Source organism: Parviterribacter kavangonensis (assembly GCF_056863335.1).
Genome location: NZ_JBXPJA010000001.1, coordinates 2,598,736 through 2,652,996, shown reverse-complemented (window position 1 = coordinate 2,652,996; position 54,261 = coordinate 2,598,736). Strand labels below are relative to the sequence as shown.

Annotated in this window: 54 protein-coding genes (2 of these 54 cut by a window edge); 23 read left to right on the top strand and 31 right to left on the bottom strand. The window is 72.2% G+C overall.

The window, feature by feature from the left end:
- From AC1UE4_RS13490 to AC1UE4_RS13480, 3 genes are all read right to left on the bottom strand, one after another.
- On the bottom strand, positions 1-853 hold the beginning of the coding sequence (locus AC1UE4_RS13490; RefSeq protein ID WP_482917747.1) for a hypothetical protein. The gene continues 1,091 nt to the left of window position 1, outside the view; 853 of the gene's 1,944 nt are visible here — the first part of the coding sequence; its start codon is at positions 851-853; its stop codon lies beyond the left edge, outside the window.
- A 442-nt stretch (positions 854-1,295) separates the two neighbouring features.
- Entirely contained in the window at positions 1,296-2,114 is an 819-nt protein-coding gene (locus AC1UE4_RS13485) for a hypothetical protein (RefSeq protein WP_482917746.1), read from the bottom strand.
- A 60-nt stretch (positions 2,115-2,174) separates the two neighbouring features.
- Positions 2,175-2,828 carry a hypothetical protein gene (locus AC1UE4_RS13480; protein WP_482917745.1) on the bottom strand — a complete coding sequence of 218 codons (654 nt, stop codon included), beginning with the start codon at positions 2,826-2,828 and terminating at the stop codon, positions 2,175-2,177.
- A 306-nt stretch (positions 2,829-3,134) separates the two neighbouring features.
- Between AC1UE4_RS13480 and AC1UE4_RS13475 the strand changes: the two genes are divergently transcribed.
- Positions 3,135-4,055, top strand: a complete 921-nt coding sequence (locus AC1UE4_RS13475; RefSeq protein WP_482917744.1) for a ParA family protein — start codon at positions 3,135-3,137, stop codon at positions 4,053-4,055.
- Positions 4,056-4,260: 205 nt separating this feature from the next.
- Positions 4,261-4,584: a hypothetical protein gene (locus tag AC1UE4_RS13470; protein WP_482917743.1), complete on the top strand. Its 324-nt coding sequence runs from the start codon at positions 4,261-4,263 to the stop codon at positions 4,582-4,584.
- An 840-nt stretch (positions 4,585-5,424) separates the two neighbouring features.
- On the opposite strand, the gene AC1UE4_RS13465 is transcribed toward AC1UE4_RS13470, so the two are convergent.
- The 8 genes from AC1UE4_RS13465 to AC1UE4_RS13430 all read right to left on the bottom strand — a co-directional run bounded on the left by AC1UE4_RS13465 (position 5,425) and on the right by AC1UE4_RS13430 (position 13,796).
- Complete coding sequence (locus AC1UE4_RS13465; RefSeq protein ID WP_482917742.1) at positions 5,425-6,624, bottom strand: low temperature requirement protein A; 1,200 nt, start codon at positions 6,622-6,624, stop codon at positions 5,425-5,427.
- Positions 6,621-6,998, bottom strand: a complete 378-nt coding sequence (locus tag AC1UE4_RS13460; protein WP_482917741.1) for a hypothetical protein — start codon at positions 6,996-6,998, stop codon at positions 6,621-6,623. The genes AC1UE4_RS13465 and AC1UE4_RS13460 overlap by 4 nt, the downstream gene beginning before the upstream one ends.
- Positions 6,995-7,426: a DoxX family protein gene (locus tag AC1UE4_RS13455; RefSeq protein ID WP_482917740.1), complete on the bottom strand. Its 432-nt coding sequence runs from the start codon at positions 7,424-7,426 to the stop codon at positions 6,995-6,997. Before AC1UE4_RS13455 ends, AC1UE4_RS13460 begins: the two co-directional genes overlap by 4 nt.
- Before the next feature lie 165 nt (positions 7,427-7,591).
- On the bottom strand, positions 7,592-8,305 hold the full coding sequence (locus tag AC1UE4_RS13450; RefSeq protein WP_482917739.1) for an alpha/beta fold hydrolase: 714 nt from the start codon (positions 8,303-8,305) through the stop codon (positions 7,592-7,594).
- A gap of 11 nt (positions 8,306-8,316) precedes the next feature.
- Positions 8,317-9,147 (bottom strand): alpha/beta fold hydrolase, encoded by an 831-nt coding sequence (locus tag AC1UE4_RS13445; RefSeq protein WP_482917738.1) that lies wholly within the window; start codon positions 9,145-9,147, stop codon positions 8,317-8,319.
- A gap of 26 nt (positions 9,148-9,173) precedes the next feature.
- Complete coding sequence (locus AC1UE4_RS13440) at positions 9,174-10,142, bottom strand: alpha/beta hydrolase (RefSeq protein ID WP_482917737.1); 969 nt, start codon at positions 10,140-10,142, stop codon at positions 9,174-9,176.
- Between the two features lie 99 nt (positions 10,143-10,241).
- Positions 10,242-12,989, bottom strand: a complete 2,748-nt coding sequence (locus tag AC1UE4_RS13435) for a helix-turn-helix transcriptional regulator (RefSeq protein WP_482917736.1) — start codon at positions 12,987-12,989, stop codon at positions 10,242-10,244.
- A gap of 12 nt (positions 12,990-13,001) precedes the next feature.
- Complete coding sequence (locus AC1UE4_RS13430; RefSeq protein WP_482917735.1) at positions 13,002-13,796, bottom strand: isocitrate lyase/PEP mutase family protein; 795 nt, start codon at positions 13,794-13,796, stop codon at positions 13,002-13,004.
- Between the two features lie 271 nt (positions 13,797-14,067).
- Here AC1UE4_RS13430 and AC1UE4_RS13425 point away from each other — a divergent pair, with 271 nt between their 5' ends.
- Genes AC1UE4_RS13425 through AC1UE4_RS13415 form a run of 3 tightly spaced genes read left to right on the top strand, consistent with a single transcriptional unit; the run spans position 14,068 to position 15,370 of the window.
- The gene (locus AC1UE4_RS13425) at positions 14,068-14,400 is read left to right on the top strand and encodes a hypothetical protein (RefSeq protein ID WP_482917734.1); all 333 of its coding nucleotides are present in this window, start codon (positions 14,068-14,070) and stop codon (positions 14,398-14,400) included.
- Positions 14,397-15,155 (top strand): SDR family oxidoreductase, encoded by a 759-nt coding sequence (locus tag AC1UE4_RS13420; RefSeq protein WP_482917733.1) that lies wholly within the window; start codon positions 14,397-14,399, stop codon positions 15,153-15,155. Before AC1UE4_RS13425 ends, AC1UE4_RS13420 begins: the two co-directional genes overlap by 4 nt.
- Positions 15,152-15,370: a hypothetical protein gene (locus AC1UE4_RS13415; RefSeq protein ID WP_482917732.1), complete on the top strand. Its 219-nt coding sequence runs from the start codon at positions 15,152-15,154 to the stop codon at positions 15,368-15,370. The genes AC1UE4_RS13420 and AC1UE4_RS13415 overlap by 4 nt, the downstream gene beginning before the upstream one ends.
- A 14-nt stretch (positions 15,371-15,384) precedes the next feature.
- Here the strand turns inward: AC1UE4_RS13415 and AC1UE4_RS13410 are convergent, their stop codons facing one another.
- The gene (locus tag AC1UE4_RS13410) at positions 15,385-15,915 is read right to left on the bottom strand and encodes a YceI family protein (protein WP_482917731.1); all 531 of its coding nucleotides are present in this window, start codon (positions 15,913-15,915) and stop codon (positions 15,385-15,387) included.
- 162 nt (positions 15,916-16,077) lie between these two features.
- Here AC1UE4_RS13410 and AC1UE4_RS13405 point away from each other — a divergent pair, with 162 nt between their 5' ends.
- Genes AC1UE4_RS13405 through AC1UE4_RS13395 form a run of 3 tightly spaced genes read left to right on the top strand, consistent with a single transcriptional unit; the run spans position 16,078 to position 19,270 of the window.
- Complete coding sequence (locus tag AC1UE4_RS13405) at positions 16,078-17,511, top strand: MFS transporter (protein WP_482917730.1); 1,434 nt, start codon at positions 16,078-16,080, stop codon at positions 17,509-17,511.
- Positions 17,511-18,515 (top strand): saccharopine dehydrogenase NADP-binding domain-containing protein, encoded by a 1,005-nt coding sequence (locus AC1UE4_RS13400; RefSeq protein ID WP_482917729.1) that lies wholly within the window; start codon positions 17,511-17,513, stop codon positions 18,513-18,515. The genes AC1UE4_RS13405 and AC1UE4_RS13400 overlap by 1 nt, the downstream gene beginning before the upstream one ends.
- Complete coding sequence (locus AC1UE4_RS13395) at positions 18,512-19,270, top strand: phosphatase PAP2 family protein (RefSeq protein ID WP_482917728.1); 759 nt, start codon at positions 18,512-18,514, stop codon at positions 19,268-19,270. Before AC1UE4_RS13400 ends, AC1UE4_RS13395 begins: the two co-directional genes overlap by 4 nt.
- Here the strand turns inward: AC1UE4_RS13395 and AC1UE4_RS13390 are convergent.
- From AC1UE4_RS13390 to AC1UE4_RS13380, 3 genes are all read right to left on the bottom strand, one after another.
- The gene (locus AC1UE4_RS13390; RefSeq protein ID WP_482917727.1) at positions 19,209-21,479 is read right to left on the bottom strand and encodes an Ig-like domain-containing protein; all 2,271 of its coding nucleotides are present in this window, start codon (positions 21,477-21,479) and stop codon (positions 19,209-19,211) included. The genes AC1UE4_RS13395 and AC1UE4_RS13390 overlap by 62 nt on opposite strands.
- Before the next feature lie 69 nt (positions 21,480-21,548).
- Complete coding sequence (locus tag AC1UE4_RS13385; RefSeq protein ID WP_482917726.1) at positions 21,549-22,253, bottom strand: helix-turn-helix transcriptional regulator; 705 nt, start codon at positions 22,251-22,253, stop codon at positions 21,549-21,551.
- A 58-nt stretch (positions 22,254-22,311) separates the two neighbouring features.
- Positions 22,312-23,709, bottom strand: a complete 1,398-nt coding sequence (locus tag AC1UE4_RS13380; RefSeq protein WP_482918244.1) for an amidase — start codon at positions 23,707-23,709, stop codon at positions 22,312-22,314.
- A 265-nt stretch (positions 23,710-23,974) separates the two neighbouring features.
- Here AC1UE4_RS13380 and AC1UE4_RS13375 point away from each other — a divergent pair, with 265 nt between their 5' ends.
- Positions 23,975-24,193, top strand: a complete 219-nt coding sequence (locus tag AC1UE4_RS13375) for an SIR2 family NAD-dependent protein deacylase (protein ID WP_482917725.1) — start codon at positions 23,975-23,977, stop codon at positions 24,191-24,193.
- 210 nt (positions 24,194-24,403) lie between these two features.
- On the opposite strand, the gene AC1UE4_RS13370 is transcribed toward AC1UE4_RS13375, so the two are convergent.
- From AC1UE4_RS13370 to AC1UE4_RS13350, 5 genes are all read right to left on the bottom strand, one after another.
- On the bottom strand, positions 24,404-24,607 hold the full coding sequence (locus AC1UE4_RS13370; RefSeq protein ID WP_482917724.1) for a cold-shock protein: 204 nt from the start codon (positions 24,605-24,607) through the stop codon (positions 24,404-24,406).
- 130 nt (positions 24,608-24,737) lie between these two features.
- Positions 24,738-26,027, bottom strand: a complete 1,290-nt coding sequence (locus AC1UE4_RS13365; protein ID WP_482917723.1) for an adenosylmethionine--8-amino-7-oxononanoate transaminase — start codon at positions 26,025-26,027, stop codon at positions 24,738-24,740.
- 11 nt (positions 26,028-26,038) lie between these two features.
- On the bottom strand, positions 26,039-27,097 hold the full coding sequence (locus tag AC1UE4_RS13360) for a hypothetical protein (protein WP_482917722.1): 1,059 nt from the start codon (positions 27,095-27,097) through the stop codon (positions 26,039-26,041).
- A gap of 67 nt (positions 27,098-27,164) precedes the next feature.
- Positions 27,165-28,571, bottom strand: coding sequence for a cryptochrome/photolyase family protein (locus AC1UE4_RS13355; protein ID WP_482917721.1), 1,407 nt, complete (start codon positions 28,569-28,571; stop codon positions 27,165-27,167).
- 31 nt (positions 28,572-28,602) lie between these two features.
- On the bottom strand, positions 28,603-29,904 hold the full coding sequence (locus AC1UE4_RS13350; RefSeq protein WP_482917720.1) for an acyl-CoA dehydrogenase family protein: 1,302 nt from the start codon (positions 29,902-29,904) through the stop codon (positions 28,603-28,605).
- Between the two features lie 84 nt (positions 29,905-29,988).
- Here AC1UE4_RS13350 and AC1UE4_RS13345 point away from each other — a divergent pair, with 84 nt between their 5' ends.
- On the top strand, positions 29,989-30,603 hold the full coding sequence (locus AC1UE4_RS13345) for a TetR family transcriptional regulator (RefSeq protein WP_482917719.1): 615 nt from the start codon (positions 29,989-29,991) through the stop codon (positions 30,601-30,603).
- Between the two features lie 6 nt (positions 30,604-30,609).
- Here the strand turns inward: AC1UE4_RS13345 and AC1UE4_RS13340 are convergent, their stop codons facing one another.
- From AC1UE4_RS13340 to AC1UE4_RS13320, 5 genes are all read right to left on the bottom strand, one after another.
- Positions 30,610-33,225 (bottom strand): helix-turn-helix transcriptional regulator, encoded by a 2,616-nt coding sequence (locus tag AC1UE4_RS13340; protein WP_482917718.1) that lies wholly within the window; start codon positions 33,223-33,225, stop codon positions 30,610-30,612.
- 45 nt (positions 33,226-33,270) lie between these two features.
- Positions 33,271-33,495 (bottom strand): hypothetical protein, encoded by a 225-nt coding sequence (locus tag AC1UE4_RS13335; protein WP_482917717.1) that lies wholly within the window; start codon positions 33,493-33,495, stop codon positions 33,271-33,273.
- A 100-nt stretch (positions 33,496-33,595) separates the two neighbouring features.
- Positions 33,596-35,113 (bottom strand): carboxyl transferase domain-containing protein, encoded by a 1,518-nt coding sequence (locus AC1UE4_RS13330; protein WP_482917716.1) that lies wholly within the window; start codon positions 35,111-35,113, stop codon positions 33,596-33,598.
- Positions 35,110-36,948 carry an acetyl/propionyl/methylcrotonyl-CoA carboxylase subunit alpha gene (locus AC1UE4_RS13325; RefSeq protein ID WP_482917715.1) on the bottom strand — a complete coding sequence of 613 codons (1,839 nt, stop codon included), beginning with the start codon at positions 36,946-36,948 and terminating at the stop codon, positions 35,110-35,112. The genes AC1UE4_RS13330 and AC1UE4_RS13325 overlap by 4 nt, the downstream gene beginning before the upstream one ends.
- A gap of 9 nt (positions 36,949-36,957) precedes the next feature.
- A complete protein-coding gene (locus tag AC1UE4_RS13320; RefSeq protein ID WP_482917714.1) occupies positions 36,958-38,091 on the bottom strand; it encodes an acyl-CoA dehydrogenase family protein in 1,134 nt (377 codons plus the stop codon).
- 64 nt (positions 38,092-38,155) lie between these two features.
- Here AC1UE4_RS13320 and AC1UE4_RS13315 point away from each other — a divergent pair, with 64 nt between their 5' ends.
- Genes AC1UE4_RS13315 through AC1UE4_RS13305 form a run of 3 tightly spaced genes read left to right on the top strand, consistent with a single transcriptional unit; the run spans position 38,156 to position 40,325 of the window.
- Positions 38,156-38,740 (top strand): TetR/AcrR family transcriptional regulator, encoded by a 585-nt coding sequence (locus AC1UE4_RS13315; protein WP_482917713.1) that lies wholly within the window; start codon positions 38,156-38,158, stop codon positions 38,738-38,740.
- Positions 38,740-39,609, top strand: coding sequence for an SGNH/GDSL hydrolase family protein (locus tag AC1UE4_RS13310; protein ID WP_482917712.1), 870 nt, complete (start codon positions 38,740-38,742; stop codon positions 39,607-39,609). Before AC1UE4_RS13315 ends, AC1UE4_RS13310 begins: the two co-directional genes overlap by 1 nt.
- Positions 39,507-40,325: a sulfite exporter TauE/SafE family protein gene (locus AC1UE4_RS13305; protein ID WP_482918243.1), complete on the top strand. Its 819-nt coding sequence runs from the start codon at positions 39,507-39,509 to the stop codon at positions 40,323-40,325. Before AC1UE4_RS13310 ends, AC1UE4_RS13305 begins: the two co-directional genes overlap by 103 nt.
- 6 nt (positions 40,326-40,331) lie before the next feature.
- Here AC1UE4_RS13305 and AC1UE4_RS13300 read toward each other — a convergent pair whose 3' ends face one another.
- Together AC1UE4_RS13300 and AC1UE4_RS13295 are read right to left on the bottom strand one after the other, a co-directional pair.
- A complete protein-coding gene (locus tag AC1UE4_RS13300) occupies positions 40,332-41,246 on the bottom strand; it encodes an RNA polymerase sigma-70 factor (protein ID WP_482917711.1) in 915 nt (304 codons plus the stop codon).
- On the bottom strand, positions 41,243-42,172 hold the full coding sequence (locus AC1UE4_RS13295) for an NAD-dependent epimerase/dehydratase family protein (protein ID WP_482917710.1): 930 nt from the start codon (positions 42,170-42,172) through the stop codon (positions 41,243-41,245). Before AC1UE4_RS13295 ends, AC1UE4_RS13300 begins: the two co-directional genes overlap by 4 nt.
- Before the next feature lie 149 nt (positions 42,173-42,321).
- Here AC1UE4_RS13295 and AC1UE4_RS13290 point away from each other — a divergent pair, with 149 nt between their 5' ends.
- The 6 genes from AC1UE4_RS13290 to AC1UE4_RS13265 all read left to right on the top strand — a co-directional run bounded on the left by AC1UE4_RS13290 (position 42,322) and on the right by AC1UE4_RS13265 (position 47,763).
- On the top strand, positions 42,322-42,798 hold the full coding sequence (locus AC1UE4_RS13290; protein WP_482917709.1) for a carboxymuconolactone decarboxylase family protein: 477 nt from the start codon (positions 42,322-42,324) through the stop codon (positions 42,796-42,798).
- A 59-nt stretch (positions 42,799-42,857) separates the two neighbouring features.
- Positions 42,858-44,405 carry a DUF4394 domain-containing protein gene (locus AC1UE4_RS13285; protein WP_482917708.1) on the top strand — a complete coding sequence of 516 codons (1,548 nt, stop codon included), beginning with the start codon at positions 42,858-42,860 and terminating at the stop codon, positions 44,403-44,405.
- Positions 44,406-44,469: 64 nt separating this feature from the next.
- The gene (locus tag AC1UE4_RS13280; protein ID WP_482917707.1) at positions 44,470-44,751 is read left to right on the top strand and encodes a 4Fe-4S dicluster domain-containing protein; all 282 of its coding nucleotides are present in this window, start codon (positions 44,470-44,472) and stop codon (positions 44,749-44,751) included.
- Between the two features lie 8 nt (positions 44,752-44,759).
- The gene (locus AC1UE4_RS13275; RefSeq protein ID WP_482917706.1) at positions 44,760-46,133 is read left to right on the top strand and encodes an FAD-dependent oxidoreductase; all 1,374 of its coding nucleotides are present in this window, start codon (positions 44,760-44,762) and stop codon (positions 46,131-46,133) included.
- Between the two features lie 3 nt (positions 46,134-46,136).
- Positions 46,137-47,036: an SMP-30/gluconolactonase/LRE family protein gene (locus AC1UE4_RS13270; RefSeq protein WP_482917705.1), complete on the top strand. Its 900-nt coding sequence runs from the start codon at positions 46,137-46,139 to the stop codon at positions 47,034-47,036.
- A gap of 10 nt (positions 47,037-47,046) precedes the next feature.
- Entirely contained in the window at positions 47,047-47,763 is a 717-nt protein-coding gene (locus AC1UE4_RS13265; protein WP_482917704.1) for a tyrosine-protein phosphatase, read from the top strand.
- A 35-nt stretch (positions 47,764-47,798) separates the two neighbouring features.
- Here the strand turns inward: AC1UE4_RS13265 and AC1UE4_RS13260 are convergent, their stop codons facing one another.
- Both AC1UE4_RS13260 and AC1UE4_RS13255 read right to left on the bottom strand, forming a co-directional pair.
- Entirely contained in the window at positions 47,799-48,725 is a 927-nt protein-coding gene (locus tag AC1UE4_RS13260; protein WP_482917703.1) for a LysR family transcriptional regulator, read from the bottom strand.
- A 149-nt stretch (positions 48,726-48,874) separates the two neighbouring features.
- Positions 48,875-49,390, bottom strand: a complete 516-nt coding sequence (locus AC1UE4_RS13255) for a winged helix-turn-helix transcriptional regulator (RefSeq protein WP_482917702.1) — start codon at positions 49,388-49,390, stop codon at positions 48,875-48,877.
- A gap of 119 nt (positions 49,391-49,509) precedes the next feature.
- On the opposite strand from AC1UE4_RS13255, the gene AC1UE4_RS13250 reads away from it, so the two are divergent.
- From AC1UE4_RS13250 to AC1UE4_RS13240, 3 genes are read left to right on the top strand one after another with little or no spacing between them, the layout of a single operon-like run.
- The gene (locus AC1UE4_RS13250) at positions 49,510-50,880 is read left to right on the top strand and encodes a DHA2 family efflux MFS transporter permease subunit (protein ID WP_482917701.1); all 1,371 of its coding nucleotides are present in this window, start codon (positions 49,510-49,512) and stop codon (positions 50,878-50,880) included.
- Entirely contained in the window at positions 50,877-51,728 is an 852-nt protein-coding gene (locus AC1UE4_RS13245) for an acyl-CoA thioesterase (RefSeq protein WP_482917700.1), read from the top strand. The genes AC1UE4_RS13250 and AC1UE4_RS13245 overlap by 4 nt, the downstream gene beginning before the upstream one ends.
- Entirely contained in the window at positions 51,725-52,441 is a 717-nt protein-coding gene (locus tag AC1UE4_RS13240; protein WP_482917699.1) for an SDR family oxidoreductase, read from the top strand. Before AC1UE4_RS13245 ends, AC1UE4_RS13240 begins: the two co-directional genes overlap by 4 nt.
- Here AC1UE4_RS13240 and AC1UE4_RS13235 read toward each other — a convergent pair.
- Entirely contained in the window at positions 52,438-52,779 is a 342-nt protein-coding gene (locus AC1UE4_RS13235; protein WP_482917698.1) for a putative quinol monooxygenase, read from the bottom strand. The genes AC1UE4_RS13240 and AC1UE4_RS13235 overlap by 4 nt on opposite strands.
- Before the next feature lie 42 nt (positions 52,780-52,821).
- Positions 52,822-53,436, bottom strand: coding sequence for a TetR/AcrR family transcriptional regulator (locus AC1UE4_RS13230; RefSeq protein WP_482917697.1), 615 nt, complete (start codon positions 53,434-53,436; stop codon positions 52,822-52,824).
- 87 nt (positions 53,437-53,523) lie between these two features.
- Between AC1UE4_RS13230 and AC1UE4_RS13225 the strand changes: the two genes are divergently transcribed.
- Positions 53,524-54,261 carry the 5' portion of an acetyl-CoA C-acetyltransferase gene (locus AC1UE4_RS13225; RefSeq protein ID WP_482917696.1) on the top strand. It continues 480 nt past the right edge of the window, so only the first 738 of its 1,218 coding nucleotides appear in the window; it begins with the start codon at positions 53,524-53,526; its stop codon lies beyond the right edge, outside the window.

Sequence of the window (54,261 nt, the reverse complement as noted above, 5' to 3'; positions counted from 1 at the left end):
TCTCCTCCAGACCCTCTCTGAGCTCATCTGCAAGGCCGATGAGCTCGGACCCGTCTCCCGTCCCTAGGTCCGGCCGATCGGGGTCATAGAAGCCCACTAGCAGGGCCGACGTGCCGGTGCGATCGTTTCGCCTCGTAAGTCGAAGCGAGTCGATCAGCGTCTGGTCGTCCCAGACCGACTCGATGTCGCCTTCAGCATCCGCGGTACCGAAGTACCCGCGGCCTTGGAGTTTGTCGTCGCCTAGGCGATGAAGAACGCCCTGATTAACACCGAGCAACCGCTGACCGGACCGCGTTCCATCATCAACCTGGCTGTTGAAGACCACCGTCTGCAGTCGGGAGAAGCGCCAGTACACAGCCTTGCCGAGCCCGAACGAGCCGCCGGCCGCTTTGTCCTTACCGCTGAACAGGTCTAGGCGGCAAAGCTTGATTAGGTTGCCGAACTCGGACTCATCGAGATTTCCATCTGGGAACTCCGGCCCGGTGAGGCCATGACAGCCGTAGTCGGCAATTCGAAGCAAAACGAGCGAATCGGAGTTGCCGATCGCCTCGAGCCCGCTTTTGATCTGACCTGCGGCGACGGCGCCCCCAGACGACTCCGCCATTGCGGCGAGGTGCGGCGAAAGTCCGTGCTGCCAGTCCAGTGCCTGCAGGAACTCGTCTCGTTCGTCTCCTTGCAGCCTGAAGAACGAGTAAACGAGCTCAGGGGTTCCATCGTTACTCCGGGCATCGTTCGTGTTCTGTGCCGTTTCACGGGCGAGCGACGCAAGACCAGCGTTGACGGTCCACTGGTTGGCGTTGCCGTAGTTGCCGTAGGTTCGGCTCTGCGGCTCCCACTTCCACTCGGTCGTCATCCGAACAGTCGCTTCGTGACGCGGCGCGGGACATTATGCGGGCGTTGTAGCACTGACGACGTGCGAGAACTGTCCGGCTGGCGGCGACGCGAGGTGACGTCTGGCGTCGACGCGGTGACAGATCTAGTCGTGAATGAAAAGCCGAGTTTGAACGTCATCGACTCAGTTGTGGTCACGGAAGGAATCCTTAACATCTCAGGTCTCCTGAAGGAAGCGTCGAAACTCATCTGGTTGCGTCTCCCGCGCGGCGGGGCCTCGCAGCGGCGCACGGGCCTCGTGCCAGCCACGTCTTGCCAGCCACGTCTTGAGCGACGAACGCCGCTGGCGGGCAAGCCCGCCAGCGGTCCCGCGTGGCATTGGTGGGAGCAGTCGACTCTAGGAGCGCTGGCGCACCTTCAGCCGTGCGGCGTATCGTCCGCGGCGGCAACTGCCGCCGAAGGGATCAAAGCTCGATCGCCTCCACATCGATAATCGGCTCTTGACGTTCGACGTGTTGAGGCAGCTGGCGATCTTCCATCTCAAGCGGGACGACGGTGTTGCCGCACGTCGGGCACGTCCCGTCAGCGATGCCGATGGCGCTTTCGACCGCCTCGAGTGCGCGCCCAGTGTCATCCATGACCTCGCGCAGCGCCGATGCGACCTCCGCGTACTTCGCCGGCGGGACCTTCGTCCGCTCGCCGTTGAAATACCGGGCGAGGTCAACCATAAGGAAGGATCGGACGCCGCTCGCGACCGTGACCTGCTCGTGCAAGTGGCTTGCGATCTTCAAGAAGTCGAGTATCGCCGACTTTTCGCGCTCCGCTTCCTTGCGTTCGCGGGCAAGGCGTTGACGTTTGGCAGCGAGGCTCTCGTTGCGGCGAGCGCTCGCACGACTCTTCACGCGCTCGGAGGCCTGCGCGTCCATGACCGCGGCGTAGACGTTTCGGTCGCTAAGTCCTTGCAGGATGAACCTTGCCTGTTCCTCGACGTTGAGGTCGCTCCACTTGCGACGCCTCTTCGTCCGGGTCCTTGCGCGGTTCGCGACGTCCGCCTGACGCGTTGGGTCGGACACCGCGGTCCAGCGGATCGCGCTCGTGCGCTTCATTGCGAGCGCGAGATCCCAATCATCGGGCTCGACAAGGCCTCTCTCCCAGAGACGAAGCCTGGCCTTTCCAGCGGTGCCTCGCTCGAGCCCCAGCTCCGTTGCAAGCTCAAGGTCAGTGAGCTTGCGACCGTCGAGGGCCGCGTGGACGCGCTGTCTTGTGTCTGACGGTCTGTTCATCGGTTCAAGTGACCGACGTGCCCGCAGCCTTTCGCGGGCACATCGGATCGTGATCGCTTACTAGTCGGTGCTCACCGGGAGGGCGGCCTGAACGCGTCCGATCGTCGCTTCGAGCTGGCCGCTGATGGCGCCCTCGAGCTCGGGGTGGCGATCCTTCAGCATCTCGACTCGCCGCTGCACGTTCTCGGCCTTCTTCTGCAGAGCGTCCAGCTCCTTCTTGAGGTTGTCGCCGAGGATGAACTGAGCCGTGTCAGTGACGAAGACGCCGTTTTGGCGGTTCACCCCGCGCATCATTGAGCTGCGACAGAGGACGAGCGTCGAACCCTCGTCGTCCAGCCGGCGCTGGATCTTGCCGGTCGGCGCGTCCTGGGTGAGGCTCCAGGCATCGCGATTGAGCTTGCGGTGAACGGCCTTGTCGACCTGGTCGAGGTCGGAAGGGTCGCTCCCATCGGCCCCAGGCGCGTTCGGGAAGAGCGCTACGAAGAGCTCGTCGCGCGTCGTGCTCTTGCTCGGATCGTTCTTGTCGTCCTTCGTCACAACGACCTTCGACGTCACGAACTCGTACGCCGCATCGAAGAGGGCGTCCTCATTAACGCTCCCATCCGAGTGGACGTACCCCTCGGCGAGGTAGCACTGCTTGATCCGGCTCTCGACCTGCCGCTCGTAATCGCGCAGGATCGTGCTGTAATCGACCGCGTTCGCGGTGGACATCATGTGTTCACTCCTTGGTGTTCGGGCCGAGCCCGAAGTCGCAACGGATACGGCCGACGGAATCGACCGCGAACTGCTCTATAGCCTCCTTCCTGGTCGCAACGCGCAACGAGGCGCTTGGTGCAGGGTGGGCGGATTTGCTTCGGGGAGGATACGCGAGCAACGAAGCTCATGTGTGATTCGCTCATCACACAACGGCTAGAGGGCGCAGCGGCCTCTCAAGTCTGCGCTCGCCCCTGATTATTGGATCTCAGTCGAGTTGGCAAGACACATGCGAGTATTCCGATTCGTTCCGATGTGGGAGGGGCCATGCACGTTGTCTCAGTGATCAACTACAAGGGCGGAGTCGGGAAGACCACCCTCACGGCGAATCTCGGCGCCGACCTCGCGTGGCGGGGGTATCGGGTGCTCCTGATCGACCTGGACCCTCAGGCCAGCCTGACGTTCTCACTCGTGCGCCCCGAGTTTTGGACAGAGGAGCTCGAACAAAGTCGCACGATCAAGGCCTGGTATGACGCGACGCAGTCAGGCAAGGAGATCAGTTTGGCGTCTCTTACGATCAGTCCGCGTGAGGTCAATCGTCGGCTGGGCAGGTCCAACGGTGCGTCCCTCGACCTAATCCCCTCCCATCTCGGTCTCATCAACGTCGACCTGGAGCTCGCGACCGGCTTGGGTGGCGCATCGATGACGCAGGCGAAGCTTAACTACATGAGGGTTCATCGCCGGCTGGCCGACGGCCTCGAGGACCCGGCGTTTGCCGCCTACGACGCGATCCTCATCGACTGTCCTCCGAACTTCAACATCGTGACGAAGACCGCGATCGTCGCCAGCGGGCACGTCTTGATTCCTGCGAAGGCGGACTACTTGTCGACGCTCGGGATCGACTATCTCCGGAGAAGCCTCGACGAGCTAGTCACGGACTACAACGAGTATGCCTCGCTCGATGGGGGCAACGGGGCCGTTCGCATCGACCCGAAGGTGCTCGGGATCGTGTTCACCATGATCCAGATTTACGGTGGGAGGCCGGTGTCGGCGGCACGGCCGTACATCGCTCAAGCCCGGCAGCTGCAACTGCCGGTCTTCGATGCGTATCTACGTGAGAACAAGACCCTCTTCGCCAGCGCTGCCCAAGAAGGCGTGCCCGTCATCCTGAGCAGCGAGGACTATCGAGGCATCCGTTCGGAACTGGAAGGCTTCGTGGATGAGTTCATCGCAGAGCTCGGGCTCTAGACCCTCAAAATCCTCGGCAGAGGTAATTGCAGCCGTCCTCGCGGGAGCGGCGGACGCCGTCCGCTCGCTCTCGGACGATGACATTGCCGCGTTTCTCGCCGGTCAGCGGGACCTCACAATCCGGGCTGGCCGCCGGCCCGCCCGACGTCCGAAGCGGCAACTGAGCGACGAGCAGGCGAATGATGTGCGCGTTGCACTCGGCGCCATGAACACGCGCGATGAAGGCATTGCGTATCTCGAGCGACTCGACCTCAATCGAGATGCGCTGCGAGCACTCGTAGCGGCACTTGACCTACCCGCTATGCGGTCCGACAATATTCAGCGGCTGCGCGAGCGCATCGTTGAGTCTCTGATCGGCTACCGCCTTCGCTCCCAAGCGATACGTGGCGGACGAGTCGGCGTCGACGAGACGGTTAAAGGCGAGAAGCGTTCAAAGTCCGTGCAGAGCGGGCGCGCTCGCGAGTCGGCCGCGTCGGGTGGCTCTTCCGCGAAAGCGCGCAGCTCGCATGGCCGCGTGCCTGACGGCTAAGACCGACGCGGCAATCACGTCAGCGATCTTGAGTGCTGGCGGAAACTCGCAGGAGCTCCACTGTCGGCGTCCGTCTGGCGCGCCCGACAACCGGCGCCCGCGGGTCGGGCGCCTGACTGACCGCGGGCAAGGCTGAACCCGCACGAAGTCTTCCGGGGGTACTCGGCGCCGCCTCGAAGCCCGCGCGGGTCGCTTCGAGCGAAAAGGCATGATCCAGGATCGTCGGCTGCGCCGCGGTCAACTTCAGCGCGCTTTAGCCATATGAGGCAAAACAAGCTCTAGCGCTCCGCCTGCCTGGCGCGGGTTTCATGCCCGGCGAGCTCGGCGATACGCCCCGATGCGGTACCGGATCGTGTTGGTGTGGACGCCGAGCTCGATTGCGGCTTCGACGACCCGGCGCGGCCCCGTCGCTAACCCCTCTCTGCCGATCCCCGAGCAGCAACGATGGGTCAAGCTGCGGCGGTTGAATCGTGCGTCTGACCGTCTTGGCCGCGTCCCTCACGGCTACGCGAGGCCGAGCGCACGCTACGCATCGCCTCCCCTAATCGACCGATCGCGGCCGTCGGAGAGATCGCCGCCTTCGATTAGCTGTTCATCGCCGCCGACGCCCGAATTCGCGCCGTCATCGCGGGCAAGGGCGCTCGCCTCACCGGCCTCAACGCATCCATGCGGGACACGATCGAGGCCTACGTCGCGGAGGAGCTGAAAATCGGCCGAATCGTCGACGATCCTAGGAAGTGATGGGCGATTACGTTGCGCGACGGGCAACGCTTTGCCTCACATGTCGCTGACCGCTGCGGCCGTCACGCGCGCCCGGCGATCGGCGGACATACCTCAGGCTCACGCTGTGGAAGCGGTCGCTGGTTCGAGATCTGGAGCGACCTTCGAGCGCAGCTCCCAAGCCGCCAGACCCGACAGCAACGCGGCGACGATCACGCTGACGACCAGCACGCTGACCTCGTCGCCAAGTGGCACGAGGGCGATGAGCAGCCCGGCGAGGGCCACGCGGGTGGGATTGAGCGTGCCGGTCATTCGCCAGACGAACAGGCTCTCGCCGAGGAGGAAGATCGCCGGGCCGCCGAGGACCATCGCCGGGCCGACTCCGTGGAGCGCGTCGTTTGGGTGAGCGATCAGCAGGTCGTTGCCGACCGCGGTGGCGATGATCCCCGCGACGATCGGGAGGTGGAGGTAGGTGTAGCCGTCGCGGGCGAGGCGGCCGGCGTCGGCGCATGTGCTCAGCGTCTCGCGCGCCTCCTCGGCGGTGGCTCCGAAGTACAGCCACCACAGCGCTCCGGTCTCGACGAAGGCGATGGCGAGGCAGAGGACGACGGTCGTCGTCAGGCCCGCCGCGGAGGCGGTTGCGCCCGTGACCACGATCGACTCGCCGAGGGCGATGATGATGAACAGCTGGCAGCGCTCGGCGAAGTGGCCGCCTTCGATGTCCCAGTCGCTCGTCGCGGCTCGGCCGCGGCCGGGCAGCCAATAGCCGGCGACCGGGGCGAGCAGCTCGAGGACGAGAGCCGGAATCCACAGCAGCAGGCGAGCATCGCCGTCCAGCGCGAAGCCGCCTACCAGCCACAGCACGCCGGACACGGCGCTCCACACGACCAGCCGCTCGAACACCTCGCGGAGCCGGTGGCGGCGCGTGAGCAGCGCCGCGGCGACGTTGCGGCCGACCTGCAACGCCACGTAGCTCGCCGCGAAGAGCAGCCCGTGCGCGCCGAACGCCTCCGGGAGCGCCGCGGCCATGAGCAGGCTGCCGAGCATCACCGCGGTGAGCACTCCGCGGACCGCGGAGGACGCCGGGTCGAACCAGTTCACCATCCACGTCGTGTAGATCCACGCCCACCACACGACAAGCAGGAGGAAGGCGGCTCGCGCGACGCCGGCAACGGTGAGGTCGTCGAGGATCTGGTGCGACAGCTGGGTGACCGCGAAGACGTAGACGAGGTCGAAGAACAGCTCGACGGTCGTCGTCGGCTGCACGGCACCTGCGCCGCGCGGGCGCAGGTGCCTGATCGTGGTGGCCGCTGCGCTCACCGGAGCTTGCGCGCATCGCGGACGATGCGGTGCGGCAGGAGGTCGACGAGCGCCCGGCCGGCGTGGCGCAGCCGCTGCCCGAGCAGGGTCACGTGCCGGCGGTCGTGCGACCGCAGGTGGTGGACCAGCAGATACGGCACCGACAGCACGGCCGCGATCAGCCCCAGGATGAGCGCCGTCGCCAGCAAGGGGACCACGACGACGACGGCGAGGATCGCCAGCGGCGGGCAGATGAGCAGCGCGAGGAACACGACGCCCACGATCTCGACGGCGCGCAGTGCCTCCCCGGCCGCCTCGGTGGCGATGGCGGCGTCAGCCTCGACCTTCTCAACCGGCGTCGGCGGGTCGTACGCGTGCGGGGCGTGGGTGCTCATGAGGTCTCCTTCGCGACGTGGAACAAACGGGCAACGTCAAGGGCGGCGTCGGCGCTGAAGCGACCGGCGCCGGTGAGGACGAGCGCGAAGCTCGCGCTTCCGAGGAGCAGCACGAGCTCGATGCCGCCGTCGGTGACGAAGAAGCCGTGGCCGATGTGCTGCGTGAGCAGCGCGACCGTCATGTCGCCTGCCACCGCAAGCCCGGCCAGCGGCGTGCCCAGGCCCGCGATCAGCAGCAGTCCGCCGACGGTCTCCGTGACCGAGACGAACGGCGCCATTACGCCGGCGGCGGGGATGCCCAGCGACGTGAAGAGCTCCTCCGTGCCGGCGAGGTCGCCGAGCTTGTCGAGCCCGTGCAGGACGAACGTCACGCCGACGACGAGCCGCAGCACCAGGAGCCCGGCGTTCATCGTGTTGACCGGAGTCATGGCTCCTCCTCTTCGTCGGCGGGGCGTCCCGCCCGGAGCGGGGACAATGGGTCGAGGGCGAGGGGCTCTCGGACCGGTTCCAGCTCCTTCGAAGAGCCGAAGCCGATCGGGCCGTACGGCTCGAGTGCCAGCGGGTCGGTTTCGCGAAGCATCGGTCGCACCCCCTCACGCCGCCGCGCGCAGCGCCGCGGCCTCGAGGATCACGCCGGCGGTCGTGCCGGGATGGGCGACCGGGACCGCGTGCGACGCGCCGGGGATCTCGATCGTGCGGTGCGCGTGCGCGCGCTCGGCCATGTAGTGCTCGAGCGCCTTCGGGATGTTGCGGTCCTCCTCGCCGAAGACGAACCGCGACGGCACGTCCTGCCACAAGGACCGCGCGCCCGACGGCTCGACGAGCGCCTCCTGGGTCACCGGCCGCTGCGTGGCCGCCATCCGCGCCGCCGTCCCCGAAGAGACGTCGGCGCAGAACTGCTCATGGAACCGGTCAGAGGAGATCGTCAGATCGGTCGTGCCGTCGCTGCGCGGCACCGCCTGCAGCGTGTCGCCGAGCGTGCTGCCCGGGAACACCGCGGACAGCTCGAAGCAGCTCTCGCCCGGCAGCGGCGCGAACGCGGCGACGTAGACGAGACCGACGATGTCGCCGGCGTCGCGGTCGACGTTGGTGACGACCGCGCCGCCGTATGAGTGGCCGACGAGCACGACCGGCCCGTCGATGGACCGCACATGGTCGCCGACGGACGCGGCGTCGGAGGCGAGGCCGCGCAGCGGGTTGGCCACGGCGGTCACCGGGTGTCCGGCGTCGAGCAGGCGACGGATCACCTGCTCCCAGCTGGACGACCCGGCGAACGCGCCGTGGACGAGCACGATGGTGGGGAGCATCGGAGCCTCCGTCACACGATCGCGGGCGACTTCTTCTCCACCCGCGGGGTCACGTGGCGCAGCGCCCAATCGAGCGCGTCGTCGGCGATCGCCTCCCAGCCGGGCGCGCCGGCCGTGAAGTGCGGGCGCCCCTTGTACTCCCTGTACTCCACGACGGCCTTCGACTTGCCGAGGCGCGTCGCGGCCTCCTTGCTCACCGACGCCGGGATCGTCTGGTCCTGGTCGTTGCCCATGACGAGCAGCGGCGCGCGGTCGTCCTTGTGGAAGTCGACCTTCGTGGGGGCATGCGGGTTGAAGTTGGCGAACGCCGCCTGGAAGATCACGCGACCGGGGGCCGGGACGTAGTAGCGCTCGTAGGCCGCCGCGGCGTCCTCGTCGTTCATCGTGTTCGTGAAGCCGCGGTGGAACTGCTTCGGCGTCAGCGGGACGGTGCCCTTGCGGCTGGACGGCTTGCGCAGAGCCGGGAGCACGGTGCGCAGCAGATCCGGCGGCAGGCGCAGCACGCCCTTGACGGGCGCCGGTGACAACGTGACGCCGGCGACGCCGAGGCCCCGGTCGAGGAGCAGCTCGGTCAGCAGGCCGCCGGTCGAGTGGCCCATGATGATCGGCGGCGTGTCGAGGCCGCGGATGATCCGGTCGTAGTGGTCGGCGACCTCGGCGAGGCCGAGCCCGTTCATGGGCGACGGGTCGCGGCGCAGGGCCTCGACCTCACCTTCCATCCGCGGCCACGGCGGCGTGATCACCTGGTGGCCGCGCTCTTCGAAGCGCGCCTTCCAGCCCTCCCAGCTGCGGGCGGTCAGCCAGAGGCCGTGGATGAGCACGATGGGCGTGTTGGTACGCATGGGGACTCCTTGGAGGTACGAGGTCGTCAGGCGGTGTGGAGGGCCCGGCGGAGGTGGTCGATGGCCTGGGCCACCGCGCCGCGTGTCGCGTTCGTCTCGCTCAGCGGGTTGAGCATCATGAAGTCGTGCGTGATGCCGTCGTAGCGCGTGGTGGTGATCGCGACGCCCGCCTCGCGCAGACGCGCGGCGTAGGCCTCGCCCTCGTCGCGCAGGACGTCGGCCTCGTCGACGATCAGCAGCGCCGGCGGCAGCCCGACGAGCATGTCCTCAGGGGCCTGCAGCGGCGAGGCGAACGGCTCGTGGCGACGCTCGCGGTCGGGGCAGTAGCAGTCCCAGAACCACGCCATCGACTTGGCGGTGAGGAAGTAGCCCTCGGCGAACTGCGCGTAGGAGCCGGTGTCCATCGACGCGTCGGTCACCGGGTAGTACATGGACTGGTGGACGAAGCGCACGTCGCCGCGCTGCTGCGCCATCAGCGCGAGCGCGGCGGTCATCCCGCCGCCGACCGAGTCGCCGGCGACCGCCATGCGCTCGGGGTCGAGCCCGTTGGCGGCGCCCTCGCGGACGATCCACTGCGCCGTGGCGTAGCCCTGCTCGATCGCGACGGGGTAGTGCGCCTCGGGCGAGCGGTCGTACTCCACGAACACGAGTGCGGCGCCCGCGCCGCACGCCAGCTCGCGGACGAGCCGGTCGTGCGTGCCGGCGTTGCCGAGCACCCAGCCGCCGCCGTGCATGTACAGGACCACCGGCAGCGTGCCCTGCACGCCGGCCGGCCGGACGATGCGCGCTCGGACGTCGCCGACCTCGGCCGGGACGGTGATCCAGCGCTCGTCGACGGCGAGCTTCTCGATGGGCGCGGCCTGGACGTCGTCGAGCACCTTCCGCGCCTCGGCGGGGGTCAGCTCGTACAGGAACGGCGGCGCGGCGGTCGCCTCGACGAACGCCTGAGAGGCGGGTTCGAGGACGACGCGAGCGAGCGTGCTGTCGGTGGCCATGCGGTGCGACTCCTTCTTGGGAAGCGGTCGATGCGGACAGCTGCCACCGTCGCGCCTGCGGGCACCGGCGCTCCTCCGTAAGACCCCCTAGTCGGTGCCCTAGGCCGGGGCCAGAGCGGCTTCCGCGAGAGCGCTGCGCAGCTCCTTGCGGGAGCTGATGCCGAGCTTCGTGAACACCTTGTGCAGGTGGTACTCGACGGTCCGCGGGCTGATGAACAGCTCGGCGCCGATCTCGGGGTTCGTGCGCCCGCTCTGCGCGAGCTGCGCCACCTGCGCCTCCTGCGGGGTGAGCGCGTCGCGCGTCTCGACGGTGAGCCTGCGGACGGTCTCGCCGGTCGCCGTCAGCTCGCGCCGGGCGCGCTCGGCGAAGGCCTCGGCGCCGATGCGGCTGAACGTGTCGTGCGCCGCGCGCAGCTGCTCGCGCGCGTCGACCCGCCGCTGCTCGCGCCGCAGCCACTCGCCGTAGCGCAGCTGCGCCCGGGCGGCGTGGACGACGCCGCGGGTGCGCCCGAGACGCTCGATCGCCTCGCGGTGGAGCGGCTCGGCCTCCGGCCCTTGGGCGAGGAGCGCGCGCGAGCCGGCCTCGGTGCCCAGGGCCCACTCCGTGCCGCTGGCCCGCGTGCGCTCGCTGAGGCGTTCGAGCGTCGCCGAGGCCGTCTTGAGCTGGTCGTTGTGCACGGCCGCCTCGATCAGCTCGGCGAACGCCCACCCGCAGGGTCCGACGTCCTCGTGCGCGCAGCTGCGCCCCGCGGCCTCGAGCGCCTCGGCGTACCTGCCGTTGCCGTTGTGCAGCAGCGCCACGGCCCACTCGAGCACGCCGAGTCCCATGCCCTCGCCCCGCGCCGTCGCCTCGCGCCGCGCGGCCTCGAGGAAGGCCAGGTTCGCCGCCTCGTCGCCGCGCCACGCGGTCAGCCACAGCCAGCCGTACTTCACCGGCGCCATGCCGGTCGCGCGGATGATCGCGTCGGTCTCCTCGATCAGCGACGTCGCCGCGCCGAAGGCGCCCGCGTGGACGTGCAGCGCGGCGCGGTACGTCGCGGCCATCGGCAGCACGCTGAGCGCTCCGGTGTCGCGCGCCACGCGCAGGCCGCCCTCGGCGAGCACGTACCAGAGCTCGTCGTCCCAGAGGTCCTGCGCGAGGCGGCACGCCAGCCAGAGCCACCGCACGTCGCGCGCGGTCAGGGCCTCGACGTCGCGGAAGGCGTCGAGCGCGCGGCGCAGCGGCTGCATGCCGGCGGCGTAGCCCTCGCTGAACCTCGTCGCCAAGCCGTCGACGAGCAGGTCGATCGCGCGCGGCGGACCGGGGGCGGCCGGTGCGGCAAGCGCCGCCTCGGCGACCTCGCGCAGGCTCGGCTCGTGCCCGAGGCGCCCGGCGAACATCCTCGCCGCCATCGCCTCGAGATGCGTCTCGCGGGCCATCCCGGCGTCGAGCGGCTCGAGCCGCCGCGCGGCGTGGAGCAGCAGCGCCGGAGCGTCGCCGCCGCGCGTGCGCGCGAACGTGATCTCCGCGCGCAGCCGTTCGGCCCGCGCCCGCTGGAGTTCATCGAGGGGCCCGAGCTCCGCTGTCCCGAGCAGCGCCTCCGCCGTCTCTGAAGCGCCCGCCTCCAGCTTCGCCTGCGCGGCCGCCAGCGCGCGTGACCCGCGCAACGCGGGATCGGGGGTGAGCTCGGTGGCCCGCTCGAGGAACGCCGCGCTGGCGGCTACGCCTCCGCGGCCCTGCGCGCGATCGGCGGAGCGCTCCAGCTCGCCGGCCACCTCCTCGTCGAGCACCGCGGCGGCGTGCGCGCGATGCCAGGCGCGACGGTCGGGGTCGGCCTCCGGATCGGTGGCCGCGGCGAGCGCGCGGTGGATCTCCTGGCGCTCCTCCGGCGACGTCGTGCGGTAGATCGCCGAGCGGACCAGCGGGTGGTGGAACCGCGCGCGGGAACCGAGCGTGAAGAGCTCCGCGGCCTCCGCCGGCGCTACCGCATCTTCGCCGACCCCGAGCTGCTGGGCGGCGCGCCAGAGCAGCGGGACGTCACCGGTGGGCTCGGCCGCGGCGATGCGCAGCAGGCGCTGCGAGTCGGACGGCAGCGCCTCGAACCGCCTCAGGAAGCTCTTCTCGATGCGTCCCGTCAGCGGCCCGCGGTCCGGAAGCCCGAACCCTCCCCCCAGCTCCGCGGGGGTCAGGCCCCGCGGCAGCTCCTGCAGCGCGAGCGGGTTGCCGCGCGTCTCCGCGACGATCCGGTCGCGGACGCGGGCGTCCAGCCGCCCGCTGATGCCGGCCGCGAGCATCGTCCGCGCGTGGTCGTCGCTGAGGCCCTCGACGGGGAGCTCCGGGAGGCCGTCGAACTCGTCGGCGTCGCTCGGCTCGCGGACGGCGAACACCATGGCGATCTGCTCGGCCAGCAGCCGGCGCGCGACGAACGCCAGTGCCTGCCGCGACGACCGGTCGAGCCACTGCGCGTCGTCGACCACGCAGGCGAGCGGCCGCTGCTCCGCCTCCTGGGCCAGCAGGCTGAGGACCGCCAGGGCGACCCGGAAGTGATCCGGTGCGCCGCCGGTCTCCAGCCCGAAGGCCTCCCGCAGCGCGTCCCGTTGCGGCGCCGGCAGCGCGTCGAGCCCGTCGAGCAGCGGGCCGCAGAGCTGATGCAGCCCGGCGAACGCCAGCTCCATCTCGGACTGCACCCCGGACGCGCGGACGACGCGCCAGCTCGACGCCTGCTCGATCGTGTGCTCGAGCAGCGCGGTCTTCCCGATGCCCGCCTCGCCGCGCAGCACCAGCACCTGGCTCTCGCCGTCGCGGACGGCGCGCAGCAGCCCGTCGAGCGTCTCGCACTCGCCGTCCCGACCGAGCAGTGCCTGCATCGGCACGCTCGGCTACGCGGCGTGCTCGCGGACTGAATCCAGCCGCTCCTTGAAGCGGCCCATCGCCTCGTGGAAGAGCAGGTGGCCCCAGCTGATGCGCGCGACGCCGATCTCGGCCAGCTCGGCGAGCGACGGCGCCTGCGGGAGGCGGACGACGTTCACGGGGCCCTCGACGTTCGCGGTGAAGGTGCGCAGGGCGGATGGCTCCCACAGGGTGATCGGGTAGACGCAGTCGACGCCGGCCTCGCGGTAGGCGTGCGCGCGCCGCACGGCGTCGGGGACGAGCTCGTCCTGGGTTCCGGGACCCGCGCCCGCGAGGAACGGGTGGAGGAAGACGTCGATGCGGGCGTTGAGGACGAGCGGGTAGTCCGCGTCGTCCGCTGCGCGGCGAACGCCTCTCAGCCAGTCCGCGTGACGGTCGGGGTCCTTGAGCCGGCCGGCGCGGTAGTCGCTGTCCTCGAGGTTGCAGCCGGCGGCCCCGGCATGGCGCAGCGCGGCGACGAGCTCGGCCGGCTCCATGCCGTACCCGGCCTCGGCATCGATGGTCACCGGGACGTCGATCTTGTCGGCGATGCGCGCGGCCGCGGCGAGCATCTCGTCGCCCGGCGCGCCCTCGTGGTCTTCGTAGCCGAGCGCGGCGGCGACGCCGGCGCTGGTCGTCGCGACCACGGGGAACCCGGCGGCGACGACGGCTCGCGCGGTCGCCACGTCCCAGGCGTTCGGGAGGAGGAGGGGGTCGCCGGGGCGGTGCAGCGAGCGCAGCAGATCGCAGCGGCTCTGCAGGTCGGCGGTCGGCGTGGTGGTCATGCGCCAACGCTACGCCTGCCGGGCGCGCCGCGTCGGTGGGGAATGCCCTACTTCTGCGTCGCGGGGGCGCCGGCCAGCGGCGCGTGCGGCGACGGGCCCTCGTGGCGAACCGGGGTGATCTTCGAGTCGGTCATCTTGCTCGTTAGCGTCCTCGACCGGCATGGATCTTTCGTCAGGGAAACACCCTGGTCATGGTCCCCGGTCTCTACTAGGGACCCGACGCGGGATCTGCCCTGAAGAGAGCGCGGGTGGGGCGGAGGAAGGTTGCGGCATGACCTCCACCGAGCCGTATCCCACCTTCAGCGAGACGCTCCGGGACACCATCCCGGTCGTCGACGTCATCCCCGTGGCCGGGCCGCCCGCGATCTTCGTGCTCGCTCCGTGGCTCTTCCTCGTCCTTCTCTTCATCGGGCCGTTCTCCGTCGTCGTCGCGGTGAGCCTCGTCTTCGTCGCGCTGGCGGTGATCGTCGCGGCGATCGCCGCGGTCGTCGCGGCGCCCTTCGTGATCGTTCGTCACCTGGCCGCGCACGTGCGGGCGCACGAGTGGCATTTCCACCGGTCCTCGCGCCGGGTGCCCGTTGCGCGCGTGGGAGCGACGTCATGAGGATCGTGGTCATCGGCGGCACCGGCCGCGTCGGTCACAACGTCGTCAGCCGGCTGAGCGAGCAGGGCCACGATGCGGTCGCGGCGGCGCCCAGCACCGGCGTGGACACCATCACCGGCGATGGCCTCGCCAAGGTGATGGCGGGCACCGACGTCGTCGTCGACGTCGCGAACGCTCCCAACTGGGAGGACGACGCCGTGCTCGAGTTCTTCAGGACCTCGTCACGGAACGTGCTGGCCGCGGAACGCGCCGCCGGCGTCGGGCACCACGTCGCGGTGTCGATCGTGGGCGCCGACCGCCTGCCCCGCAGCGGCTACCTCCGCGCGAAGGTCGCGCAGGAGGCCGAGATCGAGGCGGGGCGGGTTCCGTACACCATCCTGCGCTCCACGCAGTTCTTCGAGTTCCTCCCGCAGACCGTCGAGGCGGGCGCCGATGGCGGGAACGTGCGGCTCCCGACCGGGCTGATGCAGCCCGTCGCGTCCGACGACGTCGCGGCCACCGTCGCGGAGCTCGCCGTCGGCCCGCCTGTCGGTGTGGTCGAGCTCGGGGGCCCGGAGAGGCTGGGCATCGACGACTGGGCGCGCCGCCTGTTCGCGGCGACCGGCGACGCGCGGACGGTCGTCTCCGATCCGCACGCGGAGTACTTCGGCACCGAGCTGCACGGCGGCGAGCTGACGACGGGCGCCGGCGCCCGCATCGGAGCGGTCGACTTCGACACCTGGTTCGCGACGCACATGCAGGGAGCAGGACGATGAACGAGATCCGCACGATCGTCACGGGCCCCGAAGAGGCCTACGACAACGAGGCCGAGCTCTGGTGCGGCCACGAGCTCATGGCGGTGACGGTCCTGTACGAAGGCCGCCTGCACCTGCAGATCGACCCGCGGCCCGACGGCTCGCCGTGGCTGGCGGACGTCGAGACCCTGGCGAGCGCGCTGGCCGAGGCCGGCCAGCGGCTCGCCGCGTACTGACGCCGGTCGCCCGATCACCCGGCGTCGCGCACCAGGCGGCCGGTGACGGTCAGCTTGCTCGACGCCCGGACCATGCGCAGCATGTTCCACGTCATGCCGAGCTGCCTGCGATCGACGTGCGTCGTGGCCTTGAGCTCGAGCTCGTCGCCGGCGCGCCGGAGCGTCGCCTGCAGCTCCAGCGGCACGCTGCTGCCGCGGGCACGCAGGCGGCCCCGGACGTGCAGCTCGTCGCCCCGGAGCGCGGCGCTCTCGGAGACGAACCGCACGTACGGGTGATCCTCGGCGTCGAAGAAGTCGGCCGAGCGAAGATGCGCGTCGCGCTTCTCGTGCGCGGTGTCGAGGCTGTCGGCCTCGATGGTGAGCTCGATCGCCGGCCGGGCGGTCAGGTCGAGCGTGCCGTGGTACCGGCGGAAACGGCCCGTGACGGTCGTCATGCCCCAGAAGCTCTTGGCGTGGAACTCGATCGTCGACCGGGCGGGATCGATCCGCCAGCGGGTCGTGTCGATGGTGGGCCCCTCGACGGCGCCGGCCGTGTGCGTGGTCATGTGACGTTCTCCCAGTGGGCGTAGTGCGGTTGCTCACTGGGTGACACGGTTGCGGCCCGCGCCGTGACAGGCGCAGCTGTGTGACGTACGTCCGCGATGTCACATGCCCGGCTCGCGCAGCGTCCTTCTGGGGTGACCCCTTCCGACCCCAAGGAGACCACGATGGACCGAAAGTGGTGGACCCTGATCGCCGTCTGCACGGGCGTCTTCATGCTCCTGCTGGACCTCACGATCGTGAACGTCGCCCTGCCGGACATCCAGCGCGCGTTCGGCGCGTCGCTGACGGATCTGCAGTGGACGATCGACGCCTATGCGCTGACGCTCGCGGCGTTCCTGCTGACCGCCGGATCGCTGGCCGATCTGCTCGGCCGGCGCCTGTTCTTCGCGATAGGCCTCTCGATCTTCACCGCCGGCTCGTTCGCGTGCGGCCTGGCCGATGGACCCGGGTTCCTCGTCGCCGCGCGTGCCGGCCAGGGCGTCGGCGGGGCGATCATGTTCGCCACGTCGCTGGCGCTCATCGCGCAGGCCTTCGACGGCCGCGACCGGGCCGTCGCCTTCGCGGCGCTCGGCGCGGTCACCGGCATGGGCGCCGCCATCGGCCCCGTCCTGGGTGGCGCTCTGACCAGCGGCCTGTCATGGCGCTGGATCTTCTTCGTCAACATCCCGGTCGGCGCCATCGCGCTGCTGCTCACGCTCACCCGGATCGAGGAGTCGCGCAACCCGTTCGCCAAGCGGCCCGACCTCCTCGGCTTCCTGACGTTCAGCGGCGGGCTCGCGGGGCTCGTCTTCGGGCTGATCCGCAGCGAGCCCGACGGCTGGGGCTCGACGACGGTCGTCGCGTCGCTGTCGATCGCGGTCGTGCTGCTCGCCGCCTTCGTCGTCGTCGAGCGGCTGCAGCGAGAGCCGATGTTCGACCTCACGCTGCTGCGCAAGCCCACCTTCGGCGGGGGGCTGCTGGCGGCCCTGGCGGTCAACGGCTCGATCGTCTCGGTGATCACGTACATCGTCATCTACTTCCAGCAGACGCTCGGCCTGTCGGCCTCGCAGACCGGTGTGCGGTTCCTGCCGCTGACCGGCGCGATCTTCGTGGCGTCGGCGATCGCCGGGCGTGCGAGCGAGCGCGTGCCGGCGCGCGCGATGATCGCTCCGGGCTTCGTGCTGATCGGCGCCGGGATGCTGCTCATGCGCGGCCTGACGGTGGAGTCCGAGTGGACGCACCTGCTGACCGGGATGATCGTCGCGGGCGCCGGCGCCGGCTTCGTCAACGTGCCGCTCGCGGCGACGGCCATCGGCATCGTCGAGCCGGCGCGCGCCGGCATGGCGTCCGGCGTGAACAACACGTTCCGCCAGGTCGGCACGGCGACCGGCGTCGCGGCGCTCGGCACGATCTTCGCCGGGCATCTGCATGTCGCGACGCGCGCGCAGCTCCACGCCGGGACCGTCGATGGGCTGAACGAGATCCTGCTCGTCGGTGCCGTCACGGCGTTCGTTGCCGCGGTCGCGACGTTCGTGCTCGTCCGCCAGCGCGACTTCGTCGATCCCGCCGCGTCCCGGGTGTCGCCGGCGGCGCCCCAGCCGGCCTCGGTGGCGGCGTGATGCGGGTCGCGGTCTACGGGGCGAACGGTCACACCGCGAAGCAGGTGCTGACCGAGCTGCGGCGGCACGGGGTCGCGCCCGTGCTCGTCGGGCGGGATCGCTCGCGACTCGAGCGCGTGGCCGACGGCGACGACGTGCGGGTCGCGGCGCTTGACGATCGGAGGGCGCTGCACAGCAGCCTGGAGGGAGCGCGCGCGGTCATCAACTGCGCGGGCCCCTTCGAGCTGAGCGCCGAGCCGGTGGCGTCGGCGGCGATCGCGAACGGGACGCACTACCTCGACTTCACGGCCGAGCAGGCGCCGGTGATCGCGCTCGGTGAGCGCCTGGACACGGCCGCGAAGGAGGCCGGGGTGGCGCTCGTCCCCGCGGTCGGCTTCTACGGCGGGCTCGGCGATCTGCTGGCCTCGCTGACCGCCGAGGGGCTGAAGAGCCCGGTCGAGGTCACGCTTGCGTACGCCGTTCAGAACTGGCTCCTGACGAAGCAGTCACGCGCGACCGCGGCGCTCATGGCCGGCCGCCGGTGGGTGCGCCGCGACGGCGACGTCGCGCTCACGGTCGGCGAGCCCCGGTTCGGCACCTTCGCCTACCCCGAGCCGCTCGGCGTGCAGCCGGTGATGGAGGACTACCCGCTGCCCGAGGCCTTGACGGTGTCGCGCCACATCGACGCGCCCACCGTCCGGCTCGTCATGACCGCTGCGACCGTCCGCGAGGTCTTCAGCCCCGACGCGCCCTCGTCCGATCGCGTGAGCGACTCGGAGCGGGCGGAGTCGCGCTTCACCGTCGTGGCAGTCGTGCGCGACGGTGAGCTCGAGCGGCGGACGGTCGCAACCGGTCGCGACATCTACGGGATCACGGCGCCGATGATCGTCGACGCCACGCGGGCGCTGTTCAACACTGGCCGGAGCGGCGTGCTGGCACTCAGCGAGGTGGTGCCGCCGGCGTACCTAATCGGTCGCCTCGGCCGAACGCACGGGCTCGCGATCCGGCGCGAGCCGACGTCATGAGCGATGCGGTCGCAGCTTCTCCTTGGCGCTCCAGCTGGCGCCACCAGCTGGCCATGTTCGGCGCCGCGTACGTCGTCTACAACGCCGCGCGCTGGTTGTTCGCGGGCGACTTGGCTGCGGCCCGGGCGCACGCGCGGTGGATCGTGGACCTCGAGCGATCGGCCGGCATGTCCGTCGAGGGCTCGGTGCAGCGCGCGCTCGACTCGGCCGCGGTGGCGTGGCTGGCCGGCAACGTCTACCTCGCGGCGCAGCTCGTGGTCGTGCCCGCGGCCCTCGTGTGGCTGTACCGCCGCGCCCCGCGGGTGTACCGGGCGCTGCGCAACACCCTGCTCGCCACCTGGTTGCTCGCGGTGCCGATCTTCGCGCTCTTCCCGGTGGCGCCGCCCCGGCTGGCCGGGATCGGCATCGCCGACACCGTCAGCAGGCACGCGCCGGTCGCCCTGAGCGGCCGCTCGACCGTCTTCTACAACCAGCTGGCGGCCGTGCCGAGCCTGCATGTGGGCTTCGCCACCGCGGTCGGTGTCGCGATCGCGGTCGCCGCGCGGCGCTGGTGGACCAGGGCGCTGGCCCTCGCCTGGGGGCCGGTCGTCGCGATCGCGGTGGTCGCCACCGGCAACCACTACCTCTTCGACGTCGGCGCGGGTCTCGTCGTGACGGCGGCCGGTTCCGTGATCGGCATCTTCGGCCGATGGCCTAGCGGCGGACGCTCAGACGGCGCGTGGCGCGGGCCGTTCGCGTGTCGGCTCGCGCGGTGACGACGACCTCGACGCGCAGGCGCGTCTTGCGGGTGCGCAGCGCGCGGGCGAGGCGCCGGCGAGCCGTGCGGTTGAGCGTGAGGCGCAGGGTCGTTCGCTTCCCGGCGGTGGCGGTGACGACGGCGGTGCGGAGCCTCAGCCGCGCCTTCTTGGATAGCCGGACGGTTGCCGTGGCGCTGACCCGGCACGTCGCGCTGCACGAGGCGCTCAGCGTGATCGCGGGGCGGCGCCGCACGGCGAGCGGGCGTTGGGGCGACTTCGCCGACACGCGGACGGTGAGCGGCGTGAGGAGCGGGTCGTTCGTTCCCGTTCCGGTGCCCGTCCCCGTTCCCGTGCCGGTGCCCGTCCCGGTTCCGCCAGCCGGATCCGTGCCGGTCGCCGGGGGCGTCGTCGTGTCGACCGTGAACGACCGCTGCGCCGGCGTGGCGTCGACGTTGCCGTCGAGGTCGGTCGCGCGTGCGGAGACCGTGTGCGCGCCGTCCGCCAGAGGCGTCGCGATGGTGAACGTCGGATCGCACGCCGCGAACGCGCCGTCGTCGACCTTGCACTCGAAGCGCGCGCCCGGATCGGATGCGAGCGTGAACTCCGGCGTCGGGTCGTTCGTGGTGCCGTCGGGGCCGGCGGTGAACGCGGTCTCCGGCGGGTTGCGGTCCTTCGAGACGTGGGAAAGGAGGCCGCTCGAGGTGTCACGCGCGTAGACGTCGCGTGTGGCGTCGCCGTCGGTGGGCAACAGGCTCGCGTTCGTCTCGAAGACGATCCGCGTGGTGAGGGCGGGGAAGGCGGCGAAGCGGAAGGCCGTGTACGTGGACGGCGTAGCGGTGGATCGCAGCGACGTCGTCGCCGCTGCCGGCTGGCGCTCGTAGATGTCGGGGCTCGCGTCGGTGTCGCCACCCGCGAGGCCCTCGTCCGTCGTGAAGAGCACACGTCCGCCGTCGCTGGAGGCGGCGTTGAACGTGGCGTCGAAGAGGCCGTCGAGGACGTTGTCGCCGTCGGTGCTCACGAGAGCCGTCGTGGCGGCCGTGAGATCGCGCTGGTAGACGTCGAGGTGCCCGCCGTCGCTGTCGCCGCCGGCGCCGGACACGAGCTGCTCGACCGTGTCGAAGAGCACCTTCGTGCCGTCGGCGGAGCTCGCGCGGAACGTGGCGGGGACGGAGCCGTTCGTCACGCCCGAGGCCTTGCGCGAAACGTGCTGCGTGGTCGCGCCCTTGCGCGAGTAGACGTCCTGCCCGGTGTCGAGATCGGTCGCCGTGACGAGCGCCTCGTCGGTGTGGAAGAACGTCGTCGCCTCGTCGCCGCTGAGGCCCGCGAACGTCGCGCTCGCGTTGCCGTCGCCCCCGTTCGGCCCGAGCGACAACCGCGTCGTCGTCCCGCCCGCGCGCACGAACACATCGGACCTGCTGTCGCCGTCGTCCGCGGTCAGCTTGTCCGCGCTCGAGAACCAGATGCTGTTGCCGTCCGCCGACATCGCGCCGAACGTCGCGGGGTTGAGCCCGTCGTCGTTCGTCCCAACGGACACCTGCGTCGGCGTGGCGCCGCCCAGCGTGTTGACGTACACGTCCGGCACCGAGTCGGTGTCGCCGGCCACCATGTCGTCGATCGTCGTCCACGCGACCTTGCCGGCGTTCGGTGTCGCCGCCTTGAAGTCGACGTCGGTCCCTTGGGTCTCCTGCGGCGCGCCCGAGACCCGCCAGAAGTTGCCGTCGGCGGCGCGGGCGTGGATGTCGACGGCGTTGTCGATGTCCGCCGCCGGGATGAGCTGCTCCGCCGTGGAGAAGATGAGGTACTGGCCGTCGTCGGACGCGGCGTCGAAGATCGCGTCGTGCGCGCCGTTGCCGCCGACGATCCCGTACGAGAAGCGCGTCGGGACCCCGGCGACGAGCCGGTAGATGTCGAGCGCGCTGTCCGTGTCGTCGGCCGTCAGCCGCTCGCGCGTGCTGAGCCAGACGACGCTCGCGTCGGTGCTGACGCCGACGACGTCCACGCCCTGCGGCGCTCCGCTGACCGGTGAGGGGGAGACGAGCGAGAGCAGCCCGCCGAAGCCCGACGACCACTGGTACACGTCGAGCGTCCCGTCGGTGTCGTCCGCCGTCAGCCGGTCGGCCGTCGCGAAGTACTGCAGTCCGCCCGACGGCGTCGCGACGCGCCAGCTCGCGTCCGCAGCGTGAGCGGGAGCCGCGAGGCCGAGCGCCGCCAGGGCGGTGACCAGCACGGTGCGGATCCGATGGGCGCCCGACAAGGCACGACCATAACCGAGTGCGACGAGCGCCCGGGCGACCTGTCACAGCAGGCCGCGGCGCGCCGCGAGGACGGCGGCATGGGCGCGGTTGCGCGCCTCGAGCTTCGTGAGGACGTGCTCGACGTGCGTCGCGACGGTCCGGCGTGCGACGACGAGCTCGTCGGCGATCTCCGCGTTCGACAGCCCGGCCGCGACGAGCCGCAGGATCTCGACCTCGCGCTCGGACAGGCCGGCGTCAGCGCGCATCGCCTGCGCGACCGCCAACGCGGCGAACGACGGGCGTAGGAGGTCCAGCGACGTCCGCGCCTCGTCGGGCAGCTCGCGCGAGACGACGCTCAGATGGACCGCGCCGACCTGAGCGCCCGCGTCGTCGAGCAGGCAGACCGACGTCCCCTCGCCGTACCCGGCCGGGACGAACCAGTGCCGGGCGCTGTCGTGGTGGCGGTAGTGGGGGACGTCGCGCCACGACAGCACCTCGTCCGGGTGCGAGCGGGCGATCCGCCAGCCGGCGTCCCGCTCGACGAACTGGCCCAGCAGGTACGCGACGAGCTGGGGGGAGTACCCGCGGCTGGCGACGAGCGCATGACGCCCGGTCGCGCGGTCGATCCACGTCACCGCGGCCGCTTCGTGGGGCACCACGCCGGCGAGGCCGCGCAGGACCGCGGCCGCGCGCTCGGACGGCGCGGCCGCCGGGTCGCACAGGACGGCGAGCCCGGCGACGGTCTGGTGGCGCTCGTGGTGGTTCACGGTCGCTCCCGGCGAACAGGAGCGACGGTACCAGCGGCGTCGCGCGCCGCATCACGGCTCAGAGGGCGGGCTTGTGATCCCCCCAGGGTCGCACGGCCTCGAGGCACGCCGCGGCGCGCAGGACGTCGGCGTCGCCGTGCAGCTTGCCCGCGATCTGCAGCCCGACGGGGCGGCCGTCCGGCGTGAAGCCGGCCGGGATCGTGATCGCCGGGACGCCGAGCATGTTGTACGGGTACGTGAGCAGCCAGCCGAGCAGCTCCCGGCTCAGCGGCTCGCCGTCGAGCCACGTCGGGGCGAACTGCTCGTGCGGGAACGCGGCCGACGCGAGCGTCGGCGACACGAGCAGGTCGACGTCCTCCATGAACGCCGCGAACGTGTCCCACATGTGCCCGCGGAACGAGTCGGCGCGGCCGATGTCGACGGCGGTGAGCTTCTCGGCCTGGTGCATGAGGTCGATGAGCCGATCGTCGACCTGCCCGTGCAGCGAGTCCCAGTCGAGGAGGTCGTGCTCGGACGCGAAGCCCGGGACCCAGATCCCGTGCCACATCGCCTCCTCCGGGTTCTCCCACGGCGGCGTCGCTTCGGTCAGCTCCGCGCCGAGCGACCCGAACGCCCCGAAGGCCGCGCGGGCGATCATGTCGACCTCGGGATCGACCTGCGTCGGCAGGCCCATGTCGGCGGAGTAGGCGATCCGCAGGCCGCGGACGTCGCCCTCCATCGCGTGGCGGAACGGGATGACCGGGTCGGGCAGCGTCTGGGGGTCGCTCATGCTGCGGCCCGCGAGCACGTCGAGCATGAGCGCGTTGTCGTCGACGGTGCGCGTGATGGGGCCGTGGTAGGCCCAGTTGTAGAACCGGCCCTCGAGCACGGTCTGCGGGATGCGCCCGATCGACGGCTTCAACCCGACGACGCCGCACATAGCCGACGGGATCCGGACCGAGCCGGCGCCGTCGGAGCCCTCGGCCAGCTGACCGAGGCCGGCGGCGACGGCGGCCGCGGCGCCGCCGCTCGACCCGCCGGCCGTGTGGCCGCGCTTCCACGGGTTGTGCGTCGGGCCGAACAGGTGGTTGTCGGTGCCGCCGTAGTAGCCGCTCTCGGGCGTGTTCGTCTTCCCGAGGAACAGCCCGCCGGCCTCCCGCAGGCGCGTGACGACGGCGGCGTCGGTCTCGGCGACGTTGTCCTTCAGCGGCACCATCCCGAACGTCAGCGGCAGCCCCTTGACCGCCGTCAGGTCCTTGATCGTGAACGGCACGCCGTGGATCAGCCCGAGCGACGCACTGCCGCGTTGCTTGCGCTCGAGCTCCTTCGCGTCGGCCCGCACCTGATCGGGGTCGAAGTGGATGATCGCGTTGATCTTCGGGTTCACCCGCTCGACGCGATCGATGACGGCGTCGGCGATCTCGACGGGCGACAGGCGGCCCTCGCGCACGGCGCGCGCGAGTTCGGTCGCCGGCATGAAGCAGAGCTCGTCGGCGCCGCGGGCGGCCGGCCGCTCGACCTCCGAGCGGCGAGGGGCGGTGGTGGTCTCGGCGGACATGCCGCGACGGTACGTCCGAGCCCGCCAAGGCCGCCATCGGTCATATGACCGACCGGCCGCATGTCGTCAGCGCATCGAACGTTCGTCCGGAACGCCAGGAGGGGGACTGCGTGGCCGCAAGACCGGGGGAAGCGCGCCGTTGGAGCCCTGCCTGTCTGTCGGCTCACGGAGGATGTCGAACCCCATGCCCCCCACACCCCTGGTCAGCTGCACCCACTGCCACCGCGAGTGGTACAGCGAGACGATGCTCGAAGGCCTCGCGCGGCTGGGCGCCTGCCCTCGCTGCGGCGGCGAGCTGCGCTTCGAGCGCGTTCCCCGCTCCCGGCCGGCCGAGCACGAGCGGTTCCTGCGGCGCGAGCCGCATCTGGTCCTCGGGCGCCCGCGCGGGCGGGCACGGGAGTGAAACGAAGACCGGCGGCCCATCGTGGGCCGCCGGTCGAGTTTCGTCTGCGTCGCGCGTGCTAGCGCGAGGCGAGCGCGCCGCCGCAGCTGGGGCAGGTCGACCGGTGTTCCACTCGGTCGCGATCCCACAGCCGCAGGCAGCTACGGCAGATCATGCGGAGCATCCTGTGCTCCTCCTTGTGTGCGCGCAGTGTCCGCGCGCTGCGTCGACCTAGATGGTCGTGACGTTGACGGCCTTCGGCCCCTTGTCACCGGCTTCGGCGTCGTAGCTGACGCGCGCACCCTCGGGCAGCGACTTGAAGCCGCTGGCGTTGATGCCGGTGTGGTGGACGAACAGGTCCTTGCCTGACTCGTCGGGGGTGATGAAGCCGAAGCCCTTGTCGTCGTTGAACCACTTGACGGTTCCAGTCGCCATGTGAGCGATCTCCTGTGTGCGTGCTGTGAACTGCGACGCAACGGGTGCTCTTGACGAGCGACGAACGACTGCGGGCTGAACACTGCTGAACTTCGGCAGGCCCGGTTGGCCTGCCCGTATGCGCTTCAGCTTAGCGCGGTTCCGCGCTTCGCGCAGCCGCGGTGATCGCCTTGCAGATGCGCTCGATCTCCTTGTCGCTGCAGACGTACGGCGGCATCGTGTAGACGAGCCGGCCGAACGGGCGCAGCCAGACGCCCTCGGCGATCGCCGCTTCGGTGGCGGCGCGCATGTCGACGGGCCGGTCGAGCTCGACGACGCCGATCGCGCCGAGGACGCGGACGTCGGCGACGCCGGGCAGCTCTCGCGCGGGCGCCAGGCCGTTCGCCAGGCCGCGCTCGATCCGGGCGACGTCGTCGCGCCAGCCGCCCTCCTCGAGCAGCGCGATCGACGCGAGCGCCGCCGTGCACGCCAGCGGGTTCGCCATGAAGGTCGGGCCGTGCATGAGCGCGCCCGGCTCGCTCGCCGTCACCGCGTCGGAGACGGCTGCGGTCGCGAGCGTCGCGGCCAGCGTCATCGCGCCGCCCGTCAGCGCCTTGCCGACGCACATGACGTCCGGGCTGACGCCCGCATGCTCGGCGGCGAAGAGCGCGCCGCTGCGGCCGAAGCCGGTGGCGATCTCGTCGAACACGAGCAGCAGGTCCAGGCGGTCGCACAGCTCGCGCAGGAACCGCAGACACGCGGGGGAGTGGAAGCGCATGCCGCCCGCGCCTTGGACGATCGGCTCGAGGATGACGGCGGCGAGCTCGTCGGCGTGGCGCTCGGCCAGCTCCGTCACCGACGCCGCCCACGCCTCGTCGAGCGGCGCGTCGAAGCCGTCGGGCGGGCGGTCGGCGAACACGTGCTGCGGGAGGACACCGGTGAAGAGCCGGTGCATCCCGTTCTCCGGGTCGCACACCGCCATCGCCCCGAACGTGTCGCCGTGGTAGCCGCCGCGGACCGTGAGCATGCGGTGGCGTTCCGGTCGCCCGCGGCCGGCCCACACCTGCACGCACAGCTTCAGCGCGACCTCGACCGACACCGATCCGGAGTCGGCGAAGAAGACGCGGTCGAGGCCCGGCGGCGTGAGCGCGACGAGCCGCTCGGCGAGGCGGACGGCCGGCTCGTGCGTGAGCCCGCCGAACATGACGTGCGGCATGCGGTCGAGCTGCTCGTGCAGCGCTTCGCGGATCGCGGGGTGGCCGTGGCCATGGATCGCGCTCCACCACGACGCCATGCCGTCGACGAGCTCGCGCCCGTCGGCGAGCGTGATCCGCGTTCCGCTCGTGCGCGCGGCGGGCAGCGGCGCCAGCGCCGGGGGCAGCGGCGCGTACGGGTGCCACACGTGGTCGCGGTCGAAGGCCAGCAGCGCGTCGGGGCCCATGGCCCCGCAACCTACGACAGCGGGTCCTGCGTCCTCGTCCAGAACGGGCTGCCCTCGATGCCCGGGCAGTCCGCGCGGCCGGTCGCGTAGTAGTCGTCGTGGCCCGGGTCGAGCATGAGGTTCGACCACTCGCGCGGCTGCGCGCCCGCGTAGAGGAGGTCGCGCGGGTCGTCGGTGATGTGGCTGCCGTTCCCCTGGTGCGGAGCGCACGCGGCGACGGCGCCGAACGCGTGCGTCATCTCGTGGGCGAGCAGGTAGCTCGCGCCGTACGGCCACGTCTGGTCGGCGAGCGGGTGGATGTCGCAGGACGCCTCCCACAGCACGCTGAGCGACGTGTTGCTGCGCCCGCACTCGCCGGTGGAGGACTTCACGTCGAGGAAGACCGCGAGCTTCTCGTTGGCGGCCGGCAGGCTCTGCGCCGCGAGGTCCTGCCGGACGAGGTCGAACGAGGTTCCCCCCGCGGGCGTCTGGTACTCGGCGACCGTGCGCGGCAGCCTGACCACCGTGATGGTCGCCGCGCCGCCGGTCTCGCGGACGAACCGCGGCTGCACGTTGCCGGTCGTCTGCGTGGCGAACCAGCCGGCGACGGCCTGCACCGTGTTGCGGATCGCGTCGTGCTTCGACGCGACCTCGCTCTGGTCCGACGCGAGCGCGTAGGCGACGCGGAACGAGGAGCGCGGCTCGACGGGCGGAGCCGGCGGCTCGGTGACCGTCACCGTTCCGCCGGAGCAGATCGCCGCGCGGAAGCGCCGCGTGCGCGGGACCTCGACGCGCAGGCGCAGCGTGCCCGCACGGAAGAGCCGGTAGTTCGACGTGAGGCGGCCCGAGCGCGCCGTCGAGCGCGCCACCATCGTCGTCCAGCGCTTCCCCGAGCGCGACTGCACGAGCACCGGGCGCGCGGCGGCGGGCTTGACGCGGATCGCGATGCGCAGGCGGTCGTGCACATGGGCGGCGGTCGCCGGCGTGACGGTCACCGAGCAGCGGCTCGCCCGGCGAGCGCTCGCCTCGGCGGGGACGGCGGCCGCGACGACGAGGACGAGCAGGGAGCAAGCGACGACGAGGAGGCGCACGGGATCTCATCGGCGTCGCTCACGAACCGCTTGATTCGCGTTCGCCAGCCTGCCCCTGCAGACGCGGTCAGCCGGCGACGGCGCGGTAGCGCTCGATCGCCACGCGTCGCTCCTCGGCGTGGTCGACGATCGGCTCGGGGTAGTCGCGACCGATGACGCAGCCGGTCCACTCCTGCTCCATGGCGCTCATCGTCCACGGCTCGGCGAGCTTCTCGTCGGGCACGTTCGCCAGCTCGGGCACCCAGCGGCGGACGTAGACGCCGTCGGGGTCAAACTTCTGCTGCTGGGTGACCGGGTTGAACAGCCGCCGGAAGTACGGGGCGGGGTCGGTGCCCGTCGACGCGATCCACTGCCAGCCGCCGTTGTTGGCCGCCATGTCGCCGTCGATGAGGTGCCGCATGAAGTGCGCCTCGCCCTGGCGCCAGTCGAGGTGGAGGTCCTTCGTGAGGAACGAGCCGACGACCATCCGTACGCGGTTGTGCATCCAGCCCTCGGCGAGCAGCTGGCGCATGCCGGCGTCGACGAGCGGATAGCCGGTCCGGCCCTCGCGCCACGCGTCGAAGCGCTCGCCGTCGCGGTCCGGCTTCCACTCGAGGTCGCGGTAGCGCTCATGGAACGCCTCCCGCACGACGTGCGGGAAGTGCATGAGCACGGCCGAGTAGAAGTCGCGCCAGGCGATCTCGTTGCGGTAGCTGCGCGCACCCGCGCCACCCTGCGCGGCGACGCGGCGGTCGAGCTCGAGCGCCGACAGGCAGCCCCAGCGCAGGTACGGCGACAGCTTCGACGAGCCGCCGGCCGGCGCGTTGCGGCGGTTCGCGTACTCGCCGAGACCGGACCGCAGGAAGCTCGTCAGGCGCTTGCGCGCCGCCTCCTCGCCGGGCTCCCACGGCGTGTCGGGCGCGCCGTCGAAGCCGAGGTCGCGCAGCGACGGCATCCGTCCCACCCGGACGTTCGACGGCATCGTCAGCGACCGCGGCGCCTGCAGCACCTCGCGCCGCTCGACGGCCGACCACGCGCGGCGGAACGGCGAGAAGACGGTGTACGGCTTGCCCTGCTGCGTCAGCACCTTCGACGGGTCGTCGACGACGCAGGCGCCCGGCCTCGCGTGCGCGCGCACGCCCGCGCCCGCGAGCGCGTCGATCACGCGCTGGTCGCGCCGCCGCGCCCACGGCGAGACGTCGGCGGTCCACAGCACGTCGTCGGCGCCGACCTCGCCGGCCAGCTTCGGGATCTCCGTCTCCGGCCGACCGGACCGGATCACGAGCTTCGCGCCGCGCTCGCGCAGCGTCCCGTCGAGCTCCTTCAAGCAGCCGAGCATGAACGCGGTCCGCGCGGGGCTCGGGAACCGGCCCTTGGTGATGAGCCGGTCGTCGAAGACGAAGACGGGGACGATCCGGTCGGCGCTCGCCGCCTCGGCGAGCGCCGGCAGATCGCGAACGCGCAGGTCCCGCCGGAACCACATGATCGCGGTCATGCAAGGGATACGGGCGCGCGCCCGCTCGCGTTCACACGGCCGCGGGCGAGCCCTCCAGCACGTCGCGGAACTTCTCGCGCGCGGCGGCGCGGCGCGTCGGCAGGTGCTCCGAGGGGATGCCGTCGGCCGGGGGCGCGTAGCCGCGCAGGACCTGGCGCGCGACGGACTGGCGGTGCACCTCGTCCGGGCCGTCGTAGAACCGCGCGCCGCGGGCGAAGCGGTACATCGCCTCGATCGGCATGTCGGTCGAGTAGCCGAGCGAGCCGTGGATCTGCAGCGCCCGGTCGACGACGTCGTTCAGCGCCTCGGCGCCGAAGAACTTGATGAGCGAGATGTCCGTGCGCGCCGCGCTCGGGCCCTCGGTGTCCATCCGCCACGCCGCGTGCAGCGTCATGAGCCGCGCCGCCTGCATCTGCGCCGCCGAGTCGGCGATCCAGTTCTGCACCGTCTGGTGCTTGGCGAGGACCTTGCCGTGCGCCTCGCGGTACGTCGCGCGCTCGCAGAGCATGTCGAACGCCCGCTGCATCACGCCGAGCCAGCGCATGCAGTGGTGGATGCGCCCCGGCCCGAGGCGGTGCTGCGCGATGAGGAACCCGGCGCCGACGTCGCCGAGCAGCGCCTCGGCCGGCACGCGGACGTCCTCGTACAGGACCTCGGCGTGCCCGCCGAGCTTGCCGAACTCGTCCTGCGGGTGCTCCATCGTCGGGACGTCGCGCACGATGTTCACGCCGGGCGTGTCGACGTCGACGACGAACATCGACGCGCGCTGGTGCGGCCGCGCGTCGGGCTCGGTGACCGCCATGACGATGAGGAAGTCCGCGATCGAGCCGTTCGACGTGAACCACTTGTGGCCGTTGATGACCCACTCGTCGCCGTCCTTCACCGCGCGCGTCTTCAGCGTCGTCGGGTCGCTGCCGGCGCTGTTCGGCTCGGTCATGCTGAACGCCGACTTGAGGTCGCCGGCGAGCAGCGGCTGCAGGTAGCGCTCCTTCTGCTCGGGCGTGCCGGCGAGCGCGAGGATCTCGCTGTTGCCCGAGTCCGGCGCTTGGCAACCGAACGCGTTCGGCGCGAACGGCGAGGTGCCGAGGATCTCGTGCAGCAGGCCGAGCTTGACCTGCCCGTAGCCCTGGCCGCCGAGCTCGGGCTCGAGGTGCGCGGCCCACAGGCCCCGGCGCTTGACCTCCTCCTGCAGCGGCTTGTAGATCCGGTCGAGCTGGCTCTGGTCCAGCTCCTTGGCGATCGTCTCGATCGGCCAGATCTCCTCCCGCACGAACTCCCGCGCCCAGTCGAGCTTCTGCTGGAACTCCGGGTCGGTGACGAACTCCCAGGACATCGCGGTTCCCTTCTTCAGTGGTGCTGCGACGAGTCTAATGCATGTGCATTACAAGTCAATGGTCGCGTATGATCCTTGGCGCTCATGCGCGAGGCCCTGATCACCGCCGCCGAGGAGCTCTTCGCCGAACGCGGCGTGGAGGCGGTGTCGCTGCGCGAGATCAACGCCGCGGCCGGCGCGCGGAACGCGAGCGCCGTCCAGTACCACCTGCGCGACCGCGCCGGGGTGGTGAACGCGATCCTCGAACGGCACCGCCCGGAGGTCGAGGCGCGCCGGCACGCGCTGCTCGACGAGATCGAGGCCCGTGGGGAGCCGGTCCTGCGCGACGTCGCCGCCGCCTACGTCCGCCCGCTGGCGGCGAAGCTCGCCGACGCGCCCGGCTACCTCCAGGTGCTCGCCGACGTGGTCACCCGTCCGGAGCCCGCCGTCGGCTGGGTCACGGCCGCCGACCCGTCCGACAGCACGTTCCGCTGGCGCACGATGGTCGAGCCGCTCATCACGTCATCGGGCCTGCAGCTGCACCGCCGCTTCACCGCGATGCAGTTCACCCACATCTCGCTCGCCCAGCGCGCCCGCGAGGACCGCGGCGCCGACCAGCGGCTCTACACGTCGCACCTCATCGACCTCGTCACGGCGCTGCTCGCCGCCCCGGTCTCGGATGAGACGACGCGGCTGCTGGCCGCTCGCCGGCGGGGCTGACCGCGGTCAGGACGAGCGCGCGTCGTCCGGCACCAGGCCGAGGTCGGCGGCGGCGGACGCCGCGGCATGGCGGTTGCGGACGCCGAGCTTGTGCAGCACGGCCGAGACGTGGTGGTCGACCGTGCGCTGGGAGACGACGAGCCGCGCGGCGATCTCCGCGTTCGTGAGCTCCTCGGTCAGCAGCGCCAGGACCTCGGCCTCGCGGGCGGTCAGCCCCGCGGGGTTGCTGCGCGTCCGCTGCCGCGGGCCGCGCGGCAGCCCCCGGACGCCTTGCTCGCGCAGGCGCCGGGCGACCCTCGCCGCGGCTGCGCGGGCGCCGAGCTCCTGCAGTCGCGCCAGCCCGCGCCGGACGGCGTCGACGTCGTCGGCGTCGGTCAGCGCCAGCGCCGCGTGGTACGAGGCGCCCTGCGCGGTCCACCACGCCGACGCCGCCTCCCAGTCCCCGGCCACCCCCAGGCCGAACGGGTCGTCCCGGGCCGGCGGCTCGTCGAGGGCGGCATCGGCGCCGGCCTTCCGGCGCCAGTAGCGCAGCTCGCTCGTGAACGACGAGCCGGCCGCGGCAGACCACTCGAACACGAGGTCCGTCGCGGCGACCGCGTCGGCGTCGCGACCCTCGAGCCACGCCGCCTCTGCCCGCGCGGCGGCGATGGGCGCGATCCACTGCAGCTCCTTGCGCGGCAGCCCCAGCTCGAGCGCCTCGTCGAGCGGCTCCCACGCGGCCGGGTCGCCGAGCCGCGCGCGGGCGGTGCCGAGCGCGTTGAGCGCATGGATGCGGGCGAACGGGCACGGCTCGTTCAACGCGATGCCCGCCAGGCGCGCCGCCTCGTCCCACTGGCCGCCGTCGGCGCGCAGCCTCGCCTGCCACCCGATGAGGTAGTAGCGCCAGACGTCGAAGTCGCGCCCGTCGCAGTACTCGAGGCCCAGCCGGACGTGCCGCTCGGCGATCTCGCGCAGGCGATGGCGCCCGGCGGTCCGGGCGATGACCACGTGCGTGATCGCGACGTCGGACTCGAGCCCCGCCTCCTCGAAGCGCTCGATGCAGCGCTCGAGCTCCTCGACGGCGCCCGGCCGGCGCTCGAACATGTCGACCCACGCGACCTGCCGCTGCGCGCGCAGCGCCTCGGCACCGTCGCCGCTCAGCTCGGCGACGTCGAGCGCGCGCCGCGCGTAGGGCATCGACGCCACGGGATCCTCGGCGGCGAGCAGCAGCATCGACAGCAGGCCGTACGCCGCCGCCAGCTCGCCGCCCACCTCGAGCTCCTCGAGCATCGCGACGGAGTCGCGCGCGTGGCCGAGCGCCTCGTCCAGCGAGCCGGTCTGCCAGGTCAGCTGCGCGAGGAACCCGAGCGCGCCGCCCTCGAGGCGCCGGTCGCCGAGCTCCCTGCACGCTTCGAGCGCCCGTCGCTGCGCGTCCTGCGCGGCGTCGAACTGCGTCACGAGGAAGCACTCGAGCGCCCGGCCCTGGAACAGCCGGCTGCGCGCCTCGAGCGGGAGGGCCGGGGCGAAGCGCAGCGCCGAGCCGTACAGCGCCGCCGCCTCGCGGTGGGCGCCGAGCAGCGACGCGCGTCCCGCCGCCTTCGGCGCGAATCGCAGGACGGCCTCCGGCTCACCCGCCGCGTCGGCGTGGTGCGCGAGGCGCACGAGGTCCGGCCGCCCGGTCGGCGGCGCGGCGAGCGCGCGGAGCGCCGCGAGGTGCAGCGACGTGCGCCGGACGTCGTCGAGCCCGTCCTCGACGGCCTGCCGCGCGAGCTCGTGCCGGAACGCGATGCGGCCCGCGGCGCTCGTCACGACGCCGCCCGCCACCGCCTCGCCGAGCGCGGCCGGGGTCGCGTCGAGCATCGCCTCGAGCATCCAGGACTCGCCGTCGGGGCGCAGGATCGAGAGCGCCTCGACGACGTCGCGCGCCGCGGGCGTCAGGCGAGCGACCCGGGAGAGCACGGCGTCGCGCACGCGTGGAGGAACGGCGCCGCCACCGGCCGCGAGCGCCTCCGTGACGAAGAACGGGTTGCCGCCCGATTGCGCGTGCAGCTCGGCGGCATCGGCGTCGTGCCCCGCGGCCAGCGCCGCGACGGCATCGACCGACAGCGGGCGCAGCCGCAGCGCCGTGACCGCGCGCCGGGCGCAGATCTCGCCGAGGACCATCCGCAGCGGGTGGAAGCGGTCGAGCTCATCGTCGCGGTAGGCCACGAGGACGACGGCGCGGACGTCGTCGAGGCGCCCGGAGAGCAGCCGGAGCACGTCGAGCGTCGCCTCATCGACCCACTGCGCGTCGTCGAGGGCCAGGACCGTCGGGCGCCCGCGCCCGAGCTCGCGCCGCAGCGCGAGCGCGACGTCGTGCGGCCGGGCGCCGGCGCCGACGAGCTCCTCCAGCGACCCGCCGACCGCCTCGGCGACGTCGAGCAGCGGCCCGAGCGGACGCGGCGTGAAGAGCGGCTCGCAGGCGCCGCGCAGCACGTGCGCGTCCGCGTCGTGCGCGGCGCAGAACGCGTCGAGGAGGGCGGTCTTGCCGGCGCCCGCCTCGCCGGCGACCAGCATGAGCGAACCGTCGCCCGCCGCCGCGGCGTCGAGGGTCGCGCCGAGGGCGGCCAGCTCCTCCGACCGCTCAAGCAGGTTGGCCGTCATGCGCTCATCCTCTTCGCTCGGGCCGCTCGCCATCAAGGGCGGCCGCTAGCGGAGCCGGACGAGCTTGCCGCTCGGCATGCGGACGTACCGCTTGCCGCTGATGATCGCGAGGTGGCCGCCGCCGGTCTGGGCGGCGATGGACTGCAGCTGCTCGATGCCGGTCATCTGACCGAAGCCGCTGGCGCTGTACGGAGCGGGGGTGGCCGCCGGAGCGGCGGCGGGCACGGCGAGGCCGGCGAGGACGGCGGCGACGGCGAAGCGGGTGGACATGGTGCGGCTCCTTCCGTGGGGTGGGGGTCGCCACGGAGGCTCGTCCGCTTCGCCGTCCCGGGCATCGGCACCGGTGCCCATGTTGGGCGCGCTTCGATGCCTACATGCGGAAGACGCCGTAGCCCAGCTCGCCGAGCGGGGCGTTCGCGCAGGCCGCCAGCGCCTGGCTGAGCACCGTGCGCGTCTGGCGCGGGTCGATGACGCCGTCGTCCCAGATGCGCGCGGTCGAGTAGACGGGCTTGCCCTGGCGCTCGTACTGCTCCTTGAGCTGCGCGCCGGTCTCCGCCTGGCCGACCTCGGTCATGACGGTCGCCGCCTGCTCGCCGCCCATGACGCTGATCCGCGCGTTCGGCCACATGAAGAGGAACCGCGGCGAGTACGCGCGGCCGCACATGCCGTAGTTGCCGGCGCCGTACGAGCCGCCGATGACGACGGTGATCTTCGGGACGCGTGCGGTGGAGACGGCGGTGACGAGCTTCGCGCCGTCCTTCGCGATGCCGCCCGCCTCGTAGTCGCGGCCGACCATGAACCCGGAGATGTTCTGGAGGAAGAGCAGCGGGATGCCGCGGCGGTCGCACAGCTCGATGAAGTGCGCGCCCTTCAGCGAGGACTCGCTGAAGAGGATCCCGTTGTTCGCGAGGATGCCGACCGGGTGGCCGTCGAGGTGGGCGAACGCGCAGACGAGCGTCTCGCCGTAGAGCTCCTTGAACTCCTGCAGCTCGCCGCCGTCGACGATGTGGCGCAGCAGGTCGCGCACGTCGTAGGGCTGGCGCGGGTCGAGCGGGACGAGGCCGAGGATGTCGTCGGGATCGCCGATCGGCGGCCGCGGCGCGAGCCGGTGCCACGGGGGCGCGGGCTCCTCGGGCAGCGTCGCGGCGATGCGCCGGACGATGTCGAGCGCGTGGTCGTCGTCCTCGGCGAGGTGGTCGACGACGCCGGAGATCCGCGCGTGGACCTCGCCGCCGCCGAGCTCCTCCGCCGTGACGACCTCGCCGGTCGCGGCCTTCACGAGCGGCGGGCCGCCGAGGAAGATCGTGCCCTGCTCGCGGACGATGACGGTCTCGTCGCTCATCGCCGGGACGTACGCGCCGCCCGCCGTGCACGACCCCATGACGCAGGCGATCTGCGGGATCTCGAGCTTCGACATCGTCGCCTGGTTGAAGAAGATCCGGCCGAAGTGCTCGCGGTCGGGGAAGACCTCGTCCTGCATCGGCAGGAACGCGCCGCCGGAGTCGACGAGGTAGACGCACGCGAGCCGGTTGTGCAGCGCCACCTCCTGCGCGCGCAGGTGCTTCTTGACGGTCATGGGGTAGTAGGTGCCGCCCTTGACGGTCGCGTCGTTGGCGACGACGACGACGCGCCGGCCGTTGACGACGCCGATGCCGGTGACGATGCCCGCGCCGGGCGCGGCGCCGTCGTAGAGCTCCTCCGCGGCGAGCGGGGAGAGCTCGAGGAACGGGGTGCCCGGATCGCAGAGGCGCTCGACGCGCTCGCGGGCGAGCAGCTTGCCGCGCTCGTGATGGCGGTCGACCGCCTTCTGCCCGCCGCCCGCGCGCACGCGCGCCAGGCGCTGCTCGAGGTCGGCGATCAGCTCGAGGTGCCCGTCGCGGTAGCTCATGCGGGCGTCACCGCCACGAGCGGCTGGCGGCGCTCGACGCGATCGCCCTCCGCGAGGTCCAGCCCGTCGACGGTGCCGGCGTGCGGCGCGGCGATCGACAGCTCCATCTTCATGGACTCGAGCACGATGAGCACGTCGCCCTCCTCGACCTGATCGCCGTTGCCGACGCGCACCTGCAGGACCGTCCCCGGCATCGGCGCCTCGAGCGAGCCGCTCGGCCGCGCCTCGCCGGACCGCGCCCGCCGCGCGGCGCGCACCTCCATGTGGTGGCCGTCGCGCCCGATCCACACGTCCTCGCCGTCGACCGCGACGACGTAGCGCCGCTCGATCCCGTCGAGCGTCACGCGCGCGCAGCCGTCGCCGTCGAAGCGCACCGCGGCGTTCCACGACGCGTCGCCGACCGTCACGCGCCCGTCGTGCACGCGCGCGTCGCCGAGGTCGTCGGCGAGGCGCCGGCGCCACGGGCCGGGCGGCGTCGCGGTGCCCGCGGCGACGAGCATCGCGGCGGGGACGAGGTCGTCCGGCGGGGCGGTCGTCAGCTCGGCGAGCACGCGCTCGAGCAGGCCGGTGTCCTGCTCGCCGGCGCGGACGTCGTCGCGCGCGAGCAGCTCGCGGGTGAACGCCGCGTTCGTCGTGATGCCGGCGATGTCGAGCGTGGCGAGCGCGCGGTCCAGGCGCTGCAGCGCCGTCGGGCGGTCCGGGCCGTAGGCGATGACCTTCGCGAGCATCGGGTCGTAGCTCGTGCCGACCTCGCTGCCCGCGCGCACGCCGGAGTCGACGCGCACGCCGGGGAGGTCGGGCTCGCGGTACGTCCGGACGGTGCCGGTCGCGGGCAGGAACCCGGCGGCGGGGTCCTCGGCGTACAGCCGCGCCTCGACGGCGTGGCCCGACGGGACGAGCGCGTCCTGCGCCAGCGCGAGCGGCTCGCCGGCGGCGACGCGCAGCTGCTGCTCGACGAGGTCGACGCCGTAGACGAGCTCGGTCACGGGGTGCTCGACCTGCAGCCGGGTGTTCATCTCGAGGAAGAAGAACTCGCCCGCGTCGCCGGTCGCGATGAACTCGACGGTGCCCGCGCCCTCGTACCCGCACGCGAGCGCCAGCGCGACGGCGGCCTCGCCCATCTGCGCGCGCAGCTCGGCGTCGACGACGGGGGAGGGCGCCTCCTCGACGACCTTCTGGTGGCGGCGCTGCAGCGAGCACTCGCGCTCGCCGAGGTGCACGCACGTCCCATGGCGGTCGGCGAGGACCTGGATCTCGATGTGGCGCGGGCGCTCGAGGTAGCGCTCCACCAGCACCCGGTCGTCGCCGAAGGCGGCGAGCGCCTCGCGCTTGGCCGCGGCCATCGCGTCGTCGAGCTCCTCGGCCGAACGCACGACGCGCATGCCCTTGCCGCCGCCGCCCGCGAGCGCCTTGACGATCACCGGGTAGCCGCCATCGTCGCCGGGCGGGACGACCGGCACGCCGGCCTCGGTCGCCGCGGCCTTCGCGGCGCCCTTGTCGCCCATCAGCTCGATCGCTTCCGGCGGCGGGCCGATCCACGTGAGCCCGGCCTCGGTGACCGCCCGCGCGAACGCCGCGTTCTCGCTGAGGAAGCCGTAGCCGGGGTGGACGCTGCGCGCGCCGGCCGCCCGCGCCGCCCGCAGCAGCTCGTCCGCGTCGAGGTACGACGCGACCGGCACGCAGACGTCGACCGCGTCGGCGTGCGCCGCATGGGCGTCGCGGTCGGCGCCGGTGATGACGCCGACCGTCGCGAGGCCGAGCGCGTGCGCGGTGCGCGCGACCCGGATCGCGATCTCGCCGCGGTTGGCGATGAGGACCGGCGAGAGCTCCCGCATGTGCGGAGGTCAGGCCCCCAGCGCGCGGGCGATGACCATCTGCTGCACCTCGTCGGTGCCCTCGCCGATGGTGAGGATCTTCGCGTCGCGGTAGAAGCGGCACACCGGGTACTCCTCGATGTAGCCGTAGCCGCCGTGGATCTGCACGGCCTCCTCGGACGCGCGGACGGCGAGGCGGCCGGTCTTCAGCTTCGCCTGCGCGGCGGTCAGCGTGAAGTTGCGGCCCTGGTCCTTGAGCACCGCGGCCTTGTAGGTGAGCAGCCGCGCGGCCTCGATCTCGGTGGCGATGTCGGCGAGCTTGGCCTGGATCGACTGGAACTTCGAGATCGACTGGCCGAACGCCTTGCGCTCCTTCGCGTACTTGAGCGCCTCGTCGAGCGCGCCCTGCGCAAGGCCGACGCCCATCGCGGCGACGCCGATGCGGCCGATGTCGAGGATGTGGAGGAACTGCTTGAAGCCGTTGCCGCGCGGGCCGAGCAGGTTCTCCTCCGGCACCCGGCAGTCCTCGAAGGTCAGCGGCCGCGTGTCGGACGCGTTCCAGCCCATCTTGCGGTACGGCGTGCCCTGCTCGTAGCCCGGCGTGTCCTTCTCGATGATGATGTTCGAGATCTCGTTCTCGCCGGTGCGCGCGGTGATGGCGACGTGGCCCGAGATGTCGGTGCCCGCGTTGGTGATGAACTGCTTCGCGCCGTTGACGACCCACTCGCCGCCGTCGAGCGCCGCCTTGGTGCGGACGTTGCCGGCGTCGCTGCCGGCCTCCGGCTCGGTCAGGCCGAAGGCGCCGAGCTTGCGACCGGCAAGGAGATCGGGGAGGTACCGCTCCTTCTGCTCGTCGCTGCCGAAGAGGTAGATCGGCTGCGTGCCGAGCGACGTGTGCGCGCACATGGTGATCGCGACGCTGGAGTCGATCCGCGTGAGCTCCTCGACCGCGATCGCGTACTGCAGCGACGAGCCGCCGGACCCGCCGACCTCCTCGGGGAACGGGATGCCCATCCACCCGAGCTCGCCCATCTTCTTGACGATCTCGTAGGGGAACGCCTTGGTGCGGTCGAGCTCCTCCGCCACGGGAGCCACCTCGCCCACGGCGAACTCGCGCACGGTGCGCTGCAGGAGCTGGGTGTCGTCGTCCAGGTCGAAGAGCATGGCGGGCACGATACCGAATGAGCGTTCGAAGTTCGAATCGCCATTCGGTAGTCTCGACGGCCAGATGGCGACGCGTCCGACCCGACCCGCGCTGCGCGAGCGCTACGACCAGCGGCGCGCCGCCGTCGTGCTCGAGGCGGCGCGCGTCTTCGCGCAGCGCGGCTACGACCAGACGTCGATGCAGCAGCTCGCCGACGACCTCGGCATCGCCGCCGGCGGGCTGTACCACTACTTCAAGGGCAAGGAGCAGCTGCTCATCGCCATCTGCGACGAGCTGATGGACCCGCTGCTCGAGCAGGCCGAGGCGCTGCTCGCCGGGGGCGGCCCGCCCGAGGAGCAGCTGCGCGCGCTCGTCCGGCTCTGGGTCGCCCACGTCGTCGAGCATCGCGACCACATGCTCGTCTTCCAGCAGGAGCGCCACGTCATCGAGCACGGCGACCAGTGGCGCGGCGTGCGCGCGAGCCGCAAGCGGTTCGAGCGCCTGGTCGAGGGGCTGCTCGACGACGCCGGCGACGGCGGGGTCGACCGCCGGCTCGCGCTGTCGGCGCTGCTCGGGATGGTCAACCACACCGCGCAGTGGTACCGGCCGCGCGGGCGGCTCTCCCCCGAGGAGATCGCCGACGGGTACTGTGAGCTGCTGCTCAGCTGATGCGCACCGCCAAGCTCCTCATCTCCCTGGTCCTCTGCGTGCTCGCGCTGCCCGGTCTCGCGGTCGCGAAGCAGCAGCTGTACGTCTCGCTCGGCGACTCCTACGCCTCGGGCTACGAGCCGTCCGGCGTGGGCGTCGGCAGCAACACCGGCAACGGCTTCGCCTACCAGGTGCCGGGGCTCGCGAAGCCGCGCGGGTACAAGCTCAAGCTCGTGAACTTCGGATGCGGCGGCGCGACGACGACGTCGATCCTCGAGCGCGTCGGGTGCCCGGCGCGCGCGCTCGGCCCCGGCGGCATCGCGTACGACAAGACGACGCAGATCGCGGCCGCGGAGAAGTTCGTCAAGGCGAACCGCAGCCGGGTCGCGCTCATCACCGTGTCGATCGGCGGCAACGACGTCACCGCCTGCGCGCGCGAGGCCGATCCGGTCCCGTGCGTCGGGACCGCGACGACGTCGATCAAGGAGAACGTCACGAAGCTCGTGACGCGGCTGCGCAAGGCGGCGGGCCCGCGGCCGGTCATCGTCGGCACGACGTACCCCGACGTGATCCTCGGCGAGTGGCTGAAGAGCGACGGCGGCAAGCAGCTCGCCGGCCTCTCGACGATCGCTTTCAAGGCGCTCATCAACCCCGCGCTGAAGGAGTCGTACGCGAAGGGCAAGGGGAAGTTCGTCGACGTCACCGCCGCGACCGGCGCCTACGGCTCGATGGACGCCATGACGACGCTGGCGCCCTACGGCAGCCTGCCTATGCCGGTCGCGAAGGTCTGCCAGCTCACCTGGTACTGCCAGTACGGCGACATCCACGCCCGCCGCAGCGGCTACCGCGTCATCGCGCAGCTCGTGGCGAAGGCGCTGCCGAAGCGCTGACGGCCGCGGCGGTCATCGCCGTCCTGGCGGGCGCGTCGGTCCAGGGCACGATCGGCTTCGGCTTCGCGCTCGTCGCGGCGCCGCCGGTGATCGCGGCGCTCGGGCCCGTTCGCGGGATCTCCGCGCTCACGGTGCTCGGCGTCGCGCTGAACGTCGCGACGCTCGCGGGGCGTGGGCGCCCGGAGGTCGCCGGCGGCCCCGCTCGGCGCCTGCTCGCGTGGGCGGTGCCGGGCGCGATCGCGGGCGCGGTCGTCCTGTCCGCCGCGCCCGATCGCGCGCTGCGGATCCTCGTCGGGCTCGCGGTGCTCGTCAGCTGCGCGCTGCACCTGCGCCGCCCGCCCGAAGAGCCGGTGACGTCGCCCGGCCGGCGGCTCGCGGTCGGCGGTCTCCTGAGCGGGGCGATGACGACGAGCACCGGGCTGAACGGGCCGCCGCTCGTGCTGTCGCTGAGCCCGCTGCGCCTCTCGGTCCGCGCGCTGCAGGACACGCTCGCCGTGCTGTTCCTCGTCTCCGGTATCGCCGGGCTCGCGATCCTCGCGGCGGGCGGCCTGCTCGAGCTGGACGCGGCGGTCGTGCCCGTCGCGGTCGGGGCGAGCGCCGCGCTGCTCGCCGGCCGCACCTGGTCGCGGCGGCTGACGTCCGATCTGCACCGAAGGCTCTCGCTGGCCGTCCTCGCGCTGACCGGCGCGTCAGCCGTCGTGCTCAGCGTCGTCTGAGGGACCTCAGCCCCGCGCTCGCAGCACCGCGCGGAGATCGCCGACCGGACCGAGGTGAGCCAGCTTCTCGGGGTTGACGACCGAGTTGATGCCCGTGATCGAGTCGCCGGAGATCTCGAGCGCCACGACCGCGATCAGCCGCTCCTGCGCGTCGAGGTACAGCGCACCGGGGCCGCCGTTGACCTCGGCCCGGCGGATGACGAGGCCGGACATGCGATTGGCCCGCACCCAGGTCATCAGCGTCCGCGCCACGCGGCTGCGCCCGATGACCCGCCGCGTGATCGCCGGGACCTTGCCGCCGCCGTCGCCGGTCAGCTCCACGTCGTGGGCGAGCAGGGCCTCGAGCCCCGCCAGGTCGCCGCGCTGGGCGGCGTCGAAGAAGCGTGCGGCCAGCTCGTCCTGGTGCTCGCGCGTCGTCTGGAAGCGCGGCCGGCGCTGGGCGACGTGGCGCCGGGCGCGGGTGGCGAGCTGACGCACGTTGGCCTCGCTCTTGCCGACGATCGCCGCGATCTCCGGGTAGCCGTAGTCGAACACGTCGTGGAGGAGCAGCACCGCTCGCTGCTCGGGCGAGAGGCTCTCCAGCAGCACCAGCATCGCCACCGACAGCGAGTCGGCGGTCTCGGCGTGCCGGGCCGGGTCGTCGCGGTCGTCGGTGATGATCGGCTCTGGGAGCCACTCGCCGACGTAGCGCTCGCGGCGGGCGCGCGCCGAGCGGAGCTCGTTGATCGCCAGCCGGGTCGTCACGGTCGCGGTGAACGCGCGCGGGGAGGCGATCGGCTCGCCCTCGTCGAGCGACCGGTGGACGCGCAGCAGCGCCTCCTGCACCACGTCCTCGGCTTCGGAGACGCTGCCGAGCATGCGGTAGGCGATGGCGAACGCGACCGGCCGCAGCTCGTCGAGCAGCTGCTCGCGCTCGGTCATGCGACCGCCAGCCCCTGCCGCCAGCTCGGGTGCGCCGGGCGCCATGCGAGCTCCCGCTTGGCCTTGGCGTTGGAGGCGCCGGGGATCTCGGTCATCAGCACCACGCCGGCCTCGCCGGCGAACAGCCGCCCGATGAACCGCGGCACGCGCATCGGCTTCTTCGCGCCGAGCTGCTCGGCCACCGCCGGCAGCCACTTCGCGACCGGCGCGGGGTCGTCGTCGACCACGTTGTAGACGCCGCGCCGGCCGTGCTCGATCGCCGCGACCGTCGCCTCGGCGGCGTCGGCGACGTGGATGAACGACCACACGGCCCCGCCGTCGCCGACGACCGGGAACTTGCGCTTGCGGATGAGCTCGAGCTGCTCCTCGCCGGGCGCCATCCCCGTTCCCGGCCCGTAGAAGAAGCCGTAGCGCAGCACGATCCCCTCCGTCCAACGCGCTCCGAGCACCGCCGTCTCGAGGTGACGCATCGCCTCCAGGTTGGCACGCATCGGCGCGGCCGGCGAGGGGTCGAACGGGTCGTCCTCGCCCTTGATCCGCGCGCCGGTGCGGGCGTACAGGGCGACGTTGCTCTGCGCGACGAACCGCTGCACGCCGACCGCCTGTCCGGCGGAGAGCAGATGGTCCGTGCCGTCGATCCGCAGACGGTTCGTCGCGGCGAAGGCGCGCTCCATGTGCCGCGTGTCGATGTCACCGATCGCGGTGAGCTGATGCACGATCACGTCGGGCTGCGCGCGGGCCACCGCCTCGGCCACCTGCTCCGGGTCCAGCGCGTCGGCGACCACCGGCACGGCGCCCAGCTCCGAGAGCAGCGCCCGCTTCGACTCGCTGCGCGTCATGCCGTGGACCTCATGGCCTGCGGCGACCAGGCGCGGCACCAGCTGCCGGCCGATCGCTCCCGTCGCTCCTGCCACGAACACTCGCATCGTTGGCTCCTTGTCTCGATGGTTCGCCATGCACCCATCCAGACAAGGCGGCCGCCGGCGCTGTGACAGCCCCCGGCTTGCGCTGTCACACCCGCGCTCCGCGTCCTGTCTTGAGGTCGAACGACCTGCGACTCCATGGAGGACACCCCATGCGATCCCGAATCGACAACCCCGTCCGCACCGTCCCCGGGGCGATGGAGGCCCTGATGGCCCTCGACCGCGCGAGCCAGCACGCCGGCGTGCCGGTGGCGACGCACGAGTTGATCAAGCTGCGGGCCGGCCAGATCAACGGCTGCAGCGGCTGCGTCGACATCCACTCCCGCGCGCTCAAGGCGCTCGGGGAGCCCGACGAGCGCATCTTCCTGGTCGGCGCGTGGCGCGAGGCGCCGTACTTCACCGACGCCGAGCGCGCCGCGCTCGCGCTGGCGGAGGCGGTGACCCGGCTCGCCGACCGCCCGGACCCCGTCTCCGACGAGGTGTGGGACGAGGCCGCCCGCCACTACGACGAGGCCCAGCTCGCCGCGCTCGTCCTGTCGATCGCGCAGATCAACACGTGGAACCGGATCAACGTCGCGACGAGGCAGATGACCGGCCCGTGGGTCGAGGAGCTCGTGAGCCGCGCGTAGAGCGGCCGCGGCCGGGAGAGGGCTTGCATGCGGCGCGCCGACCTCGCGAGGATCGTCACATGCGTCGCCTTCTCCTCGCCGCGCTCCTCACGAGCGCCGCGCTCCCGGTCGCCTCCGCCCACGCGGTTCCCGCCGCCGGCGTCACCGCGTCGCGGTACCTGGTCCTCTTCGACACCGACAGCCCCGGCACGTTCTCCTACCGGCCGATCACGGGGCTGCAGGCGAACGAGCGGATCATCGGGCTCGACGCCCGCCCGGCGAACGGGCAGCTGCACATGCTCGGCGCGGTCGACCCGCCCGCCGACGCGAACCCGGACACGCTGCGGCAGTACACGCTCGACCCGGCGACGGCCGTGGCCACGCAGCTGGGGAACCCGATCGGCGGCGGCGCCGATGACGCCAGCTACGGGTCCGACTTCAACCCGGCGGCCGACCGCCTGCGCGTCGTGAACACGTCCGATCAGAACTTCCGCCTGAACCCGAACGACGGCTCGCTCGCGGGGACGGACACGAACCTCGACAACCCGGCGAGCGTCGAGTCCGTCGTCGCCGTCGCATACGACCGGAACCTGCCGGTGGCGCCGGGCGCGCCGGGGACGCCGACGACCCTCTTCGCGATCGACGAGAGCTCCAGCGACCTCATGCGCATCGGCGGGGTCGACGGCACGCCGTCGCCGAACGGCGGGGTCCTGACGAAGCTCGCCGACCTCTCGCAGACGCTGACGTCCGGCGCGACCGCCGACATGGACATCGACTCGTCGGGCACGGCGTGGGCGGCGCTGCCCGTGGCCGACGGCGACCACCTCTACCGCCTGAACCTCGCCAACGGCACGCTGACGGACGCCGGGAAGCTGTTCGAGGGCCTCGTCGGGTTCACCATCCGCGCGCCGGTGCCGCTGCACTTCGACAGCACGGCGGTGACGGTGAGCGAGGGGGCGGGGAGCATCGACCTGCCGGTCTCGCGGCTCGGCACGGTGACGGCGATCAACGCGAACTGGACGACCGTCCCGGGCTCGGCGAGCGGGCTCGACTACGAGACGAAGTCCGGGACCGTCGCGTTCGCGGCGAACGACTCCACCCCGAAGACGCTCTCGATCATGATCACGCAGGACACCGCCGACGAGCCCGACGAGACGTTCACCGTCGTGCTCTCGAAGGCAGACGGGACGCCGGTGCTCTCGCCGAACGCCGTCACGGTCACCATCACCGACGACGACGAGCCGGCAACGCAGCAGCAGCCGCCTACGCAGCAGCCTCCGCCGCCGGTCGTCGATGTCACCGCGCCCGTCGCATCGCTGGGCGCGGCGGCGTCGATCCGGCTGGCGGCGCTGCTGAAGCGCGGCCTGACGGTGACGGTCACGTGCGATGAGGCGTGCTCGGGGCCGCTGCGGCTGAAGATCGGCCGGACGACGATCGCGAGCCGGACGCTGAGGGCGGCGGCCGGGAAGCGCAGCGTGCGTCTGACGCCGACCCGGCGGCAGAAGGCGGCGCTGCGCCGGCTCCTGCGCGGCCGCAGCGCCCGCAGCGCCACGCTCTCGGCGACGCTCTTCGACGCGGCGAAGAACGCGACCACGAAGACCCGGAAGGTGCGCGTCCGTAGGCGCTGACGACAACCGGGCGAAATGCCCGAAACGCACTCGGCGTTCAAGGGTTCGTAGTCTGTCGGCGTCCATGACGTACGTCATCACCGGTTCCTGCATCAAGGACGACTCCTGCGTGGAGGTCTGTCCAGTCGACTGCATCCATCCGAAGCGGGACGCCCCCGACTTCGAGACCGCGGAGCAGCTCTACATCGATCCCGAGGTCTGCATCGACTGCGACGCGTGCGTCGACGCGTGCCCCGTCGACGCGATCTTCGCCGACTTCGCCGTCCCCGAGAAGCACGCCTACGCGCTGGAGCTGAACGCCGAGTTCTTCGCCGAGCAGGGCACCGCCGAGCGGACGGCGGCGTGATGCCGGGCGTGCGACCACGCGTCGCCATCGTCGGCGCCGGCCCCGCGGGGGCCTTCACCGCGGCGACGCTCAAGCGCGCCTACGGCGACGTCGAGATCGACCTCATCGAGCGGCTCCCCACCCCGTGGGGCCTGCTGCGCGGCGGCGTCGCGCCCGACCACCAGGAGATCAAGCGCCTGGCGGACCGCTTCGACCGCGAGACGTTCGGCCGCGGCGTCCGCCTGCTCGCGAACGTCGAGGTCGGCACGGACATCACCCACGCCGAGCTGCTGCGCCACTACACCGCGGTCGTCTACGCGACCGGCGCGCAGACCGACAAGTCGCTCGGCATCCCCGGCGAGGAGCTGCCCGGCAGCTGGCCCGCCACCGAGTTCGTCGCCTGGTACAACGGCCATCCGGACTTCCGCACCCTCGACTTCGACCTCACGGCCAAGCGCGCGGTCGTCATCGGCAACGGGAACGTCGCGGCCGACGTCGTGCGGCTGCTGACCCGCAGCGCGGACGAGCTGCAGCGCACCGACGTCGCGGACCACGCCCTCGAGGTGCTGCGCTCCAGCAGCATCGAGGAGGTCGTCGTGCTCGGCCGCCGCGGGCCCGCCCAGGCGGCGTTCACGAGCACCGAGCTGCGCGAGCTGGGGAACATGGACGGCGTCGAGCTGGTCATCGATCCGGCCGACGTCGAGCTCGACCCCGTCTCGCAGGCGTGGCTCGACGAAGAGGGCACGTTCACCGCGCGCAAGAACGTCCAGCTGCTGCGCGAGTTCGCCGCCCGGCCGCCGAAGGAGGGCGCAACGCGCCGCATCCACCTGCGCTTCCTGGTCTCGCCGGTCGCGATCCACGGCGACGGGAAGGCCGAGTCGATCGAGGTGCAGCGCAACGAGATCGTGCGCGACGACAGCGGCGCCCTGCGCGCCCGCGCCGCCGGCGACGGGACCGAGACGATCGAGTGCGGCCTCGTGCTGCGGTCGGTCGGCTACCGCGCCGTTCCGCTGCCCGACGTCCCGTTCGACGAGCGCTACGCCGTGCTGCCCAACGAGCGCGGCCGCGTCCGCACCCCCGACGGCGACCCGGTCCCCGGCGTCTACACCGTCGGCTGGATCAAGCGCGGCCCGACCGGGATCCTCGGCACGAACAAGCGCGACGCCGAGGAGACCGTCGGCTGCCTGATCGAGGACCTGCGGGCGGGGACGCTCCCCGCGCCGGAGCAGCCCGGGCGCGACGCGCTCGATGCGCTCCTGGCCGAGCGCAGCCCTGATCTGGTGACGGTCGACGGCTGGCGGGCGATCGACGCCGCCGAGCTCGAGCGCGGCCGCAGCGAGCAGCGCCCACGTGCCAAGCTGGCCTCCAGGGACGAGCTCCTTGCGGCAGCTGGTACGAAGTAGGGCATGAAGAAGCTCAGGCTGCTTGCGGGCCTTCTTGCGCTCGCGCTCGCTTCGACCGGCATCGCGGTCGCGGTCGCCAAGCCCAAGCCGAAGACGGCGACGTACACGCTGCCCGGGACCAACGTGTTCCCGGAGGGCGTCGCCGTGCAGGGCAAGACGTTCTACGTCTCGTCCACGACCGACGGCACGATCTTCCGTGGTTCGACCAAGCAGGCCGCGGCCGAGGTCTTCCTGCCCGGCGGCGCGGACGGCCGCACGACTGCGGTCGGTCTGGAGGTCAACAAGGGCCGGCTGATCATCGCCGGCGGTCCCACCGGTTCGGTGTGGATCTACGACCTCGCCACGAAGGCGCTGCTGCGCAAGGTCGACACGGGAGCCGGCGGCTTCCTGAACGACGTCGCGGTCGAGAAGGACGGGGACATCGTCGTCACCGACTCGCTGCGGCCGTTCCTCGTCGTCATCGCTCCCGATGGCACGACGCGTCAGGTCGCCTACGACCAGGGCAACGCCAGCGGGTTCAACGCGAACGGCATCGTCGCCGTGGGCGAGGACCTCGTGCTCTTCGTCGACACGAACGACGGCACGCTGCAGCTGCTGAACACCGACACGGGCGCGCAGCGCGCGGTGCCAGTCGGCACGGCGCTGACGAACGGCGATGGCCTCGTGCTGCGCGGGCGGACGCTCTACGTCATCCGCAACGCGCAGGAGCTGATCGCCGAGGTCCGGCTGGACGGCAGGCTGCGGCGCGGCCGGCTCGTGGGGCAGACGACGAGCCCGCTCTTCCAGTTCCCGACCACCGGTGCGCTGGTGGGCAGCCGTCTGCTCGTCGTGAACTCCCAGTTCGACAAGCAGGGTGGCACGCCGATCGAACCGTTCAGGATCGCCTCCGTGAAGCGCCCCTAGTCTGGGTTGCATGATCACCGACGCCGGCGGCATCGCCATCCCGGGCGGGGGCTCGATCCGGCGCAACCAGCTGCTCCGGGTCGCGGGCGACCTCGTCACCGAGCAGCAGCTGGACGCCACCGGCGTCGGGACGATCATCGACATGCGCGGCCGGAAGGAGGACCGGTCGCTCATCGAGGGCTGGGCGGCGCGCACGGGCGTCTCGTACGTCTGGATCCCGATCGACGTCGCGGGGGCGAGGGAGGTCGCGGAGAAGGTCCACCGCGCGCCCGATGCCGCGTCGGCCCGCGAGGGCCAGCGCGAGATCTACCGCATGGTCGTCGACCACCACGTCGGCGATCTCGGCCGCGCGATCTCGCTGATCGCCGCCGACGCGCCGGTCGCGTACGGGTGCGCGGCGGGCAAGGACCGCACCGGGATCCTCACGGCGCTGTGGCAGACCGCGCTCGGCGTCCCGGAGGACGAGGTGGTGCGCCACTACGAGACCGCGGCGCCGCCCGCCGATCTTCTGCGGCGGCGCATGCTCGAGCAGGGCCTCTTCACACCCGAGGACGCGCGCTCGCCGGGCGCCGAGGCGATGCTCTCCGCCCCCGGCCCGCTCCTGCGCGACACGCTCGCGCACATCCGGGACGAGCACGGCGGCGTCCACGCGTACCTGCGCGCCGGCGGCGTGTCGTCGCGCTCGCTCGACGCGCTCGCCGCGAAGGTCCTCGTCCGCGCGGCCTAGCGCCGGCTCGGGGGCCGGGAGGCCGGCCCCTCGCCTCACCGCCAGGTCGGCCGGGTGTCGTTCGCCAGGGCGAGGAAGGCCCTGGCCGCGGGCGAGTGGTGGCGGCTCTCCCTCCAGACGAGGGTCACGTCCCGGGTGAGCTCGGGTTCGGTGATCGGGAGGACGGCGACGGCGCCGCCCTTCGTCGGCGTCTCCCGGCCCACGGGCTCCTCCCCGGACGGCATCTCGGAGACCGGCAGGACCGTGACGCCGAGGCCGCGGGAGGCGAGCGCGCGGCAGCGCACGACGTTGTTGGACTCGAAGGCGATCTGCGGCGCGAAGCCCACCTCGGCGGCCGCGTTGAGCAGGATGCGCCGCAGGCCCGCGCCTTCGCGGAAGGTGATGAACGGCTCGTCGCGCAGGTCCGCCAGCCGGACGCTCTTGCGCTTCGCGAGCGGGTGATCGGCCGCGACGACGGCCACGAGCGGCTCGTCGACGAGCGTCGTCCGCGCGAGCGCCTCCGCGGGCTCGGTCTCGGCGAGCGACACGAACGCGAGGTCGACGACGTCTTCGAGCACCATCCGCGTCAGCGGGTCGCTCACCTCCTCGCGCACGGTGAGGTCGACGCCGGGGTGGCGACCGTGGAACGCGCTGAGCAGCGCCGAGAGGTCGACGGGCCCGAGCGACTGCATCGCCCCGATCACCAGCCGTCCGGCCCGCACGCCGGCGAGGTCGGCGAGGTCCGCGCGGGCGGCGTCGACCTCGGCGAGCGCCCGCCGGGCCCGTGCGACCAGCAGCTCGCCGGCCTCCGTCAGCTGGACCCTTCTCGTCGTCCGCGTCAGCAGCGGCAGCCCGAGCTCCTCCTCGAGCCTGCGGATCTGCTGCGACAGCGCGGGCTGGGCGACGTGAACGCGCTCGGCCGCCCGCGTGAAGTGCAGCTCGTCGGCGACGGCGACGAGGTACTCGAGCTGCCGCAGATCCATCACGCCAGCTTATTGATCTCAGAGGAAAGTCGTCTTGGACTTCTGAGTCGCCGACCGCCAAGATCCTCGGCACCCATCCAGTAGTGACTCTCCTCCCCGCGGGCCGCGCCGAACAGGTGCGGCCCGCTCTCTTTAACCGCTGCCCGGCGTCAGGCCGTCTTGCGGCGGCGGTGGGGTGAGCGCTCGGAGTCGCGGTCGATCGCGAGCTGGAGGTCGCCTTCGCCGACGGCGTGGCCCTCGGTGCAGCGGAGCTCGGCGCCGATGGGGGCGCCGCAGTCGCGGTGCTCGAGGCGGACGCCGCTGGACTGCTCGCCGAGCCAGCGGTCGGCCCACTGCATGAGCGCGACGAGCGCGGGGAGCAGGTCGGTGCCCTTCTCGGTGAGCGCGTACCCCTGGCGCGTGCGCTGGCCCTCGTCGCGGTACGGCACGCGCTCGAGCAGGCCGTCGGCGACGAGCTCGCGCAGCCGGGCGGCGACGACGGGCTCGCTGACGCGGGAGCGCGCGACGAACTCGTCGAAGCGCGTCGCGCCGTAGAAGGCCTCGCGGAGGACGAGCATCGCCGACTTGGTCCGGACGACGTCGAGCGCGCGGGCGAGCGGGCAGTTGTCGGCGACCCAGCTGTCGCGGGGCTCGAGCCGGCCGGCCATGGAGATCGCGGTGCTCACGCGGCACATCCTAGCTGACTTCTTGATGTCTTAGCCAGAGGTCTGTACGGTACCTGGCTATGAGATCCCTAAGCCACCTTCGGCGCGCCGACGCGTCACCGACTCTCGTCCTGCTGATCGTGTGCTCCGGGTTCGTGCTCGCGAGCCTCGATCTCTTCATCGTCAACGTCGCGCTGCCGGACATGGCGCGGGAGCTCGACGGCTCGCTGACGAGCCTCTCGTGGGTGCTGAACGCCTACGCGATCGTCTACGCCTCGCTGCTCGTGCTGCTCGGCCGGCTGTCGGAGCGGCGTCGTCGCGAGCAGGGGTTCCTCCTCGGGCTCGCGATCTTCACCGCTGCATCCGCCGCGTGCGCCGCGGCGACGAGCGTCGAGATGCTCGTCGCGTTCCGCGTCGTGCAGGCGGCCGGCGCCGCACTGCTGACGCCGACGTCGCTGAGCCTCGTGCTCGCGACCGCCTCGCCCGAGCGGCGCCACGGCTCCGTCCGTGCGTGGACCGCGGTGGGCGGTGCGGCCGCGGCGTTCGGCCCGGTCGTCGGCGGTCTGCTGGTGGCGGCGAGCTGGCGCTGGGTCTTCCTCGTCAACGTCCCGCTCGGTCTCGCCGCGTTGGCGATCGGCTGGCGGCGACTTCCCGTCGTGCCGGGCCATCCCGTGCCGCGGCCGGACGCGCTCGGCGCCGTGCTGCTGACCGCGGGCGTCGCGGGGCTGACGCTCGGCCTGGTGCAGGGCGGCGACTGGGGCTGGGCCTCGCCCGCGACCGTCTCGACTCTCGCCGCGTCGCTCGTCGCGCTCGCCGCGTTCGTCGCCCACTGCCGGACGGCGCGCTCGCCGCTCGTCGACCCGTCGCTCTTCCGGATCCGGTCGTTCACCGGGGCGTCGGTCGTGATGACGCTCTTCGCCGTCGCGTTCGGCGCGATGCTGCTGTCGATCGTCCTGTGGCTGCAGGACGTCTGGGGCTGGTCGGCGCTCAAGGCGGGGCTCGCGATCGCGCCCGGCCCGGCGCTGGTGCCCCTGTTCTCCTTCCTCGTCGCCGGCCGCCTGATCGCGCGCTTCGGCCCCGCGCCCGTCGTCGCCGCCGGCACGAGCCTCTTCGGCGCCGGCTTCGTCTGGTGGACCCTCGCCGCGCAGACCACGCCCGACTACCTCGGCAGCGTCGTCGGCGGCATGGTGCTCACCGGCGTCGGCGTCGGCCTGACGTTGCCGACGCTCATGGCGACCGCCGCCGCGTCCCTGCCGCCGTCCGCCTTCGCGACCGGATCGGCAGTGGTCAACATGCTCCGCCAGGTCGGCATGGCGATCGGCGTCGCGGTCCTCGTCGCGATCCTCGGAACCCCCGGCTCCCCGGCGGAGGCGCAGGACGCGTTCCAGACGGGGTGGACGGTGATCGCCGCCGTCTCGGCCGCGGCCGCCGCGTTCGCGATCGTCCTCCTCCGGCCGCGCCGCGAGAGGGTCACGGTGCGGGAGCCCGTCGCGGTGGGGGCGGAAGGATGAGCGGCGCGGCCGCCACCCTCCGGCCGGCGATGCCGGCAACGCCGCCAGCGGCGTGGGCGCTCGACCGCCACATCGCGGTCTCCGCCGACGGGACCGCGCGGATTGATGGTCTCCGCGGGTTCGGCGGCGCGCATGGCGGGCATCTCGCCGCGATCGCGCTGCAGGCGATGACCGAGGAGCTCGGTGTCTCGGAGCTCCTTCCGCGGACGGTGAGCGCGACGTTCGTGGCGCCCGTCGGCGATGGGCCGGTGCACGTCTCCGCCGGCGTCGGAGCGATCGGGCGGAACGTCGCCACGGCGACCGCTCGGCTCGGGCAGGACGGGGCGGCCGTCGTCACGACGGCGGCGACGTTCGGGCGCGACCGGCCCGGACCGGACCGCCTCGACCGGGCGATGCCCGGCGTTCCCGGCCCGGAGGAGAGCGCGCCGCTGCTGGCGGAGCTGGTGCCCGGCAGCCGGGGCCTAGGCATCGAGCACCGCCCGGCCGCGCCGCCGCTTCCGCTGTCCGGCGGCTCGGATCCGCGGATCGCCGTGTGGATGCGGCTCACCGAGGACCGGCCGGTCGACGCGCTCGCGGCGCTCGTGCTCGCCGACGGCGCCGTCCCCGCGCTCTTCGGCGCACTCGACGCCTACGTCCCGATGCCGACCATCGACCTCGCCGTCCACTTCACCGACGTCGCTGCGGCGGCCGCGAGCCCGTGGCTGCTCGGCGTCTTCACCAACGTCGCGACCGGCGACGGCTACGCGATCGAGGACGGCGAGCTGTGGACGCCCGCCGGCGAGCTCGTCCTCGTCGCCCGCCAGCTCCGCAAGTTCACCGACCCACCCATCCGAACCGAGGCTCCATGAGGATCGAAGGCTCCACCGCGCTCGTCACGGGCGCCAACCGCGGCATCGGCAAGGCGTTCGCCGATGAGCTGCTCGACCGCGGCGCCGGGAAGGTCTACGCGGCCGTCCGCGACGTCGGATCGATCACCGATCAGCGCGTCGTCCCGGTGGCGCTGGACGTCACCGATGCCGACCGCGTCGCCGCGGTCGCCCAAGAGCTCGGCGACGTCGACCTAGTCGTCAACAACGCCGGGATCGCCCATGCCGCGACCCCGCTGGCGGCGGAGGTCGACGACGCGCGCGCCGAGCTGGAGGTCAACTACCTCTCGCTCATCTCGATGACCCGCGCGTTCGCGCCGGTGCTCGCCGCGAACGGCGGCGGCGCGTTCGTCAACGTCCTCTCCGTCGCCTCCTGGGTCGGGATCCCGATCGTCGCCACGTACGCGGCGACGAAGGCGGCGGCGTGGTCGTACACGAACGCCGCGCGCCTGGAGCTCAAGCAGCAGGGCACCGAGGTCGTCGGCGTCCACGTCGGCTGGGTCGACACCGACCTGACCTCGCGGCTCGAGGTCGACAAGGTCGCGCCCGAGCGGGTCGCCGCCGCCGCGCTCGACGCCCTCGAGGCCGGCGAGCCCGAGGCGATCGTCGACGACTTCACCCGCAGCGTGAAGGCCGCGCTGCCTGACGACCAGCGCGCGCTCTACCCGGCGCTGGAGGCGATGCTGATCGCCTAGTCCTGCCGCGTCGGGTCGGCGGCGAGGTCGCCGACCGGGCGGTACGAGCGGGAGATCTCGTGGATCGTGACGTCGCTCGGGCGGGCGAGGAGGTCGTTGACGCGCTGGGCGTAGCTCGCGTACTCCGGCGTGGCGTAGTGCGCGCGCAGGGCGCCCTCGTCGTCCCACCAGGCGTCGAGCACGAACTCGCCCGGCTCGCCGCCGAGGCTCTCGTAGGCGGCCGCGCCAAGGGCGCCCGATGCCTCTCGGAGCTGCGACGCGTGGTCGGCGAGCAGCGCGCGGAGCTCGTCGAGCCGGCCGGCGAGGCCGTGGAGACGCGCGTGGACGAGAACCGGCATCCGCGGGATCGTACGCCGCCGCGACGACCGGGGGGAGGCGATTTAGCCGAGCAGCTCGAGCAGCTGCCGCCGCGTCGCCGACCACTGGCGGTCGACCGACGCGGGCGGATGCCCGAGCAACCGCAGCAGCGCGAGGCCGCGGATCGTGCTGAGGACGAGCGCCCACCGCTCCGTGGCCTCTCGCGACTCGGGGAACTCCTCGCCGAAGATCGCCGTGGCGGTCAACGCCATCGCTCGCGACGTCTCGCGCTCCTCGGCCGTGATGACCTCGTGCAGCTCGGGATCGTCGCGCGCCGCCAGCGACAGCTCGACGACGGCGGCGAACAGCGGCCCGCTGTACGCGGCGAACAGCGCGTCGAGGCCCGACTGCACCCGCGCGCGCCCGCGCGGGACGGCGGCGACCGTCTCCTGCAGCGCCTCGCGCTGCAGCTTGGCGAGGTGGCGCACCGCCTCCATCACGAGCGTGGACTTGTGCGGGAAGTAGTTCTGCTGCGCGCCGCGCGAGACGCCGGCGCGGCGGGCGACGCCCGAGGTGCTCAGGCCGACGTAGCCGTGCTCCAGCAGCTCGTCGACGGCGGCGGTGAGCAGGCGGCGGCGCGTCTCGTGCGCGCGCGCCTGCTTGGGCTCGACGGCGGCGCTGCGCGGGGAGATGGCCACGGGCGGCACGGTAACAAAGAAGCAGCGCTGCTTCTTCTTGGTAGCCTCCGGCTCCTCCGTCCTGCAACGACGACTGCAAGGAACCTCATGTCCGCAACCGACGCGTTGGTCTTCGACGCGATCCGCACCCCGCGGGGCAAGGGCAAGAGCAACGGCTCGCTCCACACCACCAAGCCGGTGGACCTCGTGGTCGGGCTGATGCACGAGATGCTCATCCGCAACGAGAACCTCGATCCCAAGCGCGTCGACGACGTCGTGCTGGGCTGCGTCTCGCCGGTGGGCGACCAGGGCGCCGACATCGCCAAGACCGCGGCGATCAAGGCCGGCCTGCCCGACACCGTCGCCGGCGTCCAGCTCAACCGCTTCTGCGCCTCCGGCCTCGAGGCCGTCAACATCGGCGCCCAGAAGGTCGCCTCAGGCTGGGAGGACCTCGTCTTCGCCGGCGGCGTCGAGTCGATGTCGCGCGTGCCGATGGGCTCCGACGGCGGCGCCTGGGCCATGGACCCCGAGACGAACTACGACACGTCGTTCGTCCCGCAGGGCATCAGCGCCGACCTCATCGCCACCGTCGAGGAGTTCAGCCGCGAGGACGTCGACGCGTACGCCGCGCGCTCGCAGGAGCGGGCCGCCGCCGCGCAGGAGGCCGGCAAGTTCGCCAGCGCCGTCGTCCCGGTGAAGGACCTCAACGACAACGTCGTGCTCGACCACGACGAGTTCATCCGCAAGGGCACGACCGTCGAGACGCTCGGCAAGCTCAAGCCGTCGTTCCAGGTCATGGGCGAGATGGGCGGCTTCGACGCGGTGGCGCTGCAGAAGTACCACTGG

What these genes read in the sequence shown, in the direction of transcription:
- AC1UE4_RS13485 (WP_482917746.1), bottom strand. Translation starts at nt 2,114, where the DNA reads ATGAACAGACCGTCAGACACAAGACAGCGCGTCCACGCGGCCCTCGAC.
- AC1UE4_RS13480 (WP_482917745.1), bottom strand. Translation starts at nt 2,828, where the DNA reads ATGATGTCCACCGCGAACGCGGTCGATTACAGCACGATCCTGCGCGAT.
- AC1UE4_RS13475 (WP_482917744.1), top strand. Translation starts at nt 3,135, where the DNA reads ATGCACGTTGTCTCAGTGATCAACTACAAGGGCGGAGTCGGGAAGACC.
- AC1UE4_RS13470 (WP_482917743.1), top strand. Translation starts at nt 4,261, where the DNA reads ATGAACACGCGCGATGAAGGCATTGCGTATCTCGAGCGACTCGACCTC.
- AC1UE4_RS13460 (WP_482917741.1), bottom strand. Translation starts at nt 6,998, where the DNA reads ATGAGCACCCACGCCCCGCACGCGTACGACCCGCCGACGCCGGTTGAG.
- AC1UE4_RS13455 (WP_482917740.1), bottom strand. Translation starts at nt 7,426, where the DNA reads ATGACTCCGGTCAACACGATGAACGCCGGGCTCCTGGTGCTGCGGCTC.
- AC1UE4_RS13450 (WP_482917739.1), bottom strand. Translation starts at nt 8,305, where the DNA reads ATGCTCCCCACCATCGTGCTCGTCCACGGCGCGTTCGCCGGGTCGTCC.
- AC1UE4_RS13445 (WP_482917738.1), bottom strand. Translation starts at nt 9,147, where the DNA reads ATGCGTACCAACACGCCCATCGTGCTCATCCACGGCCTCTGGCTGACC.
- AC1UE4_RS13440 (WP_482917737.1), bottom strand. Translation starts at nt 10,142, where the DNA reads ATGGCCACCGACAGCACGCTCGCTCGCGTCGTCCTCGAACCCGCCTCT.
- AC1UE4_RS13435 (WP_482917736.1), bottom strand. Translation starts at nt 12,989, where the DNA reads ATGCAGGCACTGCTCGGTCGGGACGGCGAGTGCGAGACGCTCGACGGG.
- AC1UE4_RS13430 (WP_482917735.1), bottom strand. Translation starts at nt 13,796, where the DNA reads ATGACCACCACGCCGACCGCCGACCTGCAGAGCCGCTGCGATCTGCTG.
- AC1UE4_RS13425 (WP_482917734.1), top strand. Translation starts at nt 14,068, where the DNA reads ATGACCTCCACCGAGCCGTATCCCACCTTCAGCGAGACGCTCCGGGAC.
- AC1UE4_RS13420 (WP_482917733.1), top strand. Translation starts at nt 14,397, where the DNA reads ATGAGGATCGTGGTCATCGGCGGCACCGGCCGCGTCGGTCACAACGTC.
- AC1UE4_RS13415 (WP_482917732.1), top strand. Translation starts at nt 15,152, where the DNA reads ATGAACGAGATCCGCACGATCGTCACGGGCCCCGAAGAGGCCTACGAC.
- AC1UE4_RS13410 (WP_482917731.1), bottom strand. Translation starts at nt 15,915, where the DNA reads ATGACCACGCACACGGCCGGCGCCGTCGAGGGGCCCACCATCGACACG.
- AC1UE4_RS13405 (WP_482917730.1), top strand. Translation starts at nt 16,078, where the DNA reads ATGGACCGAAAGTGGTGGACCCTGATCGCCGTCTGCACGGGCGTCTTC.
- AC1UE4_RS13400 (WP_482917729.1), top strand. Translation starts at nt 17,511, where the DNA reads ATGCGGGTCGCGGTCTACGGGGCGAACGGTCACACCGCGAAGCAGGTG.
- AC1UE4_RS13395 (WP_482917728.1), top strand. Translation starts at nt 18,512, where the DNA reads ATGAGCGATGCGGTCGCAGCTTCTCCTTGGCGCTCCAGCTGGCGCCAC.
- AC1UE4_RS13380 (WP_482918244.1), bottom strand. Translation starts at nt 23,709, where the DNA reads ATGCCGGCGACCGAACTCGCGCGCGCCGTGCGCGAGGGCCGCCTGTCG.
- AC1UE4_RS13375 (WP_482917725.1), top strand. Translation starts at nt 23,975, where the DNA reads ATGCCCCCCACACCCCTGGTCAGCTGCACCCACTGCCACCGCGAGTGG.
- AC1UE4_RS13370 (WP_482917724.1), bottom strand. Translation starts at nt 24,607, where the DNA reads ATGGCGACTGGAACCGTCAAGTGGTTCAACGACGACAAGGGCTTCGGC.
- AC1UE4_RS13365 (WP_482917723.1), bottom strand. Translation starts at nt 26,027, where the DNA reads ATGGGCCCCGACGCGCTGCTGGCCTTCGACCGCGACCACGTGTGGCAC.
- AC1UE4_RS13355 (WP_482917721.1), bottom strand. Translation starts at nt 28,571, where the DNA reads ATGACCGCGATCATGTGGTTCCGGCGGGACCTGCGCGTTCGCGATCTG.
- AC1UE4_RS13350 (WP_482917720.1), bottom strand. Translation starts at nt 29,904, where the DNA reads ATGTCCTGGGAGTTCGTCACCGACCCGGAGTTCCAGCAGAAGCTCGAC.
- AC1UE4_RS13345 (WP_482917719.1), top strand. Translation starts at nt 29,989, where the DNA reads ATGCGCGAGGCCCTGATCACCGCCGCCGAGGAGCTCTTCGCCGAACGC.
- AC1UE4_RS13340 (WP_482917718.1), bottom strand. Translation starts at nt 33,225, where the DNA reads ATGACGGCCAACCTGCTTGAGCGGTCGGAGGAGCTGGCCGCCCTCGGC.
- AC1UE4_RS13335 (WP_482917717.1), bottom strand. Translation starts at nt 33,495, where the DNA reads ATGTCCACCCGCTTCGCCGTCGCCGCCGTCCTCGCCGGCCTCGCCGTG.
- AC1UE4_RS13330 (WP_482917716.1), bottom strand. Translation starts at nt 35,113, where the DNA reads ATGAGCTACCGCGACGGGCACCTCGAGCTGATCGCCGACCTCGAGCAG.
- AC1UE4_RS13325 (WP_482917715.1), bottom strand. Translation starts at nt 36,948, where the DNA reads ATGCGGGAGCTCTCGCCGGTCCTCATCGCCAACCGCGGCGAGATCGCG.
- AC1UE4_RS13320 (WP_482917714.1), bottom strand. Translation starts at nt 38,091, where the DNA reads ATGCTCTTCGACCTGGACGACGACACCCAGCTCCTGCAGCGCACCGTG.
- AC1UE4_RS13315 (WP_482917713.1), top strand. Translation starts at nt 38,156, where the DNA reads ATGGCGACGCGTCCGACCCGACCCGCGCTGCGCGAGCGCTACGACCAG.
- AC1UE4_RS13310 (WP_482917712.1), top strand. Translation starts at nt 38,740, where the DNA reads ATGCGCACCGCCAAGCTCCTCATCTCCCTGGTCCTCTGCGTGCTCGCG.
- AC1UE4_RS13300 (WP_482917711.1), bottom strand. Translation starts at nt 41,246, where the DNA reads ATGACCGAGCGCGAGCAGCTGCTCGACGAGCTGCGGCCGGTCGCGTTC.
- AC1UE4_RS13295 (WP_482917710.1), bottom strand. Translation starts at nt 42,172, where the DNA reads ATGCGAGTGTTCGTGGCAGGAGCGACGGGAGCGATCGGCCGGCAGCTG.
- AC1UE4_RS13290 (WP_482917709.1), top strand. Translation starts at nt 42,322, where the DNA reads ATGCGATCCCGAATCGACAACCCCGTCCGCACCGTCCCCGGGGCGATG.
- AC1UE4_RS13285 (WP_482917708.1), top strand. Translation starts at nt 42,858, where the DNA reads ATGCGTCGCCTTCTCCTCGCCGCGCTCCTCACGAGCGCCGCGCTCCCG.
- AC1UE4_RS13280 (WP_482917707.1), top strand. Translation starts at nt 44,470, where the DNA reads ATGACGTACGTCATCACCGGTTCCTGCATCAAGGACGACTCCTGCGTG.
- AC1UE4_RS13270 (WP_482917705.1), top strand. Translation starts at nt 46,137, where the DNA reads ATGAAGAAGCTCAGGCTGCTTGCGGGCCTTCTTGCGCTCGCGCTCGCT.
- AC1UE4_RS13265 (WP_482917704.1), top strand. Translation starts at nt 47,047, where the DNA reads ATGATCACCGACGCCGGCGGCATCGCCATCCCGGGCGGGGGCTCGATC.
- AC1UE4_RS13260 (WP_482917703.1), bottom strand. Translation starts at nt 48,725, where the DNA reads ATGGATCTGCGGCAGCTCGAGTACCTCGTCGCCGTCGCCGACGAGCTG.
- AC1UE4_RS13245 (WP_482917700.1), top strand. Translation starts at nt 50,877, where the DNA reads ATGAGCGGCGCGGCCGCCACCCTCCGGCCGGCGATGCCGGCAACGCCG.
- AC1UE4_RS13240 (WP_482917699.1), top strand. Translation starts at nt 51,725, where the DNA reads ATGAGGATCGAAGGCTCCACCGCGCTCGTCACGGGCGCCAACCGCGGC.
- AC1UE4_RS13235 (WP_482917698.1), bottom strand. Translation starts at nt 52,779, where the DNA reads ATGCCGGTTCTCGTCCACGCGCGTCTCCACGGCCTCGCCGGCCGGCTC.